This is a genomic window from Clostridium cibarium, assembly GCF_014836335.1.
GTDB classification, from domain to species: domain Bacteria; phylum Bacillota; class Clostridia; order Clostridiales; family Clostridiaceae; genus Clostridium; species Clostridium cibarium.
Map to the genome: position 1 here is coordinate 354 of NZ_JACSRA010000003.1, position 57,671 is coordinate 58,024.

Annotated in this window: 45 protein-coding genes and 1 pseudogene (1 of these 46 only partly in view); 40 read left to right on the forward strand and 6 right to left on the reverse strand. The window is 29.7% G+C overall.

Annotated features, from left to right (window positions below):
* Window positions 1–1,157: cohesin domain-containing protein (locus tag H9661_RS02345; protein WP_243240317.1), on the reverse strand; the 1,157-nt coding region annotated here is incomplete at its 3' end.
* A gap of 157 nt (window positions 1,158–1,314) precedes the next feature.
* Between H9661_RS02345 and H9661_RS02350 the strand changes: the two genes are divergently transcribed.
* From H9661_RS02350 to H9661_RS02440, 19 genes are all read left to right on the forward strand, one after another.
* On the forward strand, window positions 1,315–2,841 hold the full coding sequence (locus H9661_RS02350) for a transglutaminase domain-containing protein (RefSeq protein WP_191767614.1): 1,527 nt from the start codon (window positions 1,315–1,317) through the stop codon (window positions 2,839–2,841).
* Between the two features lie 54 nt (window positions 2,842–2,895).
* Window positions 2,896–4,818 (forward strand): glucosaminidase domain-containing protein, encoded by a 1,923-nt coding sequence (locus H9661_RS02355; RefSeq protein WP_191767615.1) that lies wholly within the window; start codon window positions 2,896–2,898, stop codon window positions 4,816–4,818.
* 85 nt (window positions 4,819–4,903) lie between these two features.
* A complete protein-coding gene (locus tag H9661_RS02360; RefSeq protein WP_191767616.1) occupies window positions 4,904–5,776 on the forward strand; it encodes a cohesin domain-containing protein in 873 nt (290 codons plus the stop codon).
* A gap of 257 nt (window positions 5,777–6,033) precedes the next feature.
* Window positions 6,034–10,632 carry a type VII secretion protein EssC gene (gene essC, locus H9661_RS02365; RefSeq protein ID WP_143316561.1) on the forward strand — a complete coding sequence of 1,533 codons (4,599 nt, stop codon included), beginning with the start codon at window positions 6,034–6,036 and terminating at the stop codon, window positions 10,630–10,632.
* Window positions 10,633–10,636: 4 nt separating this feature from the next.
* Window positions 10,637–10,888 carry a methyltransferase gene (locus tag H9661_RS02370; protein ID WP_143316562.1) on the forward strand — a complete coding sequence of 84 codons (252 nt, stop codon included), beginning with the start codon at window positions 10,637–10,639 and terminating at the stop codon, window positions 10,886–10,888.
* A gap of 26 nt (window positions 10,889–10,914) precedes the next feature.
* Complete coding sequence (locus H9661_RS02375) at window positions 10,915–11,217, forward strand: WXG100 family type VII secretion target (protein WP_143316563.1); 303 nt, start codon at window positions 10,915–10,917, stop codon at window positions 11,215–11,217.
* A gap of 16 nt (window positions 11,218–11,233) precedes the next feature.
* Window positions 11,234–11,536 (forward strand): pore-forming ESAT-6 family protein, encoded by a 303-nt coding sequence (locus H9661_RS02380; protein ID WP_143316564.1) that lies wholly within the window; start codon window positions 11,234–11,236, stop codon window positions 11,534–11,536.
* Window positions 11,537–11,566: 30 nt separating this feature from the next.
* Entirely contained in the window at window positions 11,567–11,812 is a 246-nt protein-coding gene (locus tag H9661_RS02385) for a hypothetical protein (protein ID WP_143316565.1), read from the forward strand.
* Between the two features lie 75 nt (window positions 11,813–11,887).
* A complete protein-coding gene (locus H9661_RS02390) occupies window positions 11,888–12,853 on the forward strand; it encodes a hypothetical protein (RefSeq protein ID WP_191767617.1) in 966 nt (321 codons plus the stop codon).
* A gap of 154 nt (window positions 12,854–13,007) precedes the next feature.
* Window positions 13,008–13,457, forward strand: a complete 450-nt coding sequence (locus H9661_RS02395) for a DUF5085 family protein (protein WP_191767618.1) — start codon at window positions 13,008–13,010, stop codon at window positions 13,455–13,457.
* 2 nt (window positions 13,458–13,459) lie between these two features.
* A complete protein-coding gene (locus tag H9661_RS02400) occupies window positions 13,460–13,930 on the forward strand; it encodes a DUF5085 family protein (protein ID WP_191767619.1) in 471 nt (156 codons plus the stop codon).
* Between the two features lie 227 nt (window positions 13,931–14,157).
* Window positions 14,158–15,843, forward strand: a complete 1,686-nt coding sequence (locus tag H9661_RS02405) for a leucine-rich repeat domain-containing protein (protein WP_191767620.1) — start codon at window positions 14,158–14,160, stop codon at window positions 15,841–15,843.
* A gap of 110 nt (window positions 15,844–15,953) precedes the next feature.
* Window positions 15,954–17,708 carry a leucine-rich repeat domain-containing protein gene (locus tag H9661_RS19975; protein WP_191767621.1) on the forward strand — a complete coding sequence of 585 codons (1,755 nt, stop codon included), beginning with the start codon at window positions 15,954–15,956 and terminating at the stop codon, window positions 17,706–17,708.
* 168 nt (window positions 17,709–17,876) lie between these two features.
* The gene (locus H9661_RS02415) at window positions 17,877–18,830 is read left to right on the forward strand and encodes an FHA domain-containing protein (protein ID WP_191767622.1); all 954 of its coding nucleotides are present in this window, start codon (window positions 17,877–17,879) and stop codon (window positions 18,828–18,830) included.
* A 17-nt stretch (window positions 18,831–18,847) separates the two neighbouring features.
* A complete protein-coding gene (locus H9661_RS02420; protein ID WP_191767623.1) occupies window positions 18,848–19,615 on the forward strand; it encodes a PP2C family protein-serine/threonine phosphatase in 768 nt (255 codons plus the stop codon).
* Between the two features lie 20 nt (window positions 19,616–19,635).
* Window positions 19,636–21,567, forward strand: a complete 1,932-nt coding sequence (locus H9661_RS02425) for a serine/threonine-protein kinase (RefSeq protein ID WP_191767624.1) — start codon at window positions 19,636–19,638, stop codon at window positions 21,565–21,567.
* 15 nt (window positions 21,568–21,582) lie between these two features.
* Entirely contained in the window at window positions 21,583–22,107 is a 525-nt protein-coding gene (locus tag H9661_RS02430) for a hypothetical protein (RefSeq protein WP_191767625.1), read from the forward strand.
* Between the two features lie 24 nt (window positions 22,108–22,131).
* Complete coding sequence (locus H9661_RS02435; protein ID WP_191767626.1) at window positions 22,132–27,261, forward strand: Ig-like domain-containing protein; 5,130 nt, start codon at window positions 22,132–22,134, stop codon at window positions 27,259–27,261.
* 177 nt (window positions 27,262–27,438) lie between these two features.
* Window positions 27,439–28,149, forward strand: a complete 711-nt coding sequence (locus H9661_RS02440) for a hypothetical protein (RefSeq protein WP_191767627.1) — start codon at window positions 27,439–27,441, stop codon at window positions 28,147–28,149.
* Window positions 28,150–28,225: 76 nt separating this feature from the next.
* Here the strand turns inward: H9661_RS02440 and H9661_RS02445 are convergent, their stop codons facing one another.
* Entirely contained in the window at window positions 28,226–29,065 is an 840-nt protein-coding gene (locus H9661_RS02445) for a Cof-type HAD-IIB family hydrolase (protein ID WP_191767628.1), read from the reverse strand.
* A gap of 250 nt (window positions 29,066–29,315) precedes the next feature.
* Between H9661_RS02445 and H9661_RS02450 the strand changes: the two genes are divergently transcribed.
* From H9661_RS02450 to galU, 19 genes and pseudogenes are all read left to right on the forward strand, one after another.
* On the forward strand, window positions 29,316–29,831 hold the full coding sequence (locus H9661_RS02450; RefSeq protein WP_191767629.1) for a VanZ family protein: 516 nt from the start codon (window positions 29,316–29,318) through the stop codon (window positions 29,829–29,831).
* A gap of 145 nt (window positions 29,832–29,976) precedes the next feature.
* Window positions 29,977–30,549: a dTDP-4-dehydrorhamnose 3,5-epimerase gene (gene rfbC / locus H9661_RS02455; protein ID WP_143316579.1), complete on the forward strand. Its 573-nt coding sequence runs from the start codon at window positions 29,977–29,979 to the stop codon at window positions 30,547–30,549.
* Between the two features lie 5 nt (window positions 30,550–30,554).
* Complete coding sequence (gene rfbB / locus H9661_RS02460) at window positions 30,555–31,607, forward strand: dTDP-glucose 4,6-dehydratase (RefSeq protein WP_191767630.1); 1,053 nt, start codon at window positions 30,555–30,557, stop codon at window positions 31,605–31,607.
* Window positions 31,608–31,696: 89 nt separating this feature from the next.
* Window positions 31,697–32,653, forward strand: a complete 957-nt coding sequence (locus H9661_RS02465) for a glycosyltransferase family 2 protein (RefSeq protein WP_191767631.1) — start codon at window positions 31,697–31,699, stop codon at window positions 32,651–32,653.
* A gap of 3 nt (window positions 32,654–32,656) precedes the next feature.
* On the forward strand, window positions 32,657–34,054 hold the full coding sequence (locus H9661_RS02470; protein WP_191767632.1) for an undecaprenyl-phosphate glucose phosphotransferase: 1,398 nt from the start codon (window positions 32,657–32,659) through the stop codon (window positions 34,052–34,054).
* Window positions 34,055–34,069: 15 nt separating this feature from the next.
* Window positions 34,070–35,452, forward strand: a complete 1,383-nt coding sequence (locus H9661_RS19485) for an ABC transporter permease (RefSeq protein ID WP_243240318.1) — start codon at window positions 34,070–34,072, stop codon at window positions 35,450–35,452.
* Window positions 35,453–35,464: 12 nt separating this feature from the next.
* Complete coding sequence (locus H9661_RS02480; protein ID WP_191767633.1) at window positions 35,465–36,706, forward strand: ABC transporter ATP-binding protein; 1,242 nt, start codon at window positions 35,465–35,467, stop codon at window positions 36,704–36,706.
* A gap of 131 nt (window positions 36,707–36,837) precedes the next feature.
* The gene (locus H9661_RS02485; RefSeq protein WP_191767634.1) at window positions 36,838–39,174 is read left to right on the forward strand and encodes a glycosyltransferase family 2 protein; all 2,337 of its coding nucleotides are present in this window, start codon (window positions 36,838–36,840) and stop codon (window positions 39,172–39,174) included.
* Window positions 39,175–39,191: 17 nt separating this feature from the next.
* A complete protein-coding gene (locus H9661_RS02490; RefSeq protein WP_191767635.1) occupies window positions 39,192–40,100 on the forward strand; it encodes a glycosyltransferase family 2 protein in 909 nt (302 codons plus the stop codon).
* A 98-nt stretch (window positions 40,101–40,198) separates the two neighbouring features.
* Window positions 40,199–41,083 carry a glucose-1-phosphate thymidylyltransferase RfbA gene (rfbA, locus tag H9661_RS02495; RefSeq protein WP_191767636.1) on the forward strand — a complete coding sequence of 295 codons (885 nt, stop codon included), beginning with the start codon at window positions 40,199–40,201 and terminating at the stop codon, window positions 41,081–41,083.
* A gap of 20 nt (window positions 41,084–41,103) precedes the next feature.
* Window positions 41,104–42,009 carry a dTDP-4-dehydrorhamnose reductase gene (gene rfbD, locus H9661_RS02500; protein ID WP_191767637.1) on the forward strand — a complete coding sequence of 302 codons (906 nt, stop codon included), beginning with the start codon at window positions 41,104–41,106 and terminating at the stop codon, window positions 42,007–42,009.
* 11 nt (window positions 42,010–42,020) lie between these two features.
* Window positions 42,021–43,943, forward strand: coding sequence for a DUF2142 domain-containing protein (locus H9661_RS02505; RefSeq protein ID WP_191767638.1), 1,923 nt, complete (start codon window positions 42,021–42,023; stop codon window positions 43,941–43,943).
* Between the two features lie 258 nt (window positions 43,944–44,201).
* Window positions 44,202–45,062, forward strand: a pseudogene (locus H9661_RS19490) (glucosaminidase domain-containing protein); the annotation flags it as partial.
* A gap of 402 nt (window positions 45,063–45,464) precedes the next feature.
* Window positions 45,465–48,068, forward strand: a complete 2,604-nt coding sequence (locus H9661_RS02510; protein ID WP_341480403.1) for an N-acetylmuramoyl-L-alanine amidase — start codon at window positions 45,465–45,467, stop codon at window positions 48,066–48,068.
* A 283-nt stretch (window positions 48,069–48,351) separates the two neighbouring features.
* Window positions 48,352–48,708 (forward strand): DMT family transporter, encoded by a 357-nt coding sequence (locus tag H9661_RS02515; RefSeq protein ID WP_191767640.1) that lies wholly within the window; start codon window positions 48,352–48,354, stop codon window positions 48,706–48,708.
* Window positions 48,709–49,007: 299 nt separating this feature from the next.
* Window positions 49,008–50,018, forward strand: coding sequence for a UDP-glucose 4-epimerase GalE (gene galE, locus H9661_RS02520; RefSeq protein ID WP_191767641.1), 1,011 nt, complete (start codon window positions 49,008–49,010; stop codon window positions 50,016–50,018).
* A 199-nt stretch (window positions 50,019–50,217) separates the two neighbouring features.
* Window positions 50,218–50,931 carry a glycosyltransferase family 2 protein gene (locus tag H9661_RS02525; RefSeq protein ID WP_191767642.1) on the forward strand — a complete coding sequence of 238 codons (714 nt, stop codon included), beginning with the start codon at window positions 50,218–50,220 and terminating at the stop codon, window positions 50,929–50,931.
* Window positions 50,932–50,955: 24 nt separating this feature from the next.
* Window positions 50,956–51,300, forward strand: coding sequence for a DUF2304 domain-containing protein (locus H9661_RS02530; RefSeq protein ID WP_143316594.1), 345 nt, complete (start codon window positions 50,956–50,958; stop codon window positions 51,298–51,300).
* A gap of 239 nt (window positions 51,301–51,539) precedes the next feature.
* Window positions 51,540–52,409, forward strand: a complete 870-nt coding sequence (gene galU, locus H9661_RS02535; protein ID WP_191767643.1) for a UTP--glucose-1-phosphate uridylyltransferase GalU — start codon at window positions 51,540–51,542, stop codon at window positions 52,407–52,409.
* A gap of 46 nt (window positions 52,410–52,455) precedes the next feature.
* Here galU and H9661_RS02540 read toward each other — a convergent pair whose 3' ends face one another.
* Both H9661_RS02540 and trpS read right to left on the reverse strand, forming a co-directional pair.
* Complete coding sequence (locus H9661_RS02540; RefSeq protein WP_191767644.1) at window positions 52,456–53,691, reverse strand: O-antigen ligase family protein; 1,236 nt, start codon at window positions 53,689–53,691, stop codon at window positions 52,456–52,458.
* Window positions 53,692–53,782: 91 nt separating this feature from the next.
* Complete coding sequence (gene trpS, locus H9661_RS02545; RefSeq protein WP_143316597.1) at window positions 53,783–54,796, reverse strand: tryptophan--tRNA ligase; 1,014 nt, start codon at window positions 54,794–54,796, stop codon at window positions 53,783–53,785.
* 464 nt (window positions 54,797–55,260) lie between these two features.
* On the opposite strand from trpS, the gene H9661_RS02550 reads away from it, so the two are divergent.
* The gene (locus tag H9661_RS02550) at window positions 55,261–55,770 is read left to right on the forward strand and encodes an ECF transporter S component (RefSeq protein ID WP_243129598.1); all 510 of its coding nucleotides are present in this window, start codon (window positions 55,261–55,263) and stop codon (window positions 55,768–55,770) included.
* Window positions 55,771–55,812: 42 nt separating this feature from the next.
* Here the strand turns inward: H9661_RS02550 and H9661_RS02555 are convergent, their stop codons facing one another.
* Window positions 55,813–55,974 carry a zinc-ribbon domain-containing protein gene (locus tag H9661_RS02555; RefSeq protein WP_143316599.1) on the reverse strand — a complete coding sequence of 54 codons (162 nt, stop codon included), beginning with the start codon at window positions 55,972–55,974 and terminating at the stop codon, window positions 55,813–55,815.
* 142 nt (window positions 55,975–56,116) lie between these two features.
* Complete coding sequence (locus tag H9661_RS02560) at window positions 56,117–57,193, reverse strand: endospore germination permease (protein ID WP_243240325.1); 1,077 nt, start codon at window positions 57,191–57,193, stop codon at window positions 56,117–56,119.
* A gap of 113 nt (window positions 57,194–57,306) precedes the next feature.
* Here H9661_RS02560 and H9661_RS02565 point away from each other — a divergent pair, with 113 nt between their 5' ends.
* Window positions 57,307–57,671: the 5' portion of a spore germination protein gene (locus H9661_RS02565; RefSeq protein ID WP_191767646.1), read on the forward strand. It continues 1,057 nt past the right edge of the window; the window shows 365 of its 1,422 coding nt (coding positions 1–365); the start codon lies at window positions 57,307–57,309; the stop codon falls past the right edge of the window.

Below are 57,671 nucleotides of genomic sequence, written 5' to 3' on the forward strand. Positions count from 1 at the left end.
GTGTTGGAAATCATAGCAGAACCAGCGTTATAGCCAGAATTAACTTGATTAGTCCAAGAACCTGAATAAGCTACATTGGAATTGTCTTGTTCATAATTACCGGAGGAAATAGTATTTAAAGTGCTAGTAACTGTAAAGTTGTCTAAAACAAGATAAGTGCTAGTAGCAGCAGTGTTTTTAGAACCAGAAACTTCAACTTTAATAGTATGTTCACCAGAAGATAAACCAGTTTTTTCAAATACTAATTGTTTAAAAGCAGTAGTATTTGAATATAAATCAGCAGTATAAGCTGTACCATCGATAGAGATATTAGCAATACCACAGTTAAAATTCTTAAGACCATAAAGTCTAATACCAGTACCATTAAACTTAAAAGTAAAGTTTGACCCAGTAGTGTTGGAAATCATAGCAGAACCAGCGTTATAGCCAGAATTAACTTGATTAGTCCAAGAACCTGAATAAGCTACATTAGAATTATCTTGTTCGTAATTACCAGGTTGTATTGGATTTTGTAAAGCAGTTATACTCTTATCAACAGCCCCATATCCAATCTTATTTCCAAGATCATCAGAAAGCTTAACACAAGTAGTAAACCCATATAAAGATAAAACCTCATTACCACTTGTAGTTTTTAAATTAATAGTTCCAGCTTTAAGTATCTTAGCTCTTATTACAGCAATAGAACCGCTTCCGCTTATAGGAGTTGCAGAACCAGTCAATGACATAGCAATATTAGCTTGTCCAGTTACTGGAGTTGTTTGAATAGTTTTAACTTCTGCACTAGATAGTAAGCTTCCTTTAGAAATACTTTCAATTTGAAGTAAGCTAGTATCATATAAGAAATCAACAGAAGCTCCGTAAAGATTACTTACTGAAGATATATTCACAGCAATATCAATAGTACTACCCACAGTAGGTGAACCAGTTACACCATACGAAATACTACTAGTAGTTGCCATAAAACTTTTGTCTAATCCTCCAGTAAATATATTGGGTAAACCAACATTTTCATTGTTAGTTAGAGTAGTATCTTCCACAGTAGCATTGCTTGTACTTTCTAAGGTAGCCTTAGTCGTAATGCCTGGAAGAGTAAATTGCGATAAAAAGATGAAAGTACAAGAAATTGCACAAATCTTTTTAATTAGGTTATTTTTCATAATAACATCATTTCCCCCTTTGTAAAATTTATTTCGTTCGTCATATATATTTTATAGGTTTTATTACAAAATGTATAGTGTAATTTTACTATCTGACATAAGAAGAAAAATATGATAAAATAATACTGTAATGGTTTATAAAAAAGGGGGAAAAAAGATGAAAAAAGTATCTAAAATCTTATTTTTTATATTGAGTTTTAATTTAATAACATTTTTACCTGTAAGTGCAGAAATTGTTAGTGGTGAAAATGTTAACATAGAAGCAAGCAGTTCTCAAAATTTAAGTGGTTCAAAAGTTGTACAAGGGTCTATGAATTTAGACCAATACATGAGCTATAAAGAATATCCAACAACCTTAACGCAAACTTTTAATGCTTATACAGGATTAAAGTCTGCATCAATAGGTGAGCAACAAATAATAGCTGCAATAAAGACAGGTTTAGAAAACTTGCAGACTAGAATTAATTTAGATAATTATATACAATATTTTAGCTATAAAAGTCAATATAAATTACCTATGGAGTATTATTTTGATACTTTATATGAATATCCAGAAATATTCTATCCAAACCTAAGTGTAGATTGTGAGGCTTATGTAAATTCGTCTGATCAAATAACAAGCTACACCCTTAAGGTAACTTATTCCAATGATAATGCAACTATAAGTACAATGAAAACTGCATTTAATAATAAGGTTCAAGAAGTGAAAAACAATTATTTATCTACTGCTACTACAGCTTTAGAGAAAGAATATGCAATTCATGATTACATAATCAAGAACACTACCTATGATATGGAGAATTATAAAAATAATACTATCCCTAATATTTCTCATACTGCCTACGGATCATTAGTTAATGGAGTTGCTGTATGTGATGGATATTCAAAAGCAGCACAGCTTTTCTTAAGAGATAGTGGTATAGAATCTGGTATAGTAGTGAGTGAGGCAATTAATCACGCATGGAATTTTATAAAGCTTGATGGATATTATTATTTTCTTGATTTAACTTGGGATGATCCAGATCGTGGCGATTGGGTTTCCTATAAATATTTTAATGCAACAGATGCAGAAATGAAAAGCGGTACAAGCCCTCATGTATGGGATGAACAAGGATATCCTAGTGCTGTTAATTCAACATATAGTTTTTTAAGAAGTGGAGATAGCTATAAAAGATATAAGGATAAATTATATTATTCAGATATAGTAAATAAAACTTATTTATTAAACTCAGTAGACTTAAAAGGTGCAAATAAGACGTTAGTTTATGATGCTGATTATGTTTTGGATTTAGAGGTTTATAAAAATAATGCGTATTGCGCTTCAGCAAAATATGATGAGGCGGGAAATAAATTATATTATGTGTATAGATTAAATTTAACTAATAAAGATGATAGGGTGATTTTTGTAACTTCAGGTCAATTAAATGATATATCTCAAAGTGGATCAAATCTTGTTATATCATATGCTGAAGGTGGAATAAGCAAGACAGAAACTGTATCCATAGCGTATAATGAAGATGTAAATTCAGATGGAGTAGTTGATATGCTTGACTTAGCGATTTTAGGAAATTCCTATAATGCAAAAGCTGGGACAAGCTTATATAAAGCAAGTTATGATGTAAATTCAGATTCAATTATAGATATATATGACATAACAAAAGTTGCAACTGAATTTAAATTATAATTAGGGGATAAATTTGGGACTTTACAGTTAATATTTAAGAAAGAGGCGGGCTAAATGATGATAAAAAAAATAATTTCTATGTCTGTTTTAGCAATGGTACTTCTACCGCAGATACCAGTAAGTGCAGCAGATATAATGTCAGGACAAAAATATGAAAAAAAAGTGGTTAAAACTATAACCAAGACTTTTCTAAGTCCAGCTGAAGAAGAAAACTTAACTGAAGAAGAAAAAATACTTGCAGAGGAAAGTGAACTAGAAAAGTCTAGCTATGAAACATTAGTGCCAAAAACAGATGCTAATTATGAAGTGACTTTAGCTTACAGTGATGGAAGTTATTCATATGTTGGAAATGCTAGCACCTATGATAAAGCAGTTCAAACAGCAGAAGCTAGTACAGGTAGTTTAACAGTTACCTTTGCATCTGATGTAGTAATACCTACTGTAATAAATTCTGTTGGAGAAGTTGTTTATGCTACAGAAGACATAGGAAGGTCTTGGTATAAGAGTAATACTTCTGGAAGACATGAAACATCAAATGTTTTTGCTGATCCAGGTTTAACTGATGCATATACATATATACATGATTGGTACATAAGTGAGTTGCCTCTTATTGAAGATAGAGAAAGAGAGGCAAAGGTATTAGTTGCAGGTTATGAAGGATGGATGAATAAGGACATTAATAGAGATCCTAATCATGATGGGTACAATAATAGCGATATAGTTATTCAACCTATAAATCAAGTAACTAACCCAAGCTACTATACGGTAACAAATGGACTTCTAAAACATTTTATATCAACAAGTATGGATACTGCAGGAAAAGGAACTATGAGAACTATAGGAATAGCACCTAGTTTTCTAAAAGAAGGACAGACGTACTACAGTTATGATGGAAATTATTTTTATGATAGTTCTCAAGGTATAACTAATTCTCTTATAACTTTAACAAGAGATCTTAGAAATGGGAACCATAATAATTCAATTAATAGTCAAAATCCTTACTATAATTATTATAATTATCTACCTTTCAGAACTAAAACAAACTATACAGCAGAAGATTTGGATAGATATATAAATAACAATACGCAAAGTACAAGTAAACTTAGAGGTTTAGGACAAGCTCTTAAAGAAGCAGAACAAGTTTATGGAGTGAATGCTTTATTAGCTTTATCAGTAGCTATAAATGAATCTGGTAGAGGAATGTCAACTTTAGCTCAAGAGAAGAACAATTTATTTGGATTAAATGCAACAGATTATAATACATCTGTGAATGCAACTTATTATAGTTCTACAAGAGATTGTGTTATGGAATTTGCAAAAACATATATATCGAGAGGTTATACTGATACTACAGATTGGAGAGATTATGGAGGCTTTCTAGGAAATAAGAAACTTGGAGCTAATGTTAAGTATGCATCTGATCCATTTTGGTCTGAAAAAGCCGTATCTTTTGCAATGGAAATAGAACTATATTTATCAGATCAAAATGTAGCTAACATGAAAGACTATAATTATTATCAGTTAATTAGATATACAGGAACAAACACAGTAAAAACATCATCAGGAAATCTTCTTTATAATATACAAGGAACTGTTAATCCTGGATATGGAAGTTTTGTAGGGGCAGTTTCGGCAATTTCAACAGCTAGAACTACAAGTGTAGCAGGAGTAAACAGTTTTGAAATTAACCCAGAAAGGACTACACCAAATTCTTTAGGGAATTTTGATGGATTTTATGATTGGAATATTAAGGGGTATATTAATACATCCAATATAGAGTTTGTAAATAAAGGGAAGAATGGTTTTAGAGATGAGGATATTGATTTTGATGGAAATATAAGTTTTACTGATTTAGCCATTGTTGGACAAGCATATAATTCTAGAGCTGGTGAATTAGGTTGGAATAGTAAATATGATATTAATGGCGATGGAATAGTTGATATATATGATTTGGTTAAAATTTCAAGGAATCTATAAGACTGTAGGACAAGCATTTTCTAGTGCTTGTCCTGATATTTTATGATAAAATATATATAATAATGTAAATACGAGGAGACATGAGATGAAAAAAAGTAGAAGTAGATTTAAGCCAGCTATTATTACATTAATATTCACATTTATTTTAACAATAACACTACCATATAATAGAATAGTTAGAGCGGAAGAAGATCCTAATGCTGCAATAATTAAAGCTACTACAAATGTAGATGGAGATGGACAGGTTAAATCAGGATCAGATATAGAGATAACTGTAAACTTAGATAATTTAACAAATTTTTATGCAGGTTCAGTTGAATATACATATGACAATACTTTATTACAAGTAAGTTCTATAGAAGTTAGCCCTAAAATTAAGGAGCATAATCCTTTTGAAGCATATAATGATGTTGCGAGACAAGGTAATAAGGCAAGATATGGATTTACCTTTATGTCAGCAGATGAACAAGGAATTAGTGGACAAAGTAATTTTGTTACAATAAAGGCTAAGGCTTTAAAAGATGGACAACTAACAGTTGGAAAGCAGGATTTTCAATATCAACTTGTAAGCAAGGTAGATGGAAATGTAAAAGAGATGAGTTCTACATATTTTAAAAACAAAGAAAATACTTGGAGTGTAACAAAAAAAACTTCAAGTGATGGGAAAAAGACAGAGGAAAAAGTAGAATTAGTTGCTTCCAATCAATCAAATAATAACAATAGTGAAACTAATAAGGATGGACAAACAGCAAATAATAACGCTTCAGAAAATAAGGATGGACAAAATCAGGAAAATGGAGCTTTAGAACAACCTTCAGATGAAGCGCCTGAAGCTATTGAGTCTGAAAGTAAGGATGACAAGGGTGGGAATACCCTTACATATGTAGGCTTAGCTTTAGGTTGTATGGTTGTAGCTGCTGGTGTAAGTTTTGTTGTTTATAAAAAGAGAAAGAAGTAATTAAGTGTATATACTACAATTCATAACTAAATAATGTAGATCAAAAATCATAAGCTACCTCAATTTATTTGAGGTAGCTTATGTGTTTCGTATTTCTAATTAATTATTAAAAGGACTAAAGTCCTATAAAAATACGTAAAATGGTCCTATTTACATGCATTTTCAGCTAATGTAAAATTAAAATCGTATAATTGGTTAAATATAAAAATAGTACAAATTTAATATAAGACCATTACAAAATAAGGGGGATAAATGAAATGTTATTAACATTATTAGATAAAAATAATAGCTTGGATTTTATCTTACCTCAAAAAATATCAGGGAAATACATAATAAAAACCATAGACAAAAACAAGAAAAAAGTCCCTTTGATAGCTATAGAAGAAGAAGAGGGAAAATGGTTTTTAAAATCAAACAAAAATGCATACTTAAATGATTCTAATAATGAAAAAATATCAAAGCTTGAACTTCAACCTTCTAATGTTTATAGAATAAATAGGATAGGTGAAGAACCAGCCATATTATGTACACAAAGGCCTACAAAGGGAACCTATGAGTATACAAAGTATGTTGTAAAGCAAAGTTTAATTAATATAGGTAGAGGAAAGCAAAATCAAATTTGTTATCCAGATAAACTAGTATCAGTTGGACATTGCTATATTACATATGACTCAATGGGAAACGGGACAATAGTTGATAATAATAGTTCTAATGGAACATATGTTAATGGGATAAAGATAAAAGAAAAATTATTATCAAATGGTGATGCTATTTATATAATGGGGCTTAAAATAATCTACAATGGAAGGTTAATTGGAATAAATAATCCAGATAATCTAGTAGAGATAAGTGAATTTGCGTTAGAAGAGTTTAAACAAGAAGAACCAGAAATGGCATGTGAAGAAGAATTTGATGATTTTGATATTAAGGATGAAGATAATGATGTCTTTTATCGTTCGCCTAGATTCAAAAGGGATATTGAAAGAGTAAATTTTACAATTGATAGTCCACCATCAAGAGGAAATAAAAATGAAATGCCTATAATCTTTATGCTGGGACCTGCAATGACTATGGGTATGGCAAGTCTTTTTACTGGAATGGTTACACTTAATAATGTTCTTCGTTCTGGTAATGATGTAATGACAGCTATGCCAACTTTGATAATGTCTTTTAGCATGCTACTTGGAACAGTTCTATGGCCTGTTCTATCTAAAAGGTATGAAAAAAGAAAAAACAAGGAAGCAGAAGAAGTAAGACAAAGAAGGTATAAAGAATATTTATCCCAAATAAGACAAGACATAAATATTGAGGCAGAAAAACAAATAGAAATATTATATGAAAATAATATTTCGCCAGAGGAATGTATTGCACGTATTCAAAATCATGAAAGAAATCTCTGGGAAAGGACTAATAATCACAACGACTTTTTAAAGGTTAGGCTTGGAATAGGGGACATGCCACTAGATGCAGAGATTAAAACTCAAGGTAAGAAATTTACAGTTGAAGAGGATAATCTCTTAGAGGAGTTATATAAGTTGTTGGATGAGCCAAAGGTATTACATGATGTGCCAATAACTCTATCATTCCTTGAAGAAAAGGTTTGTGGGATTATTGGAGAAAGAGAAATGACTAAGGCACTTCTTAAATCAATTATATTACAGCTTATGGCTCTACATGGATATGATGAGTTAAAGCTTATATTTATTTATGATGATGAAGAAGAGAAGGATTGGAGCTTTACAAAGTGGCTACCACATACTTGGAAGGGCGATAAGAGTATTAGATTTATAGGGACTAATGCTCAAGATGTAAAGGAGTTATCTAGTGAGATAGAAAAAGAAATAATTTATAGATCTTCACTAAGTAACGAAGAAATAGACGAGGAAATTCCGAGATTTGTTATTTTTTCTTTGAGCAAAACATTAGGAAATAAAGCTGAGTTCATTAAGACTATTTTAGAAGAAAAGAAAGATTTAGGTTTTAGGATAGTAACTTTATATGATGAGCTGAAAAATCTTCCTAAGGAATGTACAAAGGTAATTGAAATAAATCAGGGAATGTCTAAAATTTATGACAAGTATGATATTTCAGGGAGATATACAGAGTTTAAAGTTGATATTCTTTCAGCAGATATAATGGAAGAGGTAGCAATTGATTTAGCTAACATAAAACTTGATACATTAACTAATAGTTTTGTGCTTCCAGAAACATTAACCTTTCTAGAAATGTTTAAAGTATCTAAGATAGAGCATTTAAATATTCTAGAAAGATGGAAGGAAAATAATCCAACTAAAGCACTTGAAACTGAAATAGGTGTAGATACCATGGGAGAAGCGTTTAAACTTGATCTCCATGAGAAGTTTCATGGACCACACGGACTTATAGCTGGGATGACTGGTTCAGGTAAAAGTGAGTTTATAATGACTTTTATATTATCTTTGGCAGTCAATTATCATCCAGATGAAGTAGCTTTTATACTTATTGATTATAAAGGTGGAGGAATGGCAAATACATTTACTAATTTGCCACATTTAGCAGGAACTATTACAAATCTAGATGGAGCAGCAGTTAAAAGATCATTAATTTCAATACAAAGTGAACTGAAGCGCAGGCAAGGGATATTTAGTGAAACTAGTAAAAACTTAGGGGTAAGTAATATAGATATATATAAATACCAAAAGCTCTATAGGGAGGGCAAGGTATTTGAGCCCCTTCAACATTTATTTATAATTTCTGATGAGTTTGCAGAACTTAAAACTAGCCAGCCAGAATTTATGGAACAGCTTGTAAGTGCTGCTAGAATAGGTAGAAGTTTAGGGGTGCACTTAATACTTGCAACTCAAAAGCCTTCAGGAATAGTTGATGATCAAATCTGGAGTAATAGTAGGTTTAGAATTTCTTTGAAGGTTCAAGAGATATCTGACAGTATGGATGTAATAAAAAGGCCAGATGCAGCTAAGCTTTCTACAACAGGAAGATTTTATTTGCAGGTAGGCTTTAATGAATTATTTGAGATGGGACAATCTGCTTGGTCAGGTGCTCCGTATTATCCATCAGATAAAATTGAAATAGAAAAGAATGAAGAAATTCAAGTGATAGATAAGCTTGGAAGAGTTATGAAAAGCTTAAAGCTTAATAAAAGGACTGAAGTTAGTTCTAATCCACCAAAGCAAATTGATGAAATAGTTAAGTTTATTTCAGATATTGCTAAGGAGGAAAAGCTAAAGGTTAAACCATTATGGTTAGAGCCAATAGCAGAATTAATTTATATAGATGAGCTAAAGAAGAAATATCATATACCAAAGAGTAAGGAGTTCCTCTTAGAGCCAGTGATAGGGGAATACGATGACCCTACAAATCAATCACAACATATAATGACATTGCCTCTTTCAAGAGAGGGAAATGTGATTTTATATGGTTCTGCTGGAAATGGGAAAACTACTTTTTTAACTTCCTTGATATATTCATTAATGGAAGAACATACGCCAGAAGAGTTAAATATGTACATTTTAGATTTCGCTTCAGAAACCTTAAGATCATTTAAAAAGGCGCCACATGTAGGAGATGTTCTTTTATCCTACCATAGTGAGAAGATTAATAATTTATTTAAAATGCTTTACGTTGAAATTAAAAAAAGAAAAAAATTATTCTCAGACTATGGTGGTGATTATAATTCCTACATAAGAAATAGTGGTAAGAAGATAGAATCCATACTAGTAATAATTCATAATTTCGCAGCTTTTACAGAAGGGTATGGAGAGAAGGAAGAGGATGTAAGTTATTTAACTAGAGAAGGAACAAAATATGGAATATATTTTGTAATCACAGCTCTTAATACCAGCAGTGTAAGATACAGATTAGTTCAAAACTTTAAGCAGTTATTAGTGTTACAGCTTAATGATGAAGCTGAGTATTCAGCAGTACTTGGACATACCTCGGGGGTGGTACCATCCAAGTTTAAAGGTAGAGGAATATTCAAATTAGGTAAAACCTATGAATTCCAAACAGCACATATTTTTAAGGATATAGAAAATACATTTGATCTGGTAAGAGCATATTGCAATAATTACAGTGAAATGTGGACTAAAGATTGTGCTAAAAAGATACCTATATTACCTGAAAAGGTAGATGCAAAATATTTGCTTCATGAAATCAAATCTGTAAGGGGGAATAAAGTACCAATAGGGGTAGAAAAAAGTAGTTTAAAGGTAAATTGTTATGATTTTAATAGCAAATTTATATCATTGGTTTTAACTGAAAGTATAAGAGAAACTAGTTTTGCACAAGGCTTAGCTGAAGTAATGACTAAGTATGATGAAGACATAATTGTAGTAGATGGGGGACAATCATTTATAGGGGAAGAAAAGAACTATAAATACATTAGCAATGTAAGTGAATTTGAAGAAATTGCAGTTGAATTATTTAATATATTGGTGGAACGTCATAATACTATAAAAGCAGCAAAGGAAAGTGGCAGAGACATTCCAGTATATAGAAAGATTAAATGTATAATAAATTCATTTGGCGATTTTATGAAGTACCTCTCTGAAGATGGAAAAGATAAGGTAAGAGTATTTTTAGAGAACGGACAAGAAACTTACAATATAAATTTTGTAATAGTTGATACACCAAAGATTATAAGCGAATTTACATATGAACCATGGTTTAAGAAACATATTTCATTAAATGATGGAGTTTGGATTGGTAATGGAATAACAAACCAATATCAATTTAAGATAGCAAGATTTACAAATGATATGTACGAAGAGATTGGAAATGAATTTGGATACGCCATTAATCAAGGTAAGGTTAAGCTTATTAAGCTTGTATCATCTATAGATTTAGAGGAGGAATAAGTTTATGGAAAAAGTTTTAGTTGAAGTGTTTTTGCCATCAGCTAATAAGAGCTATGATGTGTATATACCATTAAAACTAAGGTTTTATGAGGTTACCTTTTTGATTTCTAAGGCAATAAGTGAATTGTCTAATGGATTTTTTAATGATCAAGAAGTGTCATTGTTTTGTGAGAAATCTACAGGGAAATTATTAAATGTTAATAGGTCTTCAGAAGAATTAGGGCTAAGAAATGGCTCTAAGTTAATGTTGTTATAAATCTTAGTCTAGGAGGGATTTTGAGAATGGGAAGAAGCATTACAGTTGATCCAAGTAAACTTGAATCAGCAGCAGCAAAGATGGAGCAGGAAGCAGCAGATTATACAAGAATCTATACTCAGCTATTTAGTGAGGTAGACTCTATGGGAACTGACTGGCAAGGTGCAGATAATATAGCATATACTAGTCAAATTAAAGGCTTTTTAGATGACTTTGAGAAGATGAAAAAACTGATGGAAGATTACGCTACTTTTTTAAGAAATAGTGCAATGACTTATAAGAACACTCAAAATGAAGTGTTAACTCAAGCTAAAGGCCTAACAAACTAAAAGGAGGAATTTAAGTATGGCAGTTGAAGGGATAAAGATAACCTTAGGTGAGGTTACTAGAACATCTCAAACAATAAGAAATTTAAACACTCAACTTAGTGCAAGGCTAGATGATATAAAAAAAGAAATGGATGCTCTAGCAGGGGCTTGGCAAAGTGACGCTTCAAATACTATAAGAGGTAATTTTAACAAATTAGTTCCAAAGTTTGAAGAGTATAAGAGAATAATAGATTCTTATGCAAAGTTTTTAGATGACACAGTTAATACTTATGATAGAGCAGAAACTACAATAAATAATAATGCTAGCGCATTTCAATAAATGAATATTTAAGAAAAGAAGTACAAAGTTATGGATGCAAATTATTCAGCTATAAATAGCGAGACAACAAATATATCTACTTATATTGAGACATTAAACTCAATTAAATTAAAGGTAACAACTTTAGGTGAAGACATTAATAGCAACTGGAAGGGAACTGAAGTTGGGTATCTGAATGAAGCTTTATGCCTTATTACAAATGAAATAACTCAGTTAAACAGAATGCTTAATACATTAAGTGATGAGATCTTAGAAGCAGCAGATGAAATAGAATAAAAATAAGGGTGGTAGTGATTATATAGAAAGTTGGTGAGAACTATAGGAATTAAAATAAATACTGAAGAAGTAAAAATGTCAGTAAATCAAGTTAATGCAATAAAAAAACAAATAGATTCCTTAGATTTCAGCGTTCTATCTATTAGTACACGATTGGATCCAAAGATTATTAGAAAGAGTTATGTTAGCAGTAGCCTTAAATCAATTCATAAAAATTTTGCTAGCATAAGTGCTATGTTAAATAACCTTTCAAGTTTCATTGATAATTCTGCTGAAAAGTATGAAAGTTGTGAAACACAAGTAATAAATGCTAGTATTAAGCTCGTTCAAGAAAGAAGATTTTCTTTAAATAGCTATGGAGAAGATGGAGAGTTATTAACTGGTTCGAATATAGATAAGAAAACAAAGTCTTCTTCACGAACTTTTCTAAAAATAAATGACTATAATACTTTAGGTTTTGCTTTACAAGTAGTAAGCGGAAGAATGAGAATTAAGGTAAGTAAATCTACAGCAGATAATACATTTGAGGTGTTTAATTCACCAGATGAATATGAGGAAAATAGCAGAAAAAGTACTTCTAAGTTTGGTGATTTTTCAAGTTTTATACATACACAAGAGGATTCTTCAAAGGAAATAGAAAATAAGTTAAAGAAGAGTCTGAAAGTATGGGATGATTTTAAGCCAAAGGAATGGATAAATATTTGTAATCCAGGTAAATCAACTAAAAGAGTAGGTGCTATAAGTACAGTAGTTACTATTGTTTCTAATTATGAAACTTTACAAAAGGGAGATACAGATAGTGTAAAGGATTTTGTTCTAGATAATGGTATAAATGAAATTTCTCATAATAACAGTGAGAAAGATTCATTGCTTTTAGCTCCAGTAGGAACTGTTGTTGGAACTATAACAAAAGATGGACTTAGCATATTACAAAATCAAAAGGTATCTTTAGAGAATTACAGTAGTGATGATTTTGTACTTGGAGATATAGGAAGTATTTGTAACAATGTAGGTAATACTATGGATAAAATATTTTGGTAATAAGTTTTTATTCTAAAGGATGAACTAAAGAGGCTGCTGAAGCCTATCCTATTTTGATGTAGTTAGTTTAATACTATTTAAATAGGATAGATTTTAGAGGGAGTTATAATTGACGGGAAATTCAGCATAATAGTCAGAAGGTGGGGTTATTCTAATGGAGATAAGGCGTTCATCATTAAAGTTTAATAACGTTTTATGTGCAAAGACGAGAAGTAGTGTTAAGGATTGGTATAAGGATGCACAAGAATTAAGGAACGCAGTAATCAAAAATGGATTATATGCAACAGGGCCGATTTTTTATAAGGTGGAGAATTATAATAGAGAAGAAGGGCAAGGTGACTATAGCTTTTATATACCTGTTAATAACAGATTAAAGATAAAAGAAAATAGTAAATATACATTTTACAATCATTTTTTAATAGAAGATGGATTAGCTTTAAAACATGTAGATTTAACTGAAAAGCTAGAAGAGTCCTATGATATTATTAGAGCTTGTGCAAAGGCGCAGAATTTTCAAGTCAAAGAGCCATTTTATAATATATATTTAGAGGTATATGGTTCAGGAATAATAGATATTTTTGCACCAATACAAGAGGAGAAGTAATTATGTATATAAATCCGAAGGATAATCTTAGATTTAGTAATGTAGTATCTAAAAAAGTAAATTTTTATTATAAAAACATGGAAGAAGAAGTTAATAACTTTTTTAAGAGTATTACTAGCAAGAAGTTAAGTGCTAAGGGACCCTTTTTCTATTCTATAAATAGTTTACCCATGGCTGAACAGGTAGAAGGTGAATTCTTTATGCCTATACATGAAGATTTAATATTTGATCTTTATGACCTAGATTTTCATAGCTATTATAGTATTGAAAATATGGTTTCGACCTGTATATATGAAGATATAGAGAATAATACTGAATTAGCTTATTTTAACCTTATAACTTATATAAATGATAATAACTTATATCAGATAACGCCAATATTTCACATAGTTTCAGGAGATAGTTCCATGAGATATGTTTTTGTTAAGATAGGAGTTACTGAAAGACAAAAGAATAGAGATGCATTTAGGTAACCTTTTAGAAAACTAGCAATATACTGATGTCTGCTATGTTTCTAAAGGGTTTATTTAATTTGAATTATGCGGATAAATAGGACTAAAGTCCTATAAAATTCCTGAATAAGGTCCTATTTACATATATTATTGAAACCTATAAAATTGGATATAGAGTCTTTTTGAAACAGTAAAATTAAAAATAAAAATAAAAGCTAAATAGGATATTATCGATTAGGGGGATAAGTGTGAGTAAAATAGCGAGAAATATAATGAAGAAAACATTAACTGGAGCTGTAGTTTTAGGCTTGGTATTACAGTCAGTATCAACAAGTGCTGCAGTAGAAGGAAATGTAAAGGATCAAAAGGTTGTAGAAGCTAAGGAAAGTCCTAAGGTAGAGCAAGCTAAGATGCCGGTTCAAAAGGTAGAGAATAAGGTGGAAAATAGTGCATTAGCTAAGGACAAAGCTTTAAAAGATAAAACAGGTATAGAAGTTAAAGAAAAGGTTAAAGATGAGAAAAAAGTAGAAGTTACTAAGGCTAAGGAAGAAGCAAAAGCTTCAAATAAGGAAGCTGCTGATAATAATGTTATTGCTATAACAGGTAGCTTAACTAAAAATCAAGCAGCATCTAATGAAGATGAAGCTGTTAATATTCCTGATGCTAACTTAAAGAAAGCTTTAAACAAGCAATTAGGACAAGCTTCTGATGCTGCTATAACTGTAAGACAGTTAAGTGGAATAGAAAGTTTAAATCTAGGCCGAAGTGAAATTGAAAGTTTAGAAGGAATACAATATTGTACAAGTGTAACTTCATTAGGGTTAACTAAAAATAAAATAAGCGATATAAGCCAATTAAAGGGGTTAACAAACTTAGCTGATTTAGACTTAGAAGATAATCCAATAAGTGATATAAGTGTATTATCAGGACTAACTAATTTAACTGACTTGGGTATAAGCGGTACTAATGTAACAGATATAAGTGCAATAAGAGGCTTAAAAAATCTTACTAAATTATCGTTAGCAAAGATTAATATAAGTGATTATAGTGCTTTAAACCAGTTAACAAATTTAATATCCTTAGGTTTAAATGATTCTGGAATAAGTGATTTGAGTATGGTAAAAAACTTAAAAAATTTAAATGATTTATGGGTGGAAGGAAATCAAATAAGTGATTTGACCCCATTAAGAGGGTTAGCAAAGTTAACAGCATTGGGGTTAACTCAAAATCAAGTCAGTGATATAAGTCCTTTGAAGGAATTAAAAGAGTTGGATGCATTATTTTTAGATAAGAATCAAGTTAGTGATGTAAGTCCTCTAAAAGGATTGCTACATCTAACATTCGTTCTACTTAGAGAAAATAGAGTAGTAGATGTAACTCCATTAAAAAATATTCCACAAGTAGATCTAAGAAATCAAAATATATCTTTAGGTGAGATAAGAACAGCTGACGGAAAAGTTGTAGTAAAAAATCCTATAAAAGGATTAGTTGTGAATGATAAAAGCGTAAAATATGAAAATGGCGAAGGTAAATATAATGAAAAGACCGATGAATTTTCTTGGGATAATGTAAAAGAAGATACTACATTAAAGATTAATGTTACTCCTGACAAAATTGGAGATAGAGCAACAACGCCAGAAGGATATAACGGTACACCTTTCTTCATGTATAGTGCAGTTATTGAACAGCCAGTAAAGTATGGAATACAAAATGAAAATAGCGATCCAAGTAAGGGTCAAGCAGTGCCACAAGGAAACGATGCAAAGGCAACAGCAAACAATACAAGTGCAACAACAAGTAACCCTGTTAGTAAGGTAGAAAAGGGTTCTACAGCAAAAACAGGAGATGTAGGAATGTTAGGTGTTTTAGGAGCAGGAGTTATGTCTGCACTTGGTATGAATGCAGCAAGAAAGAAGAAAAAATATAAACATTAAAAAGCTTTAGGAAATGGAAGAAATCTGTTTCCTATTTCTTTGAATTCTTTTTGAAACAGTAAAATTAAAAATAAAAGCTAAACAGAATGGTATCGATTAGGGGGATAAGTGTGAGTAAAATAGCGAGAAATATAATGAAGAAAACATTAACTGGAGCTGTAGTTTTAGGCTTGGTATTACAGTCAGTATCAACAAGTGCTGCAGTAGAAGGAAATGTAAAGGATCAAAAGGTTGTAGAAGCTAAGGAAAGTCCTAAGGTAGAGCAAGCTAAGATGCCGGTTCAAAAGGTAGAGAATAAGGTGGAAGATAGTGCATTAGCTAAGGATAAAGTTTTAAAAGATAAAGCAGATATAGAAGTTAAAGAAAAGGGTAAAGATGAGAAAAAAACAGAAGTTACTAAGGCTAAGGAAGAAACAAAAGCTTCAAATAAGGAAGCTACTGATAACAATGTTACTGCCACAAAAGGTAGCTTAACTAAAAATCAGGCAGCATCTAGTGAAGATGAAGTTGTTAATATTCCTGATGCTAACTTAAAGAAAGCCTTGAATGAGGAATTGAAGCAAGCTTCGGATGCTGCTATAACTGTAAGAAAGTTAAATGGAATAAAAGGAACTTTAAGATTTAACGAAAGAGAAATTGCAAATTTAGAAGGAATACAATATTGTACAGGTATAACTTCATTACAGTTATCTGGAGATAAAGTAAGCGATATAAGCCTATTAAAAGGATTAACAAACTTAACTGATTTAGAATTCGCAGGTAATCCAATAAGCGATATAAGTGTACTATCAGGATTAACTAACTTAACTCAATTGGGATTAGGTGGTACTAATGTAACAGATATAAGTGCAATAAGAGGTTTAAAAAATCTTACTAATTTATCTTTAGCAACGAAAAATATAAGTGATTATAGTGCTTTAAATGAGTTAACAAATTTGACATTATTAAATTTAAATTTTTCTGGAATAAGTGATTTGAGTATGGTGAAAAATTTGAAAAGTTTAACTGATTTATGGTTGGAAGAAAATGAAATAAGTGATTTAACTCCATTAAGAGGATTAACCAGTCTAAGAGAATTAGATTTATATAAAAATAGAGTAAGTGATATAAGTCCATTGAAGGAATTAAAAGAGTTGAGAGGGATAGTGATAAATAGTAATGAAATAAGTGATATAAGTCCTTTGAAAGCTTTGAGTAAATTGGAAGGAGCTAATCTTAATGATAATAAGATAAGCGATGTAAGTCCTTTAGAAGGATTAACAAGGTTAGATTATATTACTCTTAAAGGAAACAGAGTAGTAGATGTGACTCCATTAAAAAATATTCGACAAGTAAATTTAGCAGATCAAGAGATATCTTTAGATGAGGTAAGAACAGCTGATGGAAAAGTTGTAGTAAAAAATCCTATAAAAGGATTGACTGTAAATGATAAAACCGTAAAATATCAAAATGGCGAAGGTAAATATAATGAAAATACCGATGAATTTTCTTGGGATAATGTAAAAGAAGATACTAAATTAAAGATTAATGTTACTCCTGATAAAATTGGAGGTAGAGCAACAACACCAGAAGGATATAACGATATACCTTTCTTTGTGTATAGTGCAGTTATTGAACAGCCAGTAAAGTATGGAATACAAAATGAAAATAGCGATCCAAGTAAGGATCAAGCAGTACCACAAGGAAACGATGCAAAGGCAACAGCAAACAATACAAGTGCAACAACAAGTAAGCCTGTTAGTAAGGTAGAAAATGGTTCTACAGCAAAAACAGGAGATGTAGGAATGTTAGGTGTTTTAGGAGCAGGAGTTATGTCTGCACTTGGTATGAATGCAGCAAGAAAGAAGAAAAAATATAAACATTAAAAAGCTTTAGGAAATGGAGAAATCTGTTTCCTATTTCTTTGAAATTTGTTGAATTTAAATGGTTAAAAAGGACTAAAGTCCTATAAAAAACCTGCAAAAGGTCCTATTTACATATATTTTCAGGTGATGTAAAATTGCTACAGGTAATGGAAAAAAAGGAGTAAAAGCATGAGTATAGTTTTAGAAAAAGTAGACTTAGGAAAAATTAAATATTTGATTTACTCCAATGAAAATAAGGAAAACATTGATGGAGAGTTTAATAAGGGAATAATAGATAAAGATGTTATTCCAGGGACTTTACCTGCTTTCTTGACAGTTGAGGAAGATAAGATAAAGATTAGGTATCATGTTACAGATGAAAGTGCATTAAGTGAAATATTAAAAGATACTATAGGAAAAAGTGAGCTAAAGTATATTTTAAAAGTACTTATAGATGTCTTTTTATCTGCAGAGGAAAAGAATATAAATATAAAAAACTATCTTTTAGATAAAGATTATGTATTTATAGATAAAAGCAATAAGGAAATTTATTTAATATATATACCTTTAAAGGATGCTAAAGAAGAAACTTCCGTTATAACATTTATTAAAGACATAATTAGTACCATTAAATATGATTTGAATGAAGATTTATATTTTTTCGTACAATTACATAATTACTTAAATAATGAAGGCTTCACCTTGGAAGGGTTATATAAGCTTATTGATAATGAGCCTTTAGAATCTATAGAAGAGAGAGAAGCTGAAAAAATAGAAGAAATTCAAGAAGATGAATTGGATTTTGAAGAGGAAGGTACTACTATTCTTGGACTAGAGGAAGACTATGGGAAAATGGCGACCATTGAGAGAGTAGTTTCTGGAGAGGCTGTGGAGATATATAAGACTGAATTTAAAATAGGTAGAGATAGAAATACCTGTGATTTTTTTGTGGATAACAAGTCTGTAGGAAGACTACATGCAGTGATTACTAAGAGAAATGAACAATACTATCTTTTAGATAACTCATCAAGAAATGGAACTTATTTAAATGATAAGAGGCTAAATAGCATGAGAGAATATATGATAAAAAATGGTGATGAAATTAGATTATCAAATGAAACTCTTATTTTTAAGCTTTATTAATAAAGGAGATTAAATAAATGAATTTTACTGTAGGATATGATACAGATGCAGGTCTTAGAAAAAAAATAAATCAAGATGCACTACTTATAAAGACAGCAAAAAGTCCATATGGAAGATTAGGGCTTTTTATTGTTTGTGACGGAATGGGTGGTCTTTCTTCAGGTGAACTTGCAAGTGCTACTGTTATCAATGAAATGAGTAGATGGTTTGATGAAATTATATCACATATTGATTTTAATACTGTGGATGAAAGTGATCTTTATAAGTTTACTTGTGAGCAAATAATGGATCTGAATAACAAGATTTTTGAATATGGTACTAGGAAAGACGAAAAACTAGGGACAACTCTTACATTGTGTCTTTTTGTTAATGATAAATATTATATTCTTCAAGTTGGTGATAGTAGAGTTTATAAGATAGCGAATACCGTGGAGCAGTTGACAAAGGATCAAACTTTTGTTCAAAGGGAAGTTGACAGAGGAAATATTACTATAGAAGAAGCAGAAAATCATCCAAGAAAAAATGTGTTACTACAATGTGTTGGCGCCCGAAAAGAGGTAGAACCTGTTATGGTAACAGGAAAATTAACAGGTAATGAAGTCTTTTTAATATGCTCAGATGGATTTTATAGAAAGCTTTCTAATAATGAAATTTTAAATGAACTAAGATGGAATAATTTAAATAATTCTGAGCAGATAAAAGGGAAGGTAAGGAAGTTTATAGACTTGGTAAAAAGCAGAGAAGAACGAGATAATATAACAGGTGTAATCATTAAGGTTTCTTAAGATAGAGGAGGTGATATAGTTTGATCAATATTGGTACTGTTATAGATTATAGATATGAAATACTTAAGGAAATCGATAGAGGTGGAATGAGTATAGTATATCTAGCAGCAGATAATAGATTAAATAAATCGGTAGTTCTTAAGGATATTAGAAAAAGTAAAAAGATTAATAATAATATTTTACTAGATTGTTTAAAGGCAGAAGCGGATCTGTTAACTTCATTAGATCATCCAAACCTGCCTAAGATTTATGACATTATAGAGGGAGATAATCACATATATGTTGTTATGGATTATATAGAAGGAGAATCTCTGAAAAAGAAATTTGATAGAGAAAGAATATGTTCTCCAAGTGATGTTGTAGAATGGGGAAAACAGTTAAGTGAAGTTTTAGATTATTTACATACTAGAAAACCTGTACCTATTATTTATAGAGATATGAAGCCTCACAATATAATGTTAACGCCAGAAGGTAAAATAAAGCTTATTGATTTTGGTATTTCAATCACTAAGGACGATCAAGATGGAAAACCCAACTTTGGGACAAGTACCTATGCCGCACCAGAGCAGTTAGCAGGAAAAAGAACTGATGGTAGAACGGATATCTATAGTTTAGGAGTTACTTTATACCAGCTTGTAACAGGGTTAAACTTTAAGACCAACCTGAATTTAAAGCCAATAAGAGAAATTGATCCAACTTATCCAGAAGGACTAGATTACATAATAAATAAGTGTATTAAAGAAAATCCAGAAGATAGATATCAGAAGGCAGAAGAGCTTTTATATGACTTAGAAAATATAGATAAACTTTCAAAGGCTTATAAAACTAAACAGATAAAGAAAATGGCATTATTCTTAGTGAGCTTTGTACTACTTATAGCGTCATCAACTATGACAATAGTTGGATGTAAGGGATTAAAAAATAATACGTTTAATGATTACAAAAATCTTATAAATGAAGCAAGTGTAAGTTACTTAGATAAAGATTATTCAAAGAGTGTAGAACTTTTAGATAAGGCTATTACAGATGTAGATGGAAGTATGCCTGAAGCTTATGTCAATTTATTAGATGTTTACATAGATATGGGAGATGCTGCTACTGGACTTTCAAAGGTTGAAAGTTATATTAATGAGAAATATGAAAATATAAATAAAGATAGTACGGTATTATTCAAAGTAGCCATGACTTATTTAAACAATAAGAATTATCCTATAGCCCTTAAGTATTTTAAACAGGTTAATGAAAAGAAGATACCTGATGCTAAATATTATGTGACTATAGCAAATAGTATGAGCACAATGAATATCGACTATAATGAATTTCAACATGAGCTAGATGAATTTGAGAGTTATGTAGATTCACTAGCAAATGATGATAAGAAATTAGCAAACTATAAAGCTTTATCTAGTATATATAGTTCTTATAAGGGCCAAATTGAAGATGCTAATGATAAGATTATTGAAATAGTAGAAAAGGCAAATACAACCCTTGAAAATATAGATAATAAGCAGCTAACTCTTAGATATGAAGTTGATTATACACAAAAAATGGCTGAGGCTTATCAAAGTAAAGGAAGTAAATCCGTAGATAAAGAAACAGCTAAGTCCTATTTTGATAATGCACTTAATCTTTATAATGATCTTTTAGATTTAGAAGTTAATAATCAAGAAGAGGTGTTAATAAAGATTGGAGATATTTACACACAAACTGAGGAGTATTCAGCAGCTATTGAACATTTTACTAAGGTTGTAGATAAATATCCTCAAAGTATAAAAGCTTATAGCAAGCTTATCAGTGTTTTATTAGATGTAGAGCAAAAGAAAGAGAGTGGAGCAAGAAATTACGCTGTGGTTAAAGACTATTATGCTAAAGCTTCAAAACTTAATGGAACTAATGATAGTGAAGAGTTTAAAAAGCTAAAAAGAAGAATGATAAATTTGGAGATTATTTAGTACTGGAGGAGAGTTATGAATTATGAAGTTATGTTTTATGTAGGTATGGCTTTAACAATAATATTATTAATTATAACTATAGTAGCTTTCTTTAAGTGCAATGTAGTTGAAATAATTTATGATTTATTAGGAATTAAGAAGGGTAAAAAATCTAATACAACAAAAAAAGACAAGGAATTTGCAGCAAGGGTACAAGTTAAAAAAGTCGATGAAGCAAAGATTCAAACTAAAACTGATTTTGTAGAAAAGCAAGTTACTAAGGAGTATGTAATTGAAAGTTCATTAGAGGATAATGAAGGAACTCAATTACTTGAAGAAGGCAAAACAGGTCCTATAGTTAATAATAATGAAACTAGTTTATTAGATGATGAAACTAGTTTATTAGAGGAAGTTGATGATGAAACAAGCCTCCTTGAAGAAGAAACAGGACTTCTTGATGAAGGAGAAACTTCTCTATTAGAAGAGTATGAAGATGGATTTGCAAGAATGTTTACTAAGGAAATAGATATAACCGTAATACATACAGATATGGTTATTTAAGTGGAAAGCATAGGGGGAATAAAAGTGAGTGTAAAGAGAAGAAATAATTTAATATGGTGTCTAGTGCTTTTTATGGCAGTGTTTGTTGGAGGAATATCGACTATTGTTTACTCAAGTAGTAGTGAAAAAATTGAAATTAGTTTAGGGGATAATAAATGGTCACCGAATTTTACTAATCCTGGTGATGATAAAAACACAGAGACTCTTACTGATACATGGTTTGTAAATGCAGCTATAGATAGATTTTTTACTGTAGATTTATCAAATTATTTTAATGAGAAGAATACAGATCTAAAGAAAATACCATTTGTCATTACGGCTACACTTAATAATAATGATACATTAGAATTAACAGAGGAAAATATAAAAAGTGATGATAAAGGTATTTTCACCATAACACTTCCAGATAAGATAAATGGAAAAAACTTGGGGGATAATGATAATAACATTAAGTTTGATATTAAGTTTAACGGTGAATGGAATATACCAAAAGCTACTAAGACATTTAATGTAACTATAGATAATGTAGCTCCAGAATTTGATTTTAGTAATATAAAGTCTGAGGAATCTTCTATAGATGCAGATATTATAATAAATGAGGCGGATAAAGATAGAATTAAAGAGGCTAAAATGATAATATCTGAGAATAATCTTCCAGGGATTGTTAGTGATATAAGTTTTAACGATGGTAAGTATCATTACAAGAATATCACTCCGGGTAAATATACAATAATTATGAAGGTTAAAGATAAAGCAGGAAATGTTTCTTACGATGATGTTAATTTAAATCCAAGTAATTCTATTACTTTTTATATTGATAATAAAATTAAGCCTATTACTAATCTATATAAAAAGATTGGGGATAATATTTCTAAAGAACCTATAGGAACTGATAAAATAGAGTATGTTAATACAAAAACTCTTGATTTGTATTCAAAAGTTGGTTTGCCGTTTCAAGAATATTCATATGATATAGATGGAAAAAGTGTTATTGATTTATGTGCTCAAATGAATTTCCAGGAAAGATATATCGCAAAAGAGTTTACAAAAGAAATAACAATTGAACCTACAGGGACTATACAGAATTTAAATGTACATTTGAAGGATAATAAGAAGAATGAACTTAATAATACCTATAAGTTATTTGTAGATACCCAAAATCCTGAAGCTACAGTAACAGGATTAGGTGGAAACACTATTGATGGGGTAACGTATATTAACGCCGAAAAACTTGATTCAACAATAAATATAAGTGATGAAACCTTAGAAAGTTATACATTAACACTTTATAAAGATAATAATAAAATATCTACAACTCATAGAAATAATAGTAAAGATATAGAAAATGATTCAGAAGCTGATGCAAGTATAAAATTAAACAATGAGGATGACAAATCATCAAGTTTTGCTTTACAGGTAAACAGCGATGGAAATTATTCTATAAATGTAGTAGCTACAGATAAAGCTGGAAATAACATAAATAAAGATATTAAATTCGTTAAAGATACTCAAACTCCAAAAGTTAAAGTTAGCGATATAAAACCAGTTTATAGTAATACACCTGAAGGAGAAGGCTATCCAGAACCAGTTGTAGATATTTCTGATGATAACTATGGAGCAAGTATAGTGAAAATAAAGAGAAATAATGAAGAAGTAGCATCGGCAACTATCGATGAACTTGGAAATTTCAATAAGGTTGAAAAAGAAGATATATCTGTAGAAAAAGATGAGAAGGACAATAAGTTTAGCTTTAGTGGAATAAAGCAAGATGGAAAATATACTATAGATATATATACAAAAGATAAAGCAGGAAATGAATTTGATACAACTAAGGGAAATCAAGATAAAGAAGTTCAATTTACTATAGATAAAACTGATCCAAGTATAGATATAAAGAGTGGCGATTCTGATATACCTGAAAGTGAAGAAACATATTATAAAGAAGCTCAAAATATTAATATTGTTACTAGTGATGATAATTTAGATTCAAATGGAAGTAAAGTAAGTGTAACTAAGGATGGAAAACCATTTAACAAAGTACCTGCTTTTAACAGTGTGGATAAAGAAGCAAAAACATCTTATAAATTTGATGAAGATGGAAAGTATGAATTGACAGTAACATCAAAGGATACCGCAGGAAACTCAAGTACTAAAACTGTTAAGTTTGTAATAGATAATATAGATCCAGAAATAAAGTTTGAAGAAACATCAAAATATTCCAAGGTTAAATCAGATATTAAGTTTACGGTAAAAGAAGCTAATTATGAACAAGAAGGAATTTCAGCTGAATGTACAAAAATTATTCATCATGAAGGTTCAAAAGATACTGTTATTTCTAATATACCATTAGATTTTAGTAAAGAAGAAACTAAAGATGGTATAGATACATTTAAGATAGATAATGATAAATTTGATGAAGATGCAACATATGAAATAAAACTTAATATGACAGATTTAGCAGGTCGTAAGGCAGAAGAACAAAAAGCTACATTTACTATAGATAAAACAGCTCCAGAAATAGAGATTGCAGGGGTAGATGCTGATAGCCATTATAATACAGATAAAACTGTTAATATTATAACTACTGATGATAATCAAGGAACAAATACAATAGAAGCAACAAAAAATGGAGAAAAGTTTAAAGTAAATGAGTTTAAGGTTGAGGGTGACAAAGCAAGTACATCTTACAACTTTACAGAAGAAGGAACATATGAAATAACAGTAAATTCTGTTGATAAAGCTGGTAATGATCAATCTAAAAATATTACATTTGTAGTGGATAAAACATCTCCAGTAACAAAAATAAGTAGTTCTGCTGATAAATTTACTAATTCAGACAAATCAGTAACAATTGATGTAGCAGATGATTATATAGATACAGCGAAAGTATCAATAAGTTGTACTAAAAAAACTCCTGACGGGGAAAATAATCCATCTTATGATTTTATAATAGATGATAGCACTATAAAGGAAGATGAGAATCATAAAAAATATGCATCTAATACTTATAATTTCGGTGAAGAAGGAGAGTATATTTTAACAGTTACTTCTACAGATTTAGCTGGAAATATTCAAAAGGAACCAGAAACAATAGAATTTACAGTAGATAAAAGTGCTCCACAAGTGAGCTTTCAAGGAATAACTGATGGAACACACTACAATGATTCAACAAAGACAGTTAATATTGATGTTAAAGATCAAAATCTAAATACAGACTTGGGTAACAATACGGTAACTGTACTTAAAGATGGAGAAGAGTATAAAAAGGATGATCTTGATTGTAAAGAAAAAGAAGCAACTAAATCTTATGACTTTACAGAAGAAGGAACATATGTATTAAAAGTGAAATCTTCAGATAAAGCTGGTAATATAGCTGAAAATAATGGTGATGGAACATATGATATTACATTTGTTATAGATAGAACAGCCCCAGCAATAAACATAAATGATTATGATAGTTTAAATAATTCATTTAATAATAGAGGTAGAGACGTAACTGTTAGCGTAACAGAAAGGTATTATGATACTGATAATGTTACAGTAAGTTATGAAAAGTTAACACCTGATGGAAATAATGTAACTGTAAATCCTGGATTTGGAGCTAATGGAGTAGGTGAAGTTACAACACAAACTTATTCAGAATTTAATGATGATGCTCAATATACAATGACAATATCAGCTACAGATAAAGCAGGTAATACAGCAAGTAGGGCAGTAGTGTTTACTACAGATAAAACTAATCCATCTGTTTCTATAACAGGGGTAGATTTTGATCAATATTATAATATAGATAAAACAGTAACTCTAAAGAGTACAGATGTTAATGAGCGTGACAATGTTGTTGCAGTAACTAAAAATGGACAAGGTTATAATATAGGCGGTTTTGGACTTTCAGGAAGAGATGCAGAGTTAAGCTATACATTCTCAGAAGAAGGAACTTACGAAATAAACTATACAGCTACAGATAAAGCTGGAAATCCAAGTAGTGCATCAACTAAGTTTACAATAGATAAGACTGCACCTAAGATAACTCCTATGGAGAGTGTTGATGGTACTGAAATTCATGATGGAGCATATATAAATAAGGCATTTACTCCAGTATTTAAGTTAGACAATCAAGAAGATACAATAGAATCAGTTACATTAAATGGCGGAGGAAATTTGGCTGGAGATATTCCTATGGCTTCAGATGAAACTAAGTATGAGTACAAAGTTGTTGCAAGAGATAAGGCAAGCAATGAGACTACATTAAATGTAGGATTCACAGTAGATACAACTAGACCAGAGATAAAAGTTTCAGGAATAATGAGTGGTTTCTTTAATAAAAACCTAACACCTGAATATGAGATAACTGATACAAATTTAGATGCTTCTAGAACTTCAGCATTATTAAATGGAAATCCATTTACATCAGGTACTCAATTAGAAGATCAAGAAAACTATAACTTTAAGTTATCAGCAATTGATTTAGCTAATAACGAAAACAATAACACAATAAGCTTTACTATTGATAAGGATAAACCAGTAATAAGATTTGAAACTCCTATGTCAGGTAAATACTTTACAGAAGATTTTGTTCCTAATTTTATTATTGATGATTTAACTGACTATACTATTATATCTATGACTTTAGATGGTGAGGATTATGAAAAGGGTGACCTTATTACTACAGAAGGAAAGCACGTTTTATTTATAGAAGTGCAAGATAAGGCAGGAAATACTGAAAGCGTAAGTGTTGAATTCATACTTGATAAAACACCACCAAAGTTTATAGTAGACGGTATTGAAGATGGTAAAACATATTATGAAGCAACTTCAGCTTCAGTTAAACTTGATAATCCACAAGACAAAATAAATAGTGTAACTGTTAATGGACAATTAATTGAAAATCATGATACAGATGAATATGGACAAGATGTATATAAACTAGATTTTAATGATATAAAAGATTATAAGGTTGTATTAAATGCAACAGATGAAGCAGGAAATAAGACAGAAGAAAAGATTAACTTCAAGGTAGCAGATAAAACAATTATTACATCTATATATACAAATAAATTAATATTATATCCATTAGTAGGAGGTTCAGTAGCAGCAGTTGCTGGTGTTGGAACTGTATTATTTAGAAGAAGATTAAAGTTAAAAATAAAATAGATAGTTAAATTAAAAAAACAGTAGTTATTTATAAAATAATTGCTGTTTTTTTAGTTACATTTTAAACTAAGAAAATAAAAAGTTTATTATATTTTACGGAATATTATTGAATATAGGTAAGAATATGATTACACTAATAGAAAGGATAGACAAAATTGAGATAATAAGGAGAAAACAATGAAAAGAAAAGTTTTGAATATTATAAAACATATAAATACAACAAAAGGTAGAATTATTTTAGGAAGCGTTATGGGAATAATTATTATAGGAGGCGGGTTTACAGCGTATGCTATTAATGCATCTAAAGCGAGGGAAGAGCCTAAGAGTGAACAAATTCAAGATGAAGAAGTAGCAGATACAAGTAAGGCAGAGGAACCTTCTAAACAAGAAGAACCAGCTAAACAAGAGATAAAAGAAGAAATGCCTAAGACAGAAGTCGCTGGAGATAGCAAAAAGCAGGTTGCTAGTGATAATAACAATAAAAAAGATTTGAATTCTAGTAATAAACCAAAGGAAGCTCCAAAACCTCGAGGCCCAATAACATATAAGAGTACAGGACTTCATATAGCTTTTGATATGCCAAGGAGTTGGGAGAATAATTATGTTATAAAGGATAATGGTAAAGAGATAAGAGTCTATATGAAGCATGAACAGAATGATATAGGGTCTGGTTATTTATTTACAATAACTAGCGATATTCATGATTATAATAATGGAATGGATCTTGATAGTATAGGCGGAGAAAAGAAAAAGAACATAAATGGAAAGCAATATCTTGTAGGTGGTCCATTGGACTTTAGAATGGATGATAATGATCCTAGAGTAAAAACATATAAATCTATGGTTCGAGAATGTAGTGGAGTATTAAAAACTTTAAGAGCTGCATAATTAAATAGCTTATAATTAATGATTTGTTATATGAGGATCAGAAAAGGAAAATTTTCTGATTCTCATATAACAATTTTTAAAATTCTTCTAATGCAAATTTTTTTATCATTTTTCCAACACCAGAATTTAAGTTAGTGTCAGTTATATAATCAGCTTCAGCTTTAAGTATATCGGCTGCATTTCCCATGGCAACACCAAGACCTGCATATCTTATCATAGATAGATCATTTTCATTATCACCTACACATATGATTTCCTCTCTTTTTATACCTAATATTTCACTTAGTCTCTTAACAGCATCTCCTTTAGAAGATCCTTTTTTCATAATTTCAAAGTTATTACTGCCAGAGCTAACTACCTCAAATTTACCAAGGGATTTAAGCTCTTCTTTAACTTTAAATAAGTTTTCTTTTTTTCTTTCATCGTTTTCTACGGCGATGCCTTTTAATATTTCACCATCAAATTCTTCAAGTACAGGTAAAAGATCTTCTTTTACTACAAATTTTATTTTATCCTCTTTAGCAAGGGTTTTATTATTTTGAATATATGGATGATCTTTGTTAATTTCAGAAGAAGATATGGCTGTATCAGCTGTATAAAAAATGCAGGATAAGCTATTCTTTTTAATTACTTCATATATATGCTTAACTTCATCTAAGGAAAAAGTACATTTATATATGAAGTCTTTTTTTGCTTTTTCTCTAATATAAGTTCCATTTGATGCTATGATTGGACCATCGATTCCAAGAAGGTCATAGTAACATTTTGCAGATGCAAATAGCCTGCCTGTAGTAACTGCTATTGTAATACCTTTATTGTGGGCTTCTATTATGGCAGATTTATTTTCATTGCTAAGGATATGATTGTTATCAAGAAGAGTTCCATCCATATCAATGCATATAAGTTTATATTTCATTAAATTTTCCTCCGTAGTTTAGATATATAGTATTGTTTGTATTAAAAAATATATTTCCAGAAATTCTGTAAGAATTTCATCAACAATTCTAAAATTAAGAACACAGTAATGATTTTATCACTAAGAAATATATAAGTAAATATTACAAAAACATTATGAATGTATGAATTTGTGGTAATAAAAATGAAAAAAGCTATGGATATTGGTATAATTAGTAGAATGTAAGTTTAAATTGAGTAAGGAGAGAGAGATGTATAAAAAAATTAGTTTGATTTTATGTATACTATGGATGGGATTTATATTTTACAATTCTAGTCAAGATGGAACTCAGTCTAATGGGCTAAGTTATAAGATTATTGATAGAATTATAACTATACATGAAAAGGCAAAAGAGTATAGTGGTAATCACTTAGTTTTTGCAGGTGGGAATGTATCAAATGCTGCTAATAATGAAAGGGTATCATTAAATCTTGAAATTAGAAAGGTAGCACATGCATTTGAATTTTTTGTACTAGCCATCTTATTAGCTAATGCTTTTTTTGCGTATAATATAAAAGGAAAGAAGGCTATTATTTATATTTTATTTATTGTTCTTTTTTATGCTGTTACAGATGAATACCATCAGCTATATGTAAAAGGAAGAAATTCAAATGTTAGAGATGTATGTATAGATTTTTTTGGTGGAGTGATAGGTATGACTTTATTTTACATAGGATATTATTCTAAGAAGCCAAAAAAGTTTTATAAGAGGAAGAAAAAGAGCTAAAAGATAATAATTACATTTGTATTAATATAATTGACAATATAAAAGATTAATAATAGTATTAAATAGAATGATAAATTGGTATAATTGTATGTATGTAAAAAAGGCATATACAATGAAATAGTTAAAAAAGTTAGGAGATCGAGAAATGGGAAACTTTAATTTCATTAAGACAAAGATTAAAGATTTATACATTATAGAACCTAAAGTATTTGGTGATAATAGAGGATACTTTATGGAAACCTATAATAAAGAACACTTTGATGAAGCTGGTTTAACAATGACTTTCGTACAAGATAATGAATCAAAGTCAAGTAAGGGAGTTTTAAGAGGACTTCACTTTCAAACACAACATACACAAGGAAAACTTGTAAGGGTTACTAAGGGAAGTGTGTTTGATGTTGCAGTAGATTTAAGAAAGGGTTCTCCAACTTATGGACAGTGGGAAGGCGTTGTTTTAACAGATGAAAACAAGAAGCAATTCTATGTGCCAGAAGGATTTGCACATGGATTTTTAGTTTTATCTGATGAAGCTATTTTTAATTATAAATGTACAGATTTCTATGCTCCAGAATATGATGGAGGGGTTTTATGGAATGACCCTGATATAGGAGTAGAGTGGCCATTAGAAGGTATAGAAAATATATTGTTATCTGAGAAAGATAAAGTACAAAAGAAATTTAAGGAATTAGATGTTCCATTTGAATATAAAGGAGAGTAATTTTTATGAAAACTTATTTAGTGACAGGCGGAGCTGGCTTCATAGGCTCAAACTTTGTATTATACATGTTAAACAAATATAATGATGTTAAGATAGTAAACTTAGATGCATTAACTTATGCAGGAAATTTAGAAAATCTTAAAGAAGTTGAAAACAATCCTAATCATGTATTTGTACAAGGAGATATTTGTGATCAAGAATTAGTAACTAAATTATTTGATGATTACAAATTTGACTATGTAGTAAACTTTGCTGCTGAATCACATGTTGATAGAAGTATAAGAGAACCAGAAGTGTTTGCAAAGACAAATGTAATGGGAACTGTAAATTTATTAAACTGTGCTAAGAATGCTTGGTATACTGAAGAAAATGGATGGTTAGACGGAGTTAAATATCTTCAAGTATCAACTGATGAAGTTTATGGTTCTCTTGGAGATACTGGGTACTTTATGGAAACTACTCCATTAGATCCACATAGTCCATATTCAGCTAGTAAGGCTGGAGCAGACTTTATGGTTAAGGCTTATGGAGATACTTTCAAAATGCCAATAAACATAACAAGATGTTCAAATAACTATGGACCTTATCAATTCCCAGAAAAGTTAATACCATTATTAATTAACAACTGCTTACAACATAAAGATTTACCTATATACGGTGATGGATTAAACGTAAGAGACTGGTTATATGTTGAAGATCACTGTAAAGCTATAGACATGGTTGTAAGACAAGGAGTTCTAGGTGAAGTTTACAATGTAGGTGGACATAACGAAAGAACTAATTTACAAATAGTTAAGAAAGTTATTTCATATATTGGTGAAAATGTAGATAAAGAAGTAACAGAAAACTTAATGAAGTTTGTTGAAGATAGAAAAGGACATGACAGAAGATACGGTATAGCACCAGATAAGATAAAAGCAGACTTAGGATGGTATCCTGAAACTACATTTGAAGTTGGAATAGAAAAGACTATAAAATGGTACTTAGATAATAAAGAATGGATGAACAATGTAACATCAGGAGATTATCAAAAGTATTATTCTAAAATGTATAAATAATATTAAGTAATTTTAAAATGTTATGACTGTGGGGTAGATTAATGCAACACAGCCATAACATTTTATAAAGATATAGGAGAAGTTAATGCATGGGTGTTTCAGTAGTAATTCCAAATTATAATGGAGAAAAGTACTTAAAAGCTTGTTTAGAAAGCTTGATGGAACAGACTTTGAAACCTGAAGAAATAATAATTGTTGATAACAATTCTAAGGATGGTAGTATTGAATATATTAAAAATAACTTTAATGATAAAGTGACTTTAATATGTTTAGAAGATAATTACGGCTTTAGTAAAGCTGTTAATGAAGGTATAAAGAAAAGTGAAAGTGAATTTGTAGCTCTATTAAATAATGACACTCAGTTACATAAGGATTGGTTAAAAGAGCTATATAATTGTATGAAAAGTGATGAGCAAATTTTTTCCTGTTGTAGTAAAATGCTTAGATTTGACAACAGAGAAATAATTGATGATGCTGGTGATGAATATACTTTATTTGGATGGGGATCTAAAATTGGCGATGGAAAACTAAGTAGTGATTATGAAGAATCAAGAGAAGTTTTTTCATCATGTGCAGGAGCAGCAATCTATAGAAGTAGTATTTTAGAAGAAATAGGCCTTTTTGATGAAAATTTTTTTGCCTATTTAGAGGATATGGATATATCCTATAGAGCAAGGGTTTATGGATATAAGAATTATTTTTCAGCAAAAGCTAAAATTTATCATATAGGAAGTGCTACTAGTGGAAGTAAACATAATTCTTTTAAAGTGAAACTTTCAGCGAGAAATAATATATATCTTATTTATAAGAATATGCCAAACTCACAAATAGTTTTGAATTTTATATTTATATTTGCTGGAGTAGTTATAAAATGGATTTATTTTATAATGAAGGGGTTAGGCAGGGATTATATAAGTGGAGTTTTAGAAGGGTTGAAAACAAAATCGAAAATTCATAGGTTAAGTATGAAAAATAACCTATATAATTATAGACAAATACAAAAGATGTTATTTAAAAATACAATAAACCTTTTAAAGAGAGGGTAAAATATGATTAAACAAAATCAAAAGCTAGTAAATAATGCAATGGTACTTATTGACGCATTAGTTATAATTATTTCATTTTTATTTACTTGGTATATAAGAATTCATAGTGGAATTTTAGAGGTAGAAGGTGGAGTGCGTCCATTTAAAGACTACTTAATTCCAGTTCTTATAATGATTCCAATATATTTGATAATATATAATGCTAGAAGGCTTTATAATACAGAAAGAGTAGTTTTTTTAAGCAAAGAAATAGTAAATATCATTATTTCTAACATTTTGGGCATATTGGTATTTACAGGATTATTTTTCTTTACAAAACAAATTGATTATTCAAGATCTGTTCTTATTATATTTTTAGTAGTGTGTACAATTTTTACAACCTTAGAAAGAGTTTTTATAAGAGTACTTATGAGACGGATAAGAAAAAGTGGTTACAATACTAAATATACAGTGTTTGTTGGATTTAGTGATGGAACTAAAAAGTTTAATAAACTTATAAGAGATAATAAACACTGGGGATATAATGTTTTAGGTATTTTTGAAGATTTTGAAGTGGATTATAAAGATGTTGAATATTTAGGTGAATTATCTGAACTAGATAATTACTTAAGTGAAAATAGAGATGTTGATGAAATAATCATCACATTAGAGATGAAAGATTACGATAAGTTGAAGAAGATAATAGCTACTTGTGAAAAGCTTGGAGTTAGAGCTCAAATTATTCCAAGTTATTATAAGTATTTGCCTGCAAAACCTTATGTAGAAGAAATAGGTGGAGTTCCACTAATTAATATGAGATATATACCTTTAGATAACATATTAAATAAAGCTATTAAAAGGGCTATAGATATAATTGGGTCATCAATTGCACTTATTATTTTCTCACCAATCATGTTGATTGTTGCTATACTTGTAAAAACTACATCGAAAGGACCACTTGTTTTTAAGCAAGAGAGAGTTGGACTTAATAGGAAACCTTTTGTAATGTATAAGTTTAGAAGCATGAGAGAACAAGATCCAGAAGAAGAGAAGCAGGATTGGACTGTTAAAAATGATCCTAGAAAGACTAAGATAGGCACATTTATAAGAAAGACGAGTATAGATGAATTGCCACAATTTTTTAATGTTCTTAAAGGCGACATGAGTTTAATAGGACCAAGGCCTGAAAGACCATTTTATGTTGAAAAGTTTAAAGATGAGATACCAAAGTACATGGTAAAGCATCAGGTTAGACCTGGAATAACTGGATGGGCGCAGGTTAATGGGTGGAGAGGTGATACCTCCATTGAAAAGAGAATTGAATGTGATATTTATTATATAGAAAATTGGAGTTTAACTTTGGATATTAAGATTGTATTTTTGACTGTTTTTAAAGGGTTTATTAATACTAATGCTTATTAGGAAGAGGAGAGAGTAATGAAAATTATATCGAAGAAAAAGATATTTGTTTTGATTGCTACATGCTTATTTACTGGTTTGTTATTTGGATTGTTTAATAAGTATTATAGCGATCAACCTGGAAATGTGAATTTAATATTAGAATTAAAGTCTGAAAGTGTTGAACAATATCAGGTGTATTTTGATACTGTTGGAGATAAGGAATGGACAGAGCCTAATTCAGAAAAAAAGGATTATAAAGAGATATCAAAATTTGATAAGCTTAATTATAGTATACCTCCAGATACAAAAAATATAAGAATAGATTTTGGAAATAGTATCAAAGAATTAGATTTAAAAAGTTTTTATCTAAAGAAGAACGGCAAGCATAATTTCACAAAAGGTGAAATACAAAGCTTAATTGGAAAGACAAATGATTTAAAATTAGACTTTGAAGATGATGGCATTAAGTTGGAGGCAACAGGAAATGACCCTTATTTGGAAATATTAAATGTTGATGCTATTATTGAGCCTTTAAGTGGAATGCCAAGTTCATACAATTATATTATGGCAGTAGCTGCATTATTCTTTGGATTTATAACAGCAAAATCATTAACAGCACTAAAGGAATCTGTTAAGTTTTTAAAGTTATCTTTTGAAAATAGAAAAATAGTTAAGACTTTATCTAAAAATGATTTTAAAAATAAATTTGCTTCTTCATATTTAGGTATAGTTTGGGGATTTGTTAATCCTTTTATAACAATAGTTATGTATTGCTTTGTTTTTCAAGTGGCGTTTAAATCTGGACCTGTAGGAACAGTTCCATATGTATTATGGTTTATATGTGGCATAATTCCATGGTTTTTCTTTTCGGATGCATTGCCATCAACAACAAATGTATTCTTGGAATATAGTTATTTAGTTAAGAAAGTTGTATTTAAAATAGAAGTATTACCAGCAGTAAAGATAATATCAGCTCTATTTGTGCATATATTCTTTGTAGCTTTCATTTTCATTATTGCAGCAATGTATGGATATTATCCTGATGCATATTCAGTTCAATTTATATATTATTTAGGTGCAATGATAGTATTAGTGTTTTCCGTTACTATTTTTACATCAGCTGTAATACTATTTTTTAGAGACTTAGGGCAAATAATAAGTATAGTTATGAATGTTGGATTCTGGGCAACTCCAATAGGGTGGCAAATAGCTATCCTTCCAGGATGGGCACAACGAATATTTAAATTAAATCCAATGTATTATATAGTTACAGGGTATAGGGATACTTTTGTGGATAAATTTTATTTTTGGCAAAGACCGTACGAAACAATATATTTCTGGGCATTTTGCTTTGTAGTACTACTTGTAGGGATTAAGATTTTTAATAAACTTAAGCCACATTTTTCAGATGTATTATAGTGAGGTATTTATATGAGCGAAGTAATGATAAGAGTAAAAGATTTAGTTAAAAAATATAATATGTATGATCAGCCAATAGATAGATTAAAGGAAACCTTATCTTTAACAAAAAAGTGTTATCATAAAGAATTTGTGGCTTTAAATGGCTTAACATTTGATGTTGAAAAAGGTGATGCTGTTGGAATCTTAGGAAAGAATGGTTCAGGGAAGTCTACTCTTTTAAAGATGATAACAGGTGTACTTACGCCTACATCTGGTCAACTAGAGATAAATGGTGTTATATCAGCTATATTAGAATTAGGTACTGGATTTAATATGGAATATACAGGGGTTGAAAATATATATTTAAATGGAACTATGATGGGATATACTAGAGAACAAATGTCTAGTAGAATTCAAGATATAATAGACTTTGCTGATATTGGAGATTTTATAAATCAACCAGTAAAGATATATTCAAGTGGTATGTTTGCAAGATTAGCATTTGCAGTTGCAAGTAATGTTGATCCAGATATATTAATAGTTGATGAAGCATTAGCTGTTGGAGATACAAGGTTTCAAATAAAATGTATTGATAAGATGAAGAGTCTTAAGGAAAAAGGAACTACCATATTATTTGTATCTCATGCTACAGAACAAATTAAAAGATTTTGTAATAAAGCTATTTGGATAAAGGATGGAATAATAGAAGCACAAGGTGAGTCAAGTGAAATAGCAGATTTGTATGAAGACTTTATGAAGTATGGAACACTGGATAACCAAACAGATGTAAGGCTTAAAAATAAGAATCAAAAGGAAGAAGAAGTTGTTGTAGAAGAGGATGATGGAGAGTTTAAGATGCCTATTAATGAAGATACATTAGCATCTATCCATGAAGTAAAGATTTCAAGAGATAAGATTAGAACATTTGAAGATTTAGAAGTAGAAATAACATATGATATTTACAGGGAAAAAATTGATAGTTTTTTAGTTGGTGCAGCTATATATACACCTTCAAGAGATTACATTTTTGGGCCAAACACTTATTTAGAAAAGGTAGAAATTCCGAATACATTTGGTAGGCATAAAGTTATTTATAGAATTCCAAGAATACCTCTACTTGGAGGAACCTACACTATTGATGTGGGAATATTTACAGATGAAAGTATAGTTAACTTAGATTATAAAACAGCAATTTGCGAGTTTGTAATAGCTAATAAGTATTTTTCAGAAGGAAAGTTTTACATTGAACATGAGTGGAAGGTGATAGAATAATTAATAAGTAAATGAAAATTTCTGCGAAATAATATGCGTTGAAAAAATATTGTGAGAAATTTAAGACTTAGTATTATTCAATAAAAAATTATAATCTGTTTTATAATAATTATGTAAGGATGGTTAGTTTAATGAATGAAGATAAATTGCTAGATGTGGTTAGAATAGGTGGAGATCCTGTAAATAGCATTGAAATAACTAGTGGCAAAGTACATGAATTGAAATATAGATCAAATGAATATAACATAAGAAAATTAATGATTTTCTTATCTAATGTGAATGATTTTAAAGGACTAATAAAGGTAGACATATTTGAAGATGAATATGGAAGTTTAGTTGGGGAACAGATATTACAACATGTGGAAGAAGGATGGAATGAGTTGGAGTTTTCATCTGCTAGAGGTGTATTTGAAGAAAATCTTACAATAAAAATTTACCTAAAAGAAGGAGATAGAGTATTATTAGGTACAGATAAGTATGACAATGTTTGTATGAGATTGTTCTGTGATAAGGTGGATCGAGAAATGGCATTAGAATTAGATAAGGCTGTTAAGGATTTGAGAAAGATATATAATTCTAGTGGATGGAGAGGATTAGTTAGAGTTTATAGAGGAAGAGATATATTTTTAAATTTCTTTAGAGGGATAAAGAAAATAGGACCTTTATGTGTTGTTGTAATTAAGAATTTGAATGTATCAAATTTTAATAGGGCAAAGGATTTTATAAAAGAAAATGGATTTAAATCGTTTGTATTCAAGGCTTTAAGAAAGCTTAAGGGCGATAGATTGGATTATAAATTTTGGATAGATCAACATGTTATAAGTGAAGCTGAATTGGAATCTCAAAAATCTTATGTGTTTGAATATGAACCATTAATTAGTATATTAATTCCAACATATAAAACACCAAAACATTTACTAATAGAGACAATTGATTCAGTATTAAAACAAAGTTACAGAAATTGGGAGTTATGTATTGCTGATGGAGCTTCAGAGCTAGAGTACATAAATCAAATGTTGGATAGTTATGCTGAAAAAGATGATAGAATAAAAGTTAAGTATTTAGATGAGAATAAAGGAATTGCAGGAAATACACAAGAATGTTATTACATGGCAACTGGGGATTATATAGGGTTATTTGATCATGATGATCTGTTAGAACCAAATGCATTATTTGAAATAGTGAAGGCAGTTAATGAAGATAAAACTATTGATTTTATTTATACAGATGAAGATAAAATTAATGAAAAGAGTGACTATAGATTTGATCCTCACTTTAAACAAGATTATGCAGTAGATACTTTTAGAAGTTATAATTATATATGTCATTTTTCTGTTTTTAGAAAAGACCTTATGGATAAGATAAGTGGATTTAGAGATGGATTTAATGGAAGTCAAGATTATGATATTATTTTAAGAGCTACTGAACAAGCAAAAAATATTCATCATATTCCTAAAATTCTTTACTCATGGAGAGTACATTCAGGATCAACTGCTGGAAATCCAAGAAATAAGATGTATTGCTATGATTCAGCTAAGAAAGCAATAGACGAAGAACTTGTAAGAAAAGGTATTAAGGGAAAAACAAGAGATGGAAAATATATAGGAACTTATGAAGTTGATTATGAGATAATAGGAAATCCTAAAGTTTCTATTTTAATTCCAACTAAAGATCATATTGAAGATTTAAATAGAACAATAGTTTCAGTTATAGAGAAAACAGACTACAAAAATTATGAAATCATAGTAATAGAAAACAATTCGGAACAAAAAGATACATTTGAATATTACAAAGAAATTCAAGAGAAGTATGAAAATATTAAAGTAGTAACTTGGGAAAAAGGATTTAATTATTCAGCTATTAATAACTATGGTGCTCAATTTGCTACTGGTGATTTTATATTACTTTTAAATAATGATGTTGAAGTAATTAATAAGGAATGGTTAACCAAGATGATTGGATTAGCTCAAAGAGAGGATGTTGGGTGTGTAGGTGCAAAATTATATTATCCTGATAATACAATTCAACATGGTGGTATAATAGTTGGATTAGGTGGAGCAGCAGCACACGCGCATAGATGTTTCAAGAGAAAGGAATATGGTTACTTCTTAAGACTTGGAATTACTCACAATTTAAGCGCTGTAACAGGAGCTTGTCTTTTAGTTAAAAAATCTGTATTTGATGAAGTTGGCGGGTTAGATGAAACTTTTGAAGTTGCATATAATGATGTCGATTTCTGCTTAAGAGTATTGAAGACTGGTAGAGTTAATGCATGGACTCCATATGCAGAACTTTATCATTATGAATCAAAGAGTAGAGGAAAAGAGGATACAGAAGAGAAAGCAGCTAGATTCAAAGGGGAATTTGATAGATTTAGAGAACGTTATTCAGATTTCTTAGAAAAAGGAGATCCTTATTATAACGTAAATCTAACTTTGGACAAAGAAGACTTTACATTAAGATATTAGATTATAAAGGAGGAGCTATGTATTTATCTGTAATATGCCCATTATATAAAGGTGAACAATACATAGAAAAATTGACAAAATCCTTAAATGAACAAAAAAAAGTGCAAATTAAAGAAATTCTATATATCGTCACAGAGGTAGAGGGAGATAACAGTATTGAAAAATTGAAGAAAAAAAATGCTAGGTATATAGTTATTTCTCCATCTGTTTTTTCTCACAGTTTAACTAGAGAAAAAGCAGCTTATAATGCTAAGGGAGATATAGTTGTATTTATATCTCAAGATATTGAAATAAAAGATGATATGTGGTTGTATAAATTAACTAAAGATATAGATAAAGGAATATGCGATGCTTCTTTTTCAAAGCAAATTTGTGAAAATAGAACTATAGAACGATATACCAGAATGAAAAATTATCCTGATAAAAGTAGAATAGTATCAAAAGAAGATGTTAAAAAGTTGGGAATTATGGCATATTTTTTCTCAGATGCAGCGTCAGCAATAAAAAAAAGTACCTTTGTTGAATTAGAAGGATATGATGGCAAAGATTTGTTAACAAATGAAGATATGTATATTGCATACAAGCTGATAAATAATGGATTTAAGATAAAATATTGTGCAGATGCTGAAGTTATACATTCACATAAATATACATATAAATCTCTTTTTAAAAGATATTTTGATCAAGGAGTATTTTTGAAGCAACATAATTATATAAAAGATTCAGGAGCTAGTGGGAGTGCTATAGATTTAGTAAAATTTGTAGCTGTTAATTCAATAAAAGAGAAAAACTTTAGTGCTTTTTTTGATATAATTCCAAACTTCGCTATTAGATTTATTGGAGATAAATTTGGGAGTAAATATGAGAAACTAACTAAAGATAAGATATTGAAATATACAGCTAATAAAAATTATTGGATGAAATAAGTGTATAAAGTTTAGATGATATGATATAATTTGTATAGGTTTTGCCTGGTAAAACCATTACATAGATATATGTAGATTAAGAAAAGAGGGTGAAGTATTTGAAAGGTATTATTTTAGCTGGAGGGTCAGGTACTAGATTATATCCTGTTACAAAAGCTATGTCAAAACAAATGGTTCCAATTTATGATAAGCCAATGATTTATTATCCAATGTCAGTGTTGATGTTGGCTGGTATAAGAGAAATATTAATTATATCTACACCAAGAGATATAGTGAATTTTAAAGAATTATTTAGAGATGGTAGCGATTTAGGTTTAAATATTGAGTATGCTGTGCAAGAACAACCAAATGGGTTAGCAGAAGCGTTTATAATAGGTGAAGAGTTTATTGGAAATGACTCTGTAGCAATGATATTAGGTGATAATATATTCTATGGACAAAGTTTTTCATCAACACTAAAAAAAGCTTCAGATCTAGAAAAAGGAGCATATGTATTTGGTTACTATGTTCAAAATCCAAAGGCTTTTGGAGTTGTTGAGTTTGATGAAGAAGGTAAGGTTGTATCATTAGAAGAAAAACCAGAACAACCAAAATCAAAGTATGCTGTTCCGGGACTATATTTTTATGATAATACAGTTGTTGAGAAGGCTAAAAAGTTAAAGCCATCAGATAGAGGAGAATTAGAAATAACAGATTTAAATAAAGTCTATATGGAGGAAGAAACTTTAAAAGTTCAACTTCTAGGAAGAGGTATGGCCTGGTTAGATACAGGTACACATGCGTCAATGCTTCAAGCATCTAACTTTGTTGAGGCAGTACAAAATACTCAAGGAACTTATGTTGCATGTTTAGAAGAAATTGCATATAGACAAGGATGGATTAATGCAGATAAGGTTAGAGAATTATCAAAACCTTTGTTAAAGACTGGATATGGAACATATTTAGTTGATGTAGTAGAAGAATTAGAAAAGAAAAATAAATAAGATTGTAAGGTGAGTGTGTAATGAAAATAGTAATTACAGGAGGAAAGGGACAGTTAGCAAATGAATTTAAGACTATCCTAACTACTGGAGAAGCAGAAATAGCTAAGTGTCCAATAGATATTACAAAATGTAATACAATATATGTAGATGTAGATGAATTAGATATAACTGATTTGGATAAAGTCAATGAATTTACATTAAGAGAAAAGCCAGATGTTATTATTAATTGTGCGGCTTTTACTAATGTTGATGGATGTGAAAGTAATAAAGATGCGGCATTTAAAGTTAATGCTATTGGAGCTAGAAATTTAGCTATAGCAGCTGAAAAAGTAGGAGCAAAGCTTGTTCATGTATCTACAGATTATGTATTTTCAGGGGTAGGAAGTGTTCCTTTAGCTGAATATGATGTAACTATTCCTGCAAGTACTTATGGAGCTACAAAACTTATGGGTGAAAACTATGTAAGAGAACTTTGTTCTAAGTATTATATAGTAAGAACTGCTTGGTTATATGGTTATGTAGGTAAAAATTTTGTTTACACAATGATGAACTTAGGGAAAACTAAGGATTCTATAAAAGTTGTAAATGATCAAAGAGGAAATCCAACAAACGCTAATGATTTAGCATATCATATTCTTAAGTTAATAGGTACAGAAGAATATGGAGTTTACCATTGTACTGGGGAAGGGGAATGTAGCTGGTATGATTTTGCAAGTAGAATTATAGAGCTTTCAGGAGGAAAATGTAAGGTGAATTCATGTACTTCTGAAGAATATTCAAAGCAGTATCCAAATGCAGCAAAAAGACCAGAATATTCATCTTTAGATAATATGATGCTAAGAGCTACTGTTGGCAATGAGATGAGAAATTGGGAAGATGCAATAGAATGTTTTATAAAAAATGTGAAATCTAAGGAGCAATGTTAAGAGGTAAATTGATGCATAATATATGGGTGAAGAAAAAGTTACCAGAGGTGCTAGTAATTCTTTCTATTATTATTTTAGGAATTATAGTGGAGGTTTTTGGATTTAATTTCAAGTATTTTAGATTAGATTCTAATGAAAAAGGTATAGTGAAGATAAATGAAAATGATATAGTTGCTGATAATTTTACATTAGATGAATCTAAATTAACTATTACTGGTGAGAATCCATCATTTAAGATAAATGGAAGTAAGTATATAAATTATTTAAATATTAAACTTATGGACGAAAATAAGATCTTGAAAATTACTCCAGAAAAAGAGGGAATATCATTATCAAATCAGAAAACTTATAGTGGTGATTTGGCTTTAAAATCAAATTCATATATTAAAGTTAATGATTATAGTGATAATGTAAAGTTTAAAATAGGAATTGTGAATAAAGACAATACTGAAACAGGTAAAAAAGATAATTCTAGTATTTCAATGGAAGTTGATAGTGTATATATAGATAATACATTTACATTTAATGTGGCTAGATATATATTTATTATCTCTCTTGGGTTATTAGCGTTTTATTTTATTCATTATAGGAATATAGTTAAGGAAAAACTACATATATCTTTTGTTGTTATAAGTTTATGTATTGGTATGAATTTTGTGTTTATGATGCCAACATATTATTCTCATGATGAAAGAGAACATTTCATTAAAGCTTATGAACTTGCAAATTTTGATATTGTTGGAGAAAGTAAAGCTATTGGTTGGCCGGAAAATATTGATACTTTTTTTGGTTCAAATGGGATAGCGCCAATTTTTGATTCTTATAAAGAAAAAGTTGAATATCAAGATAAGTTCACGGATAATAATTATTCTAAGGATGCTATATATAAAACAACAGCTTCAACATATCCATTTGTTCCTTATATACCTGGAGCAATAGGTATAGGTATAGGCTTGTTGCTTAAATTGTCATTTATAACTAGTTTTTATTTAGGACGTATTACTGGATTAGTTATATGTACTATTTTGGGTGCTTTAATAATTAAGCATACGAAAATAGCAAAAAGACTTATATTTATGATTATGTTACTTCCAAGTGTCTTATATCATGGGGCTGCATATTCTGCAGATGCTGTTACATTAATATCTTCAATGGCCGCCATGGTAATATTTATTAATATTATTGGAGCTAAAGAGAGGAGCATAGGTTATAAAGAAATAGGATTCTTTTTAGTAGCTATTTCAGTTTTAATAATGAGCAAGTTTTCATATGCTCCATTATGCTTGTTAATTTTAGCAGTTCCTAAAATGAAGTTAAAAGAAAAACTCAATGTATGGACTATAAAACTAGGAACTTTGTTCTTATCAGGATGTGTAACAATATTAACTCTTGTTTATGGATTATCAAAAGATGCAAATCAATGGAAGGTACCAGGTGTAGATGTAAAAGGGCAAGTATTATTCATTTTTCATAATATTTTCACTTATTTACATATAGCTATTAATGAGTTTATAAAAAATATACAAGAGTATTTGCTAGTGCCAGGTAACTTGGCTTATACGGGAAATATCAAGGTGTTCTATATTTATATAATGGTATTTATATTATTTGTTGTAGCAATTATAGACAATGAAGAAAACATTATAAAAATAGCAGGTAAAGACAAATTGGTTATTTCTTTAGCAACAATAATTGCTTGGGGATTAGTTGATACAGCATTATATGTTACATTTACTCCAGTTGGAAGTAAAGAAATAGCAGGGGTACAGGGAAGGTATATAATACCTCTTTTACTACCTATATTACTGATTTTTAAGAATAATAAGATAATTACTAATTATAAAAAAGAAAATTTAAATTATTTAATAAGTGTCTTTTGGGTTTTTACATTAATTATATCGATGGGGATGCTATTTTCACAATATAATGGTTAAGATAAGCTTCTTTTACTGATTTTAGGGATTGGTGAAAGAAGCTTTTTTAAATGCAAAATTTCGAAAAAAAACGAATAGACACAAAAAAGAGAATAATGAGCTGTGTTTTTAACAAAGAATTAAAAAGCTACCAAATAAATGATAATATATAGATTTTTTTTTAGTCGTATTAAAAAATAAACAAAATGCGGAATGTTTACTCAATATAATAAATATGATAGAATTATAAAGGATATTATAAGAAAGGGGGGGAGACGAGTGAGTAAAAATAAAAAAAATCTTGCGTATTTTTTAATATTTGCGTTTATTTTCAACTTTTTACCTGCTTTTACAATCAAAGTCAAAGCTGCAAGTGATGATATTAGCATTGTATCCCAAACAAATATTACATTAGAAATGGCAAAGAAATGGGCAAAGAAGAATGGCGCTACTGATACTTTTGTAAATCTTGCTGATCTGTATTGGAAATATGGACAAGCTAGAGGAGGAGTTAATGCTGCCATTGCATATGTTCAATCTGCTAAAGAGACAGGATATGGACATTTTTCAGGAGTATTAGATGAATCTTTTCATAATCCTTGTGGATTAAAAACAAGTACAGGTGGATCAGATACAGATCCAAATGCACATAAAAGATTTAACAATTGGGATGAAGGTGTACAAGCTCATCTTGATCATTTAGCTTTATATGCTGGTGCTGTTGGATATCCAAGAAGTGATACATATGATTCTAGACAATTTGCTAGTATTAAAGGAACTGCTAGGACAGTTGTGGCTCTTGGAGGACGTTGGGCACCAAGTAATACTTATGGGTTGGAAGTGTTAAATTTATACAATAATTTAGCAATAATGCAAACTAATAGTGTTGGTCATAGTGTAATTGATAGTCCTGCATATAATAGTACTGTTACAAGCAATGAAATTGAAGTAACAGGTTGGGCTTTAAATCCAAGTGGAATTAAACAAATAGAAATATATGTTGATGGGCAATTAAAAGGTACAACCAAATGTACAATATCAAGGCCAGATGTAGCTAACGCTTATCCTGGATATATGACTGGAGATATAAGTGGTTATAAATCGACATTGGATATGAAGAGCTTAAGTAATGGGGTTAGAACTATTACAGTAAAATACTATGGAAATGATGGAACAATAGACAATGATACAATTAAAATTAATTTGAATAAACCTACACCTTTACAATGCATAGATATGCTTAATGTAGCTGGTAACAAATTGTCAATAAGCGGATGGGCTATTAATCCAAGTGGAGTAAAAAGCGTAGAAGTTTTTGTTGATGGAAAATCAAAAGGAAATGCTACTTATGGTATAGCAAGACCAGATGTGAAGGCAGTATATACAAATTATTTGAATGCTGATAAAAGTGGATTTTCTGCAAATTTAGACGTAAGTGATATTCAAGGTGGTACAAGAACTGTAAAGATAAGACAGACTGGAATTGATGGATCAGTATTTAGTTCAGAAGGAACGATAAATATTGATAGACCAGCGCCTATAATGAATATCGATTCACCATCTAATAATTCAACTATAAGTGGTAATTCGCTTTTTGTTGGAGGATGGGTTCTAAATAACTTTGGAGTTAAAGAAGTTCAGATTTATGTAGATGGAAAGTTTAAAGGAAACGCAGATATTAATTTAGCAAGACCAGACGTTAAGTCAGTATATCCACAATATACTAACGCAGCTAACAGTGGATTTTCTAAAACAGTATCTATAAGTGATATTGCTGGTGGAAATAAAATTGTTGAAATAAAACAAGTTTGTAATGATGGTAGTTCAGTTAGTATGAAAACAAATATTAACATTAATAAACCTAATCCTATAGGATGTATTGATGCACCAATAGATGGTGCTAAAGTTAATGGCAAAACCATTAATGTAAGTGGATGGGCACTTAATAGTTCGAATATTAAAAGTGTAGATATATTTGTAGATGGAATAGCAAAAGGATCAGCGACAATAGGCCAACCAAGACCAGATGTTAAATCAGTATACCCACAATATACAAATGCAGCAATTAGTGGATTTAGTAAAGAAGTAAACATCGAAGATGTAGCAGGTGGAGAAAAAATATTAAAAGTAGTAGAAACAGGAAATGATGGTACTGTATATACTAATGAAGCTAGGATAAATATAGCAAAATTACAACCAATAACAACTGTTGATACACCTGGAAATGGGCAAAGTGTGTCTGGCGATAATTTAACTATAAGTGGATGGACAATTAATCCAGCTGGAATAAAGCAAGTGAAGGTTTATATAGATGGAACTTATGTCCAAGATGCCTCAATAGGAATATCAAGACCTGATGTAAAGGCTGTTTATCCACAATATAATTATGCTGAAAAGAGTGGTTTTAGAACTAACTTAGATATCAATAATATACCAAATGGAAGCAGAAAAATCAAAGTAGAACAAATAGGAAATGATGGGACAGGTAGTTCTGTAGAAATTCCAATAACTATTAATAGGCCAGAGCCAATTGGATGTATAGATTATCCAGGATATGGAGAATCTATAGATGGTAGTACTCTTTCTCTTGGAGGATGGGTACTTAATGCAACTGGAATTAAGGAAGTTAATGTTTATATTGATGATGTACTCTTAGGTAAAGCAAATACTGGAATATCAAGACCTGATGTAAAGACTGTTTATCCACAGTACAAAAATGCTGATAAAAGTGGATATAATGCTAATATTGATATCAGAGATATAAAAGGTGGAGTTAGAAAACTAAGAGTTGAACAAGTAGGAAATGATGGATCAAAATCTAGTGTATCCATAAATATAAATATAAATAAGCCTACACCAATAGAATGTATAGATACACCAATATCTGAACAATCAATAAGTGGAAAAACTTTAAAAATATCTGGATGGGCACTAAATCCAAGTGGAGTTAGTAAAGTTGAGATATATGTTGATGGTAAATATAAAGGTGTTGCACAATTAGGAATATCAAGGACTGATGTAGCAAAAGCTTTTCCTCGTTATGCTAATGGGGATAAAAGTGGATATTCTGCCACAGTAGATATAAACGATGTTGCACCTGGAAGAAAAACAGTTGAAGTACGACAATATGGTAATGATGGAGGAACGCATTTTTCATTGGTATCAGTTAACATTCAAAAGAAGAATCCGATGGTAAATATAGATTCTCCAAGTAATAATAGAGTAGAGCAATCTGATAGTTTATATGTTGGTGGATGGACATTAAATGAATCAGGCATAAGTAAAATAAATGTATATGTCGATGATAATAAAGTTGCAAGCCCAACATTAACTATGAATAGGCCAGATGTAATAGCTGCTTTTCCAGGGTATCAGACTAGTCAACTTTGTGGATATCAACTTTCAATAGGAATTAGCAATTTAGCTGTTGGACCTAGGCATACTCTTAAAGTAGAATCAATAGGAATTGATGGAACTGTTGCAACATCAACAAGTACATTCTATTATAAGAAAAAGAATACTTTGATAGTAATAGATCCAGGTCATAATTACGGTGGTGACTATGGAGCAGATTCAAGTTTTAATGGAGTATATTATAGTGAAACAGAACTAAATATGCTAGTTGCAATAAAGCTTCAGAGTAATCTTCAAGCTCAAGGGTATCAAGTAGTTATGACAAGACGCCTAGGAGAAAGATCTATGGATGACCTAAATACAAGTTTGCGTAATAGAGCGATATTAGCTAATGATTTAAATGCTGACTTGTTTATTAGTATTCATCATAATTCAGCAGAGCCTAATACTACTGCTAGAGGGTCAGAAGTATATTATACTGAGAGAACTTCAAATGAACGAGATGCAGGAATGCCTCCACATAATCCAGATAAATTTACTAAATCACGTGATTTAGCTATAGGCACAGCGGAAAGAATTAGTTCAAATACTGGATTTGCAAATAGAGGTGGAAAAGGCGATGTTAGTAGCTTAGGATTTGGTTTATCCGTTCTTAGAAATACTAAGATGCCTGCAATACTTGTTGAATGTGGATATATTTCAAATCCAACAGAAGCTAGTTTGTTAGCTAACAATTCAATTCAACAAGCAACTGCTAATGGAATTACTCAAGCAGTAAAAGCAAGATATTAAATTAGAAATTGAGAGTGGAAGAAATGATTTGAAAATTATTTCTTCACTCTTTTTTTGTTTTTAGTAAGAGATAAGGAATGTTTTTTTATGATAAAGTTTTTAAGTATTTCTCTATGACGTTGTTGTTTATTAAATTAAAGCATGATATAATTTGATTGATTGTTTTGTGTAAAAATGCAGGAATGCATTCTAAAATGTTAATTATAGATTTGTAGTTATTTAGGGAAGAACAGAAATTTATTAGAGATGGAGAGAATAGAGGAGTTATATGAAGGAGGTAAGAATGGGAAATTATATAATAGTAGCAATATATCTAACACTTTCAGTAGCAGGGATGGTTCTATTTAAATTAGGATGTCAAAAAGACTTTTTGTTAAATGTATCTACGGGTGTTTTTAGCATGAAAATAAGTCTTTTGTCAATTGTGGGGTTATTATGTTATATTGGTAGCTTTTTGTTATATATGTTTTTGCTAACAATATTTGATATGTCATACATATATCCTATTACTACAGGAATAGTGCAAGTATTGACAGCTGTATTTGCTGTTTTTGTGTTTAATGAAGTCTTTACGGTTCACAAGGTTATAGGAACAATTTTTATATTAATTGGGGTAGTTTTAATTAGTATAAAAAAATAGAGTTGATATAATATTATATAAAAGCACGATAAGTGCTTTAATTTATTTTTAAGATATTTGTTATTTTGGAACTAAAAAAGTAGTTAAAGTATATGAGATATAGTAGCTAAGTGTAAGTGTGTAAACTTCACATATAGTATAAGTTATGGTAAAATAATTAGTAGGATATTTAAATTATAGAACTAATTTGTAAATATAAAGTTAAGAGATTATGTTGCAAATTGCAAATGATTTTGTGAGAGATAATTAGCTCGATGATTTTATTAGTAGCATAAGGTTTGATAGGAGTGGATAGTTAAATGGCTGTTTTAATTAGCGGAGGATTAGGATACATAGGAAGTCATACATCAATTGAAATATTAGAAGCAGGAATGGATGTTATAATTGTTGATAACTTATTTAATAGTAAGGAATTGGTTAAAGATAGAATTGAGCAAATAACGAAGAAAAAAGTAACTTACTATAATATTGATGAAACTGATGAAGAATCTTTAGAGGTAGTATTTAAAGAAAACAAGATTGATTCAGTAATACATTTTGCGGCATTAAAAGCTGTAGGTGAGTCTGTGGAAAAGCCATTAGAATATTATTATAATAATTTAATTAGTACTTTAGTAATACTAAAACTTATGAAAAAGTATGACGTTAAAGATTTTATATTTAGTTCATCAGCAACTGTATATGGAAATGCTGAAGTTATGCCTATAAAGGAAGATTTTTCATTATCGGTTACAAATCCTTATGGTAGAACAAAACTTATTATTGAGGATATGTTAAGGGATATTTATTATGCTGATAACACATGGAATATAGGAATTTTAAGATATTTTAATCCTGTAGGTGCACATATAAGTGGGTTAATTGGGGAAGAACCAAATGGAATACCAAATAATCTTATGCCATATATAACAAAAGTAGCTATTGGAGAGCTAAAAGAGGTTAGTGTATTTGGTAATGATTATGATACTGTAGATGGTACTGGTGTTAGAGATTACATACATGTAGTAGATTTGGCAAAAGGCCATGTTAAAGCACTACAAAAGTTGGCATCAAAACCAGGTTTGGTGACATACAATTTAGGTACAGGTAAAGGATATAGTGTAATTGAATTAATTAATGCATTTTCAAAGGCGTCAGGAAAAGATATACCATATAAAATAGTAGGAAGACGTGCTGGAGATGTAGCAAGTTGCTATGCAGATCCAACAAAAGCAAATGTAGAATTAAGTTGGAAAGCAGAAAAAGATATTAATGATATGTGTAAAGATTCTTGGAGATGGCAGAACAGTAATCCAGATGGATATAAATAAGAATTAGCAAATTTTTGTAGCTAAACATATTAAGTTTAACAAATTGAATAAGGTGAAGTTAGGTATTTAGCTGTTTAAATGCCTAGAGTTTTATATAGACAATAAATTAAAAAGGTGATATACTTTATTGGATATTTCGCAGTATCAAGAAGTAAATTTTAGTAATATATTTATGTTTTTATATAAATAGGAGGAACATATGAAGGAGCTATTGGTAATTGTACCAGCATATAATGAAGAAAAGAATATAGTGGGGGTAATCGATGAGCTTAAAAGAGATATTCCAGAGGCGGATATTTTAATTGTAAATGATTGTTCAACAGATAATACTTTAAATGTTATTAAGGAAAAAGAAGTAGATTATATTACAACTCCTTTTAATTTAAGGTATGCAGGTGGAGTGCAAACAGGGTTTAAATATGCATTACATAAAAATTACAAGTATGTAGCTCAATTCGATGGTGACGGCCAGCATGTAGCAAAAGAGTTAGCAAAGTTATATGAAATAGCTAAGTCTGATGAATGTGATATTGTTATAGGATCAAGGTTTTTAGAAGAAACTGATTATAATCATGCATTTTTTAGAAAAATAGGGACATCAATATTCCAAAAGATAATAAAGATGGCATGTAAAAGAGAAATAACAGATCCTACATCTGGGTTACAAGTTTTAAATAGAAAAGTATATGAGAAGTATTCTAAAATCAATAATTATCCTGAGTACCCTGATGCCAATTTAATAATAGAAATGCTTTTGCAAGGATATTCTATAAAAGAAGCACCAGTTAAAATGAAGGAAAGAATTTATGGGGAAAGTATGCATACGGGTATTTGGTCGCCTATTTCTTATATGGTAGGAATGTTTTATAGCATTTTTTTAATTTTAATAAAACACAAGAGATTAAAAAATTAGCTTTATAGAAAGAAGGAGATACAAATGTTAGCAAGTATATTTTTTATTATAGTAGCAATACTTTTTATGATATCAATAATATCAAAGGTTAAGAAAAAGAAGTTTTTTGAAAGAGATAGCTTTTTATGGATGCTAGGGTCAATAGTTGTGTTAATACTTGCAATTTTCCCTAATCTTATAATATATCTATCAAATTTGATAGGAATAGAATATGCACCATCATTATTGTTTTTAGTGGCTATAGTATTTATACTACATTTGCTATTTAGACAAAATGAGCAAGTTAGTTTACTTAAAGAACAAGTAAAAGATTTAGGACAAAGAGTAGTAATATTAGAAAAAATTATAGATGAAAACAGAATAAAATAAATAGAAAACAGATTTTAACAATCTGTTTTTATTTATTTATTTTTAAGTATCATTAATCCAGTAGCTATAATTAATGGTGCTGTTTGAACTTCAATGCGATATAATATATGCATTTGGATTACAATAAAAAATGACATTGCAAAAACCTAAAATTTTATATTGTTTTTAATTCAATTAACATACACTTTGAGTTATGTTAGAATATATTTAGTGATATGAGATGTAAAGGAGATATTATTATGAAAGTGAAAAAAGCTATTATACCTGCAGCAGGACTGGGGACAAGATTTTTGCCAGCCACTAAGGCTCAACCAAAGGAAATGTTACCTATAGTTGATAAACCAACAATACAATTTATCATAGAGGAAGCTATAGCTTCTGGAATAGAAGAGATATTAATAATTACTGGAAGAAATAAAAAGTGTATAGAAGATCATTTTGATAAATCAGTTGAACTAGAAATGGAATTGGAGAAGACAGGGAAGTCAGAGCTATTAGAGGTAGTAAGAGATATATCAGATATGGTAGATATTCATTACATAAGACAAAAAGAACCTAAAGGGTTAGGGCATGCTATACATTGTGCAAAGACTTTCGTAGGTAATGAACCTTTTGCAGTATTATTAGGTGATGATGTTGTTGATAGTGAAGTGCCATGTTTAAAGCAACTTATAGATTGTTATAGTGAATATAAAACAACAATCCTTGGAGTTCAAACAGTACCAAATGAAGATGTATCAAAGTATGGAATTGTAGATGGAATTCATATAGAAGATAGGGTATATAAGGTTAAAGATTTGATAGAGAAGCCATCAGAAGATGATGCACCAAGTAATGTTGCTATTCTAGGAAGATATATAATAACACCACAAATATTTGAAATATTAGAGAATACAAATCCAGGCAAGGGTGGGGAAATTCAATTAACAGATGCATTGAAGACATTAATTAGTCAAGAAGCCATGTATGCTTATAATTTTGAAGGAAGAAGATATGATGTTGGAGATAAACTTGGTTTCTTACAAGCTACTATTGAATATGCATTAAGAAAACCAGAATTAAGAGATGGGTTTATAGATTATTTAAACACTAAGCCATGGGAAAAATAAAAAGTAAGGATTTAATATATAATTTCATATATTAAATCCTTTGCTTTTATAATCTATTCTTTTTAGACTTAATTGAGATAAAATATCCTAGATAGGTCCAGAAAATAAAAGATATAAAACTTACAATATATATTAGGTTACTTTCAAATAAATTAACAAAAACAGAGCCGACTAATAAGGAAAATATAGTGAAATCAATCTTTTTCATATTTCCATAAGATCGATCTAAAATCTTAATTAAATATGAGAATGAAAATAATATTATAGATAAGAATACTATTAATGCAATTAATCCATTGGCTGTTAATATTTGTAGGAATATATTATGCAGTCCACCTGATTCTATTCCTGGTAATACTACACCTGGTCTAGCAGCATAAACAGTATTAACCAAAGCGGCATTTCCTACCCCAAATATAGGATTGTTTTTAATAACTAGCCAAGCTGAATACCACAGTTCATTTCTTGCAGATAGTAAATCATATAGTTTTTCATGAAATATAGCAAAACTCACTATACCTAATATAGCAGGCAAGATAATAAGTGCTCTTCTAAAATATTTGTTTTTAATTCTCATAAATACTAAGACAAAAGGAATTGCAATAATTAGAAAATATGCACTTCTGCCTCCTGAATATATAAATGGCAACAACTGAGACACTATGTTAATTACATAAAAAGTTTTTACTTTTAAATTACTATTTCTATTTTTTAGTAGTAAAAAATATGTTACTACTAAGCCAATACCTGAAGCTATAGCAAGGGCATTCTTATATATATACAAACCTTGAAACCCCTTACCATCACCAGCACCATAGATTACTTCATTAATTGTAAAGCTTATTCCGGAGAAGAATAAGATGTTTGAAGCAATAGAAAAAATAAAAGTGAATATCGATATAAAATGTGAGAATATATTTAATTCTTTTTGTAATTGTTTTTCGGTTTTATCTAAGTTGATAAAAAATATTCCAAGTAGAATTATACAGTTTTCAATCCATATTTTTAAGTTTTCAGTTGACTTATAAAAAAACAAGTTGGAAAATAACGTAATCATTAAAAATGTAAATAACGCTAATTCAATTAAGTTAGGTCTTCTTTTTATTATTTTTACTGAATGAATTAAGACTAATAGTAGTCCCCATACAATTGCAACCTTTGGAAATATACTTGAAATATAAGGTATTTCCTTTAAAATTGTTACAAAACATAAACTTATAAATAAATAAAATAAGCAAAAATAAATATTGTTGCTTAGAAAATTTTTGATTTTATCTAACATGGTAAATCTCTCTTTCTAATTTTATTAACATACATAATTATACTTTAGTAATAATTAAATTACAAAGGAAAAAAACCCGCTAAGCGGATTTTTATCTAGGGATCATACCTATTTTCTTTTGCATTTTTCTAAGTGTCTTATTTGCTACATAAGAAGCTTTTTGAGCTCCTTCCTTATAAATAGACTCTAAATAAGACTTGTCTTTTAAAAGTTCTTGAACCTTTTTTTGGATAGGTTCAAGTTCGGCAACTACTGCATCAGCAACATCAGATTTTAAATCGGAATATCCTTTTCCTTTATAATAAGAAACTAATTCTTCAGGAGAAGTTCTTTTTATAGCAGATAGTATATTTAAAAGATTCTTAACGCCTGGTTGATCATCAGTATAATTTACAATACCTAAACTATCAGTAACAGCTCTACTGATTTTTTTTCTAATAACCTCAGGAGGATCCATAATAAGTATAATGGAGTTTGGATTATCTGAGGATTTTGACATCTTTTTAAGAGGTTCTTGTAAATCCATAATCTTTGCACCTTCTTTTGGTATGTATCCTTCTGGAATCTTGAATGTGTCACTGTAAGTACTGTTAAATCTTGTAGCGATATCTCTTGTAAGTTCTAGATGTTGAGTTTGATCTTTTCCTACTGGCACTAAATCAGTATTATATAAAAGAATATCAGCAGCCATAAGAGAAGGATAATTAAATAAACCAACTCCTATTGAGCTTCCCATTTTTTGAGATTTATCTTTATATTGAGTCATTCTACTTAGTTCACCCATGTATGTATTGCAAGTTAGAAGCCATGAGCATTCTGCATGAGCTGGAACATGGGATTGTATAAACAAAGTATTTTTCTCAGGAGAAATACCGGCAGCAATATATATAGATAATAATTCTAATGATCTTCTTCTTAAGTCAGCTGGTTTTTGACGAACAGTTATTGCGTGTAAATCAACGATGCAAAAGTAGCAATCATAATCATCTTGAAGTTTAACCCAATTTTTTAAAGCTCCTAAATAGTTTCCGAGAGTTAAATCTCCAGATGGTTGGATTCCACTAAAAATAACCTTTTTATTTTCATTATTAAGGTTTTCAGACACTAAAAACACCTCTTCCTAAAGCTTGATTAATACCTATATTATAGGATTTACCAATTTAACTGTCAATGAAATTAACAGTATATAAAAAAAGCTGATATAAAAAATCAGCTTTAGTAATGTCTCTTTTTTTCATAGATAGTAGAAGTAATAAAAGCTATAGTTGAAAGTGTAAGTATTACAAGAATTGAATATTCACCATAGCTTAGAATAAGCAGTGACAATAATAGGAAGATTATAATACCTAACATCCATTTGGCTATATTCATTAATTTCACTCCTCTTTAGTTTTACGGTTATATAAATTAGTATTACCATATTAAAATTAATAATACATTTTAATTATATCGGTACATTTGCAAATGGCTAAATCCTTGAATATAATGTTCTATATAATAAATAAGGGGGCATTATAATTGAAAAATATAAGAATTTTAAGTACAAGAGATTTAGTACTTACAGCATTAATGATAGCTTTAGTATTTATTGCAGGAAGCATAATTAAAGTACCAACAGTTGGAGGCTTCGTACATGTAGGAGATTGTATGGTTTTTTTATCAGTAGTTGTACTTGGTAAAAAGAAGGGAGCCATTGCAAGCGCTTTTGGAATGCTTTTAGTTGATGTGATAGGTGGTTATTTTATGTGGGCACCATTTACTTTTATAATAAAAGGTACTATGGCATATATATCAGGGGCAATAATAGAGAATATATTAAAAAGAAAAGATGATCATATTGGATTTAAGATTGAATATATTTTTGCTTTTATAGTAAGTGGAGTTTTTATGGTAGTTGGATATTTTTTTGCAGGTACAATACTTGCAGGTTTTTTAACAGAGAGACTTGGTCTTATGGAAGGATTGGCTTTCGCATTTAAGGATATATTAGGAAATATAGTTCAAGTTACTACAGGAATAATTATTTCAATACCGCTTAGTGCTATTATTCTTTCAGCCAAGAAAAAAGTCCTTAATTAATATAAGTGAAAAACTCTAGCGCGGTAAACGCTAGAGTTTTTTTTATCTTCTATTACTTAGTTTTTCAGCTTTCCTTGCTTTTCTGCAATCTGGACATCTTACAGGATCATTTTCAAATCCTTTTTCTTTAAAGAATTCCTGTTCCCCTACAGTAAATATGAATTCTTTCCCACAATCTTTACATGTTATTGTTTTGTCTTCCAAATTAAATTAACCTCCTTAAAATTCATGGGTAAATTGACTTTAATAATTCTAACCTTACCTGAATCTTAAGGAAAGGGTTAGGATCATAGAGAATTACCATAATATATATTTATAAAATTTATAGTCAGTAAAGATGATATATTCATTTTGCCTTACGAATACTTTTATCTTTCTTATAGTAATACATTATGAAAGTAATTACAGGAATAAATATAAATATGAATATATTTATAAATTGTAATGATTTCAATGAAGAAAATAAGAAATATTGATCTTCAGTAAGTTTAAATGATATTGTCAAAACTACTAGGCTATATAAAAATATAAATAGCTTCTTATCTTTAATTTTATCCTTATATAATAATATTATTCCATATGAAGCTAAAATATACTTAATAAACCACATACATACACTTCTAAATATATAAAATAGCTCACCAAATTCTAAAAATGAGGCAATTTGTACCCTTTGACCTTCTACATATTCAGGATAGAAAATATCTGAAGCCATTTCATGGCCAAAGAATGTAATAGCTGATAAAAATGAAAGAGTAATAATTATTCCACAAAATACAACTGAAATACTGCTATATTTTGATAAGGAAGCCTTTTTATTTAAGTATTCTAAATATGGCAATGTAATAGCTATAGAAGAAAATGATCCTAAAATAAGAAATAGTGAAATCCATTTGTCGTATGAAAATCCATTGTGTATTAAAGGAAGTAAAAAGCTAAAGTCTAAATATTTTAGAACTAAAAGTGTTAGTATAAAGTCTCCAATTATAACTAATGTAACAGTTACTATAATTAGGCTAAGAATAGAATTAAAATTTTTACTTAATATATAGCCTCCTGAAATTATAATGAACAGTAAACAATACCAAATAGGCGTCGATAGAAAGAAGTTACTATGGATAGAACTTGATACTACTGAACTTGATTCGATAGCTGCTAAAAGTAATCCTAGAGCAAATAATAATTTAAGAATATTTCCTAGAAACGTATAAGATGAATTACTAATTATGATATTTAAATTATAAGTGTCTGTAGCCTTGCATATCTTGGTTAATAGTAAAAAATAAAAAAGTATAATGGCGGATGCAATTAATGAAATAAGCCATGTATCTCTTCCACCGTGAGTTATAAAAATAGAAGAATAACTGCGTAACGCAATTGTAGATGTAGCTATTATAAAAAACATAAAATGTTTTGTTGACATTTTGTTCACAAAAACTCCTCCTTAGATTTATTAGTATTAATATTTAATTTTAGTATTCTCTAAAAAGGGAATATTAAACCTTTTTAGAGGGATAATATCTTTAGGTGATGATTATGATTGAAGATGTAAAGTATGTTAAAGATAAGTTCGAAGGTTCTTTTGACGTAAAGTATAGGGAAATTACAACGAGCCTAGGACAATGTACATTAGTGTTTATTGATGATTTGTGTAGTACTCAATTTATCAGTGAATACATTGTTACTCCATTAAAAAATAGGACTAATGAATGTAATGAAATAGAAGATATATTAACGAAGGTATTGAATATAAATATTGCTAATTATGCTAAAGGATTAGATGATGCGATATTACATATATTATCAGGGGATATAATCTTACTATTTCATGAATATGAAGAGATAATATATTGTGAAGTAAAGGGATTTGTTAGGAGAGGAATAGCGGTTCCTGTAACTGA

Coding starts and splice junctions, on each gene's coding strand:
- H9661_RS02350 (WP_191767614.1), top strand. CDS start 1,315: ATGAAAAAAGTATCTAAAATCTTATTTTTTATATTGAGTTTTAATTTA.
- H9661_RS02355 (WP_191767615.1), top strand. CDS start 2,896: ATGATGATAAAAAAAATAATTTCTATGTCTGTTTTAGCAATGGTACTT.
- H9661_RS02360 (WP_191767616.1), top strand. CDS start 4,904: ATGAAAAAAAGTAGAAGTAGATTTAAGCCAGCTATTATTACATTAATA.
- essC (WP_143316561.1), top strand. CDS start 6,034: ATGTTATTAACATTATTAGATAAAAATAATAGCTTGGATTTTATCTTA.
- H9661_RS02370 (WP_143316562.1), top strand. CDS start 10,637: ATGGAAAAAGTTTTAGTTGAAGTGTTTTTGCCATCAGCTAATAAGAGC.
- H9661_RS02375 (WP_143316563.1), top strand. CDS start 10,915: ATGGGAAGAAGCATTACAGTTGATCCAAGTAAACTTGAATCAGCAGCA.
- H9661_RS02380 (WP_143316564.1), top strand. CDS start 11,234: ATGGCAGTTGAAGGGATAAAGATAACCTTAGGTGAGGTTACTAGAACA.
- H9661_RS02385 (WP_143316565.1), top strand. CDS start 11,567: ATGGATGCAAATTATTCAGCTATAAATAGCGAGACAACAAATATATCT.
- H9661_RS02390 (WP_191767617.1), top strand. CDS start 11,888: ATGTCAGTAAATCAAGTTAATGCAATAAAAAAACAAATAGATTCCTTA.
- H9661_RS02395 (WP_191767618.1), top strand. CDS start 13,008: ATGGAGATAAGGCGTTCATCATTAAAGTTTAATAACGTTTTATGTGCA.
- H9661_RS02400 (WP_191767619.1), top strand. CDS start 13,460: ATGTATATAAATCCGAAGGATAATCTTAGATTTAGTAATGTAGTATCT.
- H9661_RS02415 (WP_191767622.1), top strand. CDS start 17,877: ATGAGTATAGTTTTAGAAAAAGTAGACTTAGGAAAAATTAAATATTTG.
- H9661_RS02420 (WP_191767623.1), top strand. CDS start 18,848: ATGAATTTTACTGTAGGATATGATACAGATGCAGGTCTTAGAAAAAAA.
- H9661_RS02430 (WP_191767625.1), top strand. CDS start 21,583: ATGAATTATGAAGTTATGTTTTATGTAGGTATGGCTTTAACAATAATA.
- H9661_RS02440 (WP_191767627.1), top strand. CDS start 27,439: ATGAAAAGAAAAGTTTTGAATATTATAAAACATATAAATACAACAAAA.
- H9661_RS02445 (WP_191767628.1), bottom strand. CDS start 29,065: ATGAAATATAAACTTATATGCATTGATATGGATGGAACTCTTCTTGAT.
- H9661_RS02450 (WP_191767629.1), top strand. CDS start 29,316: ATGTATAAAAAAATTAGTTTGATTTTATGTATACTATGGATGGGATTT.
- rfbC (WP_143316579.1), top strand. CDS start 29,977: ATGGGAAACTTTAATTTCATTAAGACAAAGATTAAAGATTTATACATT.
- rfbB (WP_191767630.1), top strand. CDS start 30,555: ATGAAAACTTATTTAGTGACAGGCGGAGCTGGCTTCATAGGCTCAAAC.
- H9661_RS02465 (WP_191767631.1), top strand. CDS start 31,697: ATGGGTGTTTCAGTAGTAATTCCAAATTATAATGGAGAAAAGTACTTA.
- H9661_RS02470 (WP_191767632.1), top strand. CDS start 32,657: ATGATTAAACAAAATCAAAAGCTAGTAAATAATGCAATGGTACTTATT.
- H9661_RS19485 (WP_243240318.1), top strand. CDS start 34,070: ATGAAAATTATATCGAAGAAAAAGATATTTGTTTTGATTGCTACATGC.
- H9661_RS02480 (WP_191767633.1), top strand. CDS start 35,465: ATGAGCGAAGTAATGATAAGAGTAAAAGATTTAGTTAAAAAATATAAT.
- H9661_RS02485 (WP_191767634.1), top strand. CDS start 36,838: ATGAATGAAGATAAATTGCTAGATGTGGTTAGAATAGGTGGAGATCCT.
- H9661_RS02490 (WP_191767635.1), top strand. CDS start 39,192: ATGTATTTATCTGTAATATGCCCATTATATAAAGGTGAACAATACATA.
- rfbD (WP_191767637.1), top strand. CDS start 41,104: ATGAAAATAGTAATTACAGGAGGAAAGGGACAGTTAGCAAATGAATTT.
- H9661_RS02505 (WP_191767638.1), top strand. CDS start 42,021: ATGCATAATATATGGGTGAAGAAAAAGTTACCAGAGGTGCTAGTAATT.
- H9661_RS02510 (WP_341480403.1), top strand. CDS start 45,465: ATGAATATCGATTCACCATCTAATAATTCAACTATAAGTGGTAATTCG.
- H9661_RS02515 (WP_191767640.1), top strand. CDS start 48,352: ATGGGAAATTATATAATAGTAGCAATATATCTAACACTTTCAGTAGCA.
- galE (WP_191767641.1), top strand. CDS start 49,008: ATGGCTGTTTTAATTAGCGGAGGATTAGGATACATAGGAAGTCATACA.
- H9661_RS02525 (WP_191767642.1), top strand. CDS start 50,218: ATGAAGGAGCTATTGGTAATTGTACCAGCATATAATGAAGAAAAGAAT.
- H9661_RS02530 (WP_143316594.1), top strand. CDS start 50,956: ATGTTAGCAAGTATATTTTTTATTATAGTAGCAATACTTTTTATGATA.
- galU (WP_191767643.1), top strand. CDS start 51,540: ATGAAAGTGAAAAAAGCTATTATACCTGCAGCAGGACTGGGGACAAGA.
- H9661_RS02540 (WP_191767644.1), bottom strand. CDS start 53,691: ATGTTAGATAAAATCAAAAATTTTCTAAGCAACAATATTTATTTTTGC.
- H9661_RS02550 (WP_243129598.1), top strand. CDS start 55,261: ATGATAGCTTTAGTATTTATTGCAGGAAGCATAATTAAAGTACCAACA.
- H9661_RS02560 (WP_243240325.1), bottom strand. CDS start 57,193: ATGTCAACAAAACATTTTATGTTTTTTATAATAGCTACATCTACAATT.